This is a genomic window from Streptomyces sulphureus DSM 40104, assembly GCF_000381025.1.
Lineage (GTDB): Bacteria > Actinomycetota > Actinomycetes > Streptomycetales > Streptomycetaceae > Streptomyces > Streptomyces sulphureus.
Genome location: NZ_KB905816.1, coordinates 286,618 through 342,461, shown reverse-complemented (window position 1 = coordinate 342,461; position 55,844 = coordinate 286,618). Strand labels below are relative to the sequence as shown.

The 55,844-nt window shown below is 72.5% G+C and carries 55 protein-coding genes and 1 riboswitch (2 of these 56 only partly in view); of the genes, 37 read left to right on the top strand and 18 right to left on the bottom strand.

What is annotated here, in order from left to right; genetic code table 11:
- The 3 genes from F603_RS0113415 to F603_RS0113405 all read left to right on the top strand — a co-directional run.
- On the top strand, window positions 1-1,162 hold the 3' portion of the coding sequence (locus F603_RS0113415; protein WP_019546519.1) for an MmgE/PrpD family protein. 359 nt of this gene lie to the left of the window's left edge; the window shows 1,162 of its 1,521 coding nt (coding positions 360-1,521); its start codon lies beyond the left edge, outside the window; the stop codon is at window positions 1,160-1,162.
- Window positions 1,162-2,067 (top strand): methylisocitrate lyase, encoded by a 906-nt coding sequence (prpB, locus tag F603_RS0113410; RefSeq protein ID WP_019546518.1) that lies wholly within the window; start codon window positions 1,162-1,164, stop codon window positions 2,065-2,067. The genes F603_RS0113415 and prpB overlap by 1 nt, the downstream gene beginning before the upstream one ends.
- 269 nt (window positions 2,068-2,336) lie before the next feature.
- Window positions 2,337-2,573 (top strand): hypothetical protein, encoded by a 237-nt coding sequence (locus F603_RS0113405; RefSeq protein WP_019546517.1) that lies wholly within the window; start codon window positions 2,337-2,339, stop codon window positions 2,571-2,573.
- A gap of 19 nt (window positions 2,574-2,592) precedes the next feature.
- Here F603_RS0113405 and F603_RS0113400 read toward each other — a convergent pair whose 3' ends face one another.
- Both F603_RS0113400 and F603_RS0113395 read right to left on the bottom strand, forming a co-directional pair.
- The gene (locus F603_RS0113400; protein ID WP_019546516.1) at window positions 2,593-3,129 is read right to left on the bottom strand and encodes a DUF488 domain-containing protein; all 537 of its coding nucleotides are present in this window, start codon (window positions 3,127-3,129) and stop codon (window positions 2,593-2,595) included.
- Window positions 3,126-3,347 (bottom strand): hypervirulence associated TUDOR domain-containing protein, encoded by a 222-nt coding sequence (locus F603_RS0113395; RefSeq protein WP_019546515.1) that lies wholly within the window; start codon window positions 3,345-3,347, stop codon window positions 3,126-3,128. Before F603_RS0113395 ends, F603_RS0113400 begins: the two co-directional genes overlap by 4 nt.
- Window positions 3,348-3,556: 209 nt before the next feature.
- On the opposite strand from F603_RS0113395, the gene F603_RS0113390 reads away from it, so the two are divergent.
- The 6 genes from F603_RS0113390 (at window position 3,557) to F603_RS0113365 (ending at window position 11,754) form a co-directional block, all read left to right on the top strand.
- A complete protein-coding gene (locus F603_RS0113390; protein ID WP_019546514.1) occupies window positions 3,557-4,213 on the top strand; it encodes an ATP-dependent endonuclease in 657 nt (218 codons plus the stop codon).
- Between the two features lie 180 nt (window positions 4,214-4,393).
- A complete protein-coding gene (locus F603_RS0113385; protein ID WP_019546513.1) occupies window positions 4,394-6,508 on the top strand; it encodes a SpoIIE family protein phosphatase in 2,115 nt (704 codons plus the stop codon).
- A 202-nt stretch (window positions 6,509-6,710) separates the two neighbouring features.
- Window positions 6,711-6,837: riboswitch (cobalamin riboswitch) on the top strand.
- 52 nt (window positions 6,838-6,889) lie between these two features.
- Window positions 6,890-8,452, top strand: a complete 1,563-nt coding sequence (locus F603_RS0113380; RefSeq protein WP_281168888.1) for an ABC transporter substrate-binding protein — start codon at window positions 6,890-6,892, stop codon at window positions 8,450-8,452.
- Window position 8,453: 1 nt separating this feature from the next.
- Window positions 8,454-9,401, top strand: a complete 948-nt coding sequence (locus F603_RS0113375; RefSeq protein ID WP_019546511.1) for an ABC transporter permease — start codon at window positions 8,454-8,456, stop codon at window positions 9,399-9,401.
- Window positions 9,398-10,207 (top strand): ABC transporter permease, encoded by an 810-nt coding sequence (locus tag F603_RS0113370; protein ID WP_019546510.1) that lies wholly within the window; start codon window positions 9,398-9,400, stop codon window positions 10,205-10,207. Before F603_RS0113375 ends, F603_RS0113370 begins: the two co-directional genes overlap by 4 nt.
- On the top strand, window positions 10,204-11,754 hold the full coding sequence (locus tag F603_RS0113365; RefSeq protein ID WP_019546509.1) for an ABC transporter ATP-binding protein: 1,551 nt from the start codon (window positions 10,204-10,206) through the stop codon (window positions 11,752-11,754). Before F603_RS0113370 ends, F603_RS0113365 begins: the two co-directional genes overlap by 4 nt.
- 278 nt (window positions 11,755-12,032) lie before the next feature.
- Here F603_RS0113365 and F603_RS35835 read toward each other — a convergent pair whose 3' ends face one another.
- The 3 genes from F603_RS35835 to F603_RS35560 form a co-directional block, all read right to left on the bottom strand.
- Window positions 12,033-12,389, bottom strand: coding sequence for a DMT family transporter (locus tag F603_RS35835; protein ID WP_245600782.1), 357 nt, complete (start codon window positions 12,387-12,389; stop codon window positions 12,033-12,035).
- Entirely contained in the window at window positions 12,389-12,964 is a 576-nt protein-coding gene (locus F603_RS35830; protein WP_245600765.1) for a DMT family transporter, read from the bottom strand. Before F603_RS35830 ends, F603_RS35835 begins: the two co-directional genes overlap by 1 nt.
- Window positions 12,965-13,602: 638 nt before the next feature.
- On the bottom strand, window positions 13,603-14,355 hold the full coding sequence (locus tag F603_RS35560; RefSeq protein ID WP_019546508.1) for an FAD-dependent monooxygenase: 753 nt from the start codon (window positions 14,353-14,355) through the stop codon (window positions 13,603-13,605).
- A gap of 137 nt (window positions 14,356-14,492) precedes the next feature.
- Between F603_RS35560 and F603_RS0113350 the strand changes: the two genes are divergently transcribed.
- Complete coding sequence (locus F603_RS0113350; protein WP_026328388.1) at window positions 14,493-14,843, top strand: ArsR/SmtB family transcription factor; 351 nt, start codon at window positions 14,493-14,495, stop codon at window positions 14,841-14,843.
- Window positions 14,844-15,225: 382 nt separating this feature from the next.
- Here the strand turns inward: F603_RS0113350 and F603_RS0113345 are convergent, their stop codons facing one another.
- Window positions 15,226-15,723 (bottom strand): Asp23/Gls24 family envelope stress response protein, encoded by a 498-nt coding sequence (locus tag F603_RS0113345; RefSeq protein ID WP_019546506.1) that lies wholly within the window; start codon window positions 15,721-15,723, stop codon window positions 15,226-15,228.
- A 320-nt stretch (window positions 15,724-16,043) separates the two neighbouring features.
- Between F603_RS0113345 and F603_RS0113340 the strand changes: the two genes are divergently transcribed.
- Entirely contained in the window at window positions 16,044-16,460 is a 417-nt protein-coding gene (locus F603_RS0113340) for an ATP-binding protein (protein ID WP_019546505.1), read from the top strand.
- Window positions 16,461-16,857: 397 nt separating this feature from the next.
- Window positions 16,858-17,733: an aminoglycoside phosphotransferase family protein gene (locus tag F603_RS0113335; RefSeq protein ID WP_026328386.1), complete on the top strand. Its 876-nt coding sequence runs from the start codon at window positions 16,858-16,860 to the stop codon at window positions 17,731-17,733.
- Between the two features lie 636 nt (window positions 17,734-18,369).
- Here F603_RS0113335 and F603_RS0113330 read toward each other — a convergent pair.
- A complete protein-coding gene (locus tag F603_RS0113330) occupies window positions 18,370-18,777 on the bottom strand; it encodes a hypothetical protein (protein ID WP_019546503.1) in 408 nt (135 codons plus the stop codon).
- Between the two features lie 1,746 nt (window positions 18,778-20,523).
- Here F603_RS0113330 and F603_RS0113325 point away from each other — a divergent pair.
- Window positions 20,524-21,042 (top strand): lytic polysaccharide monooxygenase auxiliary activity family 9 protein, encoded by a 519-nt coding sequence (locus tag F603_RS0113325; protein ID WP_019546502.1) that lies wholly within the window; start codon window positions 20,524-20,526, stop codon window positions 21,040-21,042.
- 257 nt (window positions 21,043-21,299) lie between these two features.
- A complete protein-coding gene (locus tag F603_RS0113320; protein ID WP_019546501.1) occupies window positions 21,300-22,232 on the top strand; it encodes a helix-turn-helix domain-containing protein in 933 nt (310 codons plus the stop codon).
- Here F603_RS0113320 and F603_RS0113315 read toward each other — a convergent pair.
- From F603_RS0113315 to F603_RS0113300, 4 genes are all read right to left on the bottom strand, one after another.
- Window positions 22,162-23,331 carry an MBL fold metallo-hydrolase gene (locus F603_RS0113315; RefSeq protein ID WP_245600781.1) on the bottom strand — a complete coding sequence of 390 codons (1,170 nt, stop codon included), beginning with the start codon at window positions 23,329-23,331 and terminating at the stop codon, window positions 22,162-22,164. The two genes, F603_RS0113320 and F603_RS0113315, sit on opposite strands and share 71 nt — an antisense overlap.
- 219 nt (window positions 23,332-23,550) lie before the next feature.
- Entirely contained in the window at window positions 23,551-23,733 is a 183-nt protein-coding gene (locus F603_RS0113310; RefSeq protein WP_019546499.1) for a hypothetical protein, read from the bottom strand.
- A gap of 912 nt (window positions 23,734-24,645) precedes the next feature.
- Entirely contained in the window at window positions 24,646-25,020 is a 375-nt protein-coding gene (locus F603_RS0113305; RefSeq protein WP_019546498.1) for a hypothetical protein, read from the bottom strand.
- 89 nt (window positions 25,021-25,109) lie between these two features.
- Window positions 25,110-25,616 (bottom strand): MarR family winged helix-turn-helix transcriptional regulator, encoded by a 507-nt coding sequence (locus F603_RS0113300; protein WP_019546497.1) that lies wholly within the window; start codon window positions 25,614-25,616, stop codon window positions 25,110-25,112.
- 121 nt (window positions 25,617-25,737) lie between these two features.
- Between F603_RS0113300 and F603_RS0113295 the strand changes: the two genes are divergently transcribed.
- Window positions 25,738-26,196: a PaaI family thioesterase gene (locus F603_RS0113295; protein WP_026328384.1), complete on the top strand. Its 459-nt coding sequence runs from the start codon at window positions 25,738-25,740 to the stop codon at window positions 26,194-26,196.
- Window positions 26,197-26,233: 37 nt separating this feature from the next.
- On the opposite strand, the gene F603_RS0113290 is transcribed toward F603_RS0113295, so the two are convergent.
- Entirely contained in the window at window positions 26,234-27,430 is a 1,197-nt protein-coding gene (locus tag F603_RS0113290; protein WP_019546495.1) for a PucR family transcriptional regulator, read from the bottom strand.
- A gap of 711 nt (window positions 27,431-28,141) precedes the next feature.
- On the opposite strand from F603_RS0113290, the gene F603_RS0113285 reads away from it, so the two are divergent.
- Window positions 28,142-28,777, top strand: a complete 636-nt coding sequence (locus F603_RS0113285; RefSeq protein ID WP_019546494.1) for a hypothetical protein — start codon at window positions 28,142-28,144, stop codon at window positions 28,775-28,777.
- A gap of 64 nt (window positions 28,778-28,841) precedes the next feature.
- Here F603_RS0113285 and F603_RS0113280 read toward each other — a convergent pair whose 3' ends face one another.
- Window positions 28,842-30,161, bottom strand: a complete 1,320-nt coding sequence (locus tag F603_RS0113280; RefSeq protein WP_019546493.1) for a PucR-like N-terminal domain-containing protein — start codon at window positions 30,159-30,161, stop codon at window positions 28,842-28,844.
- A gap of 721 nt (window positions 30,162-30,882) precedes the next feature.
- Between F603_RS0113280 and F603_RS0113270 the strand changes: the two genes are divergently transcribed.
- From F603_RS0113270 to F603_RS0113195, 16 genes are all read left to right on the top strand, one after another.
- The gene (locus tag F603_RS0113270; RefSeq protein ID WP_019546491.1) at window positions 30,883-31,506 is read left to right on the top strand and encodes a hypothetical protein; all 624 of its coding nucleotides are present in this window, start codon (window positions 30,883-30,885) and stop codon (window positions 31,504-31,506) included.
- A gap of 259 nt (window positions 31,507-31,765) precedes the next feature.
- Window positions 31,766-33,256 (top strand): DUF6801 domain-containing protein, encoded by a 1,491-nt coding sequence (locus F603_RS0113265; RefSeq protein WP_019546490.1) that lies wholly within the window; start codon window positions 31,766-31,768, stop codon window positions 33,254-33,256.
- Between the two features lie 225 nt (window positions 33,257-33,481).
- Window positions 33,482-34,549 carry an ABC transporter ATP-binding protein gene (locus F603_RS0113260; protein ID WP_019546489.1) on the top strand — a complete coding sequence of 356 codons (1,068 nt, stop codon included), beginning with the start codon at window positions 33,482-33,484 and terminating at the stop codon, window positions 34,547-34,549.
- Window positions 34,546-35,448 carry an MlaE family ABC transporter permease gene (locus tag F603_RS0113255; protein WP_019546488.1) on the top strand — a complete coding sequence of 301 codons (903 nt, stop codon included), beginning with the start codon at window positions 34,546-34,548 and terminating at the stop codon, window positions 35,446-35,448. Before F603_RS0113260 ends, F603_RS0113255 begins: the two co-directional genes overlap by 4 nt.
- 1 nt (window position 35,449) lies before the next feature.
- Complete coding sequence (locus F603_RS0113250) at window positions 35,450-36,337, top strand: MlaE family ABC transporter permease (protein WP_019546487.1); 888 nt, start codon at window positions 35,450-35,452, stop codon at window positions 36,335-36,337.
- On the top strand, window positions 36,334-37,689 hold the full coding sequence (locus F603_RS0113245; RefSeq protein WP_245600764.1) for an MCE family protein: 1,356 nt from the start codon (window positions 36,334-36,336) through the stop codon (window positions 37,687-37,689). Before F603_RS0113250 ends, F603_RS0113245 begins: the two co-directional genes overlap by 4 nt.
- Complete coding sequence (locus F603_RS0113240; RefSeq protein ID WP_019546485.1) at window positions 37,686-38,717, top strand: MCE family protein; 1,032 nt, start codon at window positions 37,686-37,688, stop codon at window positions 38,715-38,717. Before F603_RS0113245 ends, F603_RS0113240 begins: the two co-directional genes overlap by 4 nt.
- The gene (locus F603_RS0113235) at window positions 38,705-39,760 is read left to right on the top strand and encodes an MCE family protein (RefSeq protein WP_019546484.1); all 1,056 of its coding nucleotides are present in this window, start codon (window positions 38,705-38,707) and stop codon (window positions 39,758-39,760) included. The genes F603_RS0113240 and F603_RS0113235 overlap by 13 nt, the downstream gene beginning before the upstream one ends.
- Window positions 39,760-41,073, top strand: coding sequence for an MCE family protein (locus F603_RS0113230; RefSeq protein WP_019546483.1), 1,314 nt, complete (start codon window positions 39,760-39,762; stop codon window positions 41,071-41,073). Before F603_RS0113235 ends, F603_RS0113230 begins: the two co-directional genes overlap by 1 nt.
- Window positions 41,070-42,320, top strand: coding sequence for an MCE family protein (locus F603_RS0113225; protein WP_026328382.1), 1,251 nt, complete (start codon window positions 41,070-41,072; stop codon window positions 42,318-42,320). Before F603_RS0113230 ends, F603_RS0113225 begins: the two co-directional genes overlap by 4 nt.
- Entirely contained in the window at window positions 42,320-43,579 is a 1,260-nt protein-coding gene (locus F603_RS0113220) for an MCE family protein (protein WP_019546481.1), read from the top strand. Before F603_RS0113225 ends, F603_RS0113220 begins: the two co-directional genes overlap by 1 nt.
- A 17-nt stretch (window positions 43,580-43,596) precedes the next feature.
- On the top strand, window positions 43,597-44,130 hold the full coding sequence (locus F603_RS0113215) for a hypothetical protein (RefSeq protein WP_019546480.1): 534 nt from the start codon (window positions 43,597-43,599) through the stop codon (window positions 44,128-44,130).
- Window positions 44,127-44,735, top strand: coding sequence for a nuclear transport factor 2 family protein (locus tag F603_RS0113210; RefSeq protein ID WP_019546479.1), 609 nt, complete (start codon window positions 44,127-44,129; stop codon window positions 44,733-44,735). Before F603_RS0113215 ends, F603_RS0113210 begins: the two co-directional genes overlap by 4 nt.
- A gap of 46 nt (window positions 44,736-44,781) precedes the next feature.
- The gene (locus F603_RS0113205; RefSeq protein WP_051096205.1) at window positions 44,782-45,369 is read left to right on the top strand and encodes a hypothetical protein; all 588 of its coding nucleotides are present in this window, start codon (window positions 44,782-44,784) and stop codon (window positions 45,367-45,369) included.
- A gap of 9 nt (window positions 45,370-45,378) precedes the next feature.
- Window positions 45,379-46,128 carry a hypothetical protein gene (locus F603_RS0113200; protein WP_019546477.1) on the top strand — a complete coding sequence of 250 codons (750 nt, stop codon included), beginning with the start codon at window positions 45,379-45,381 and terminating at the stop codon, window positions 46,126-46,128.
- Between the two features lie 91 nt (window positions 46,129-46,219).
- Window positions 46,220-47,386 carry a lytic transglycosylase domain-containing protein gene (locus tag F603_RS0113195; protein ID WP_019546476.1) on the top strand — a complete coding sequence of 389 codons (1,167 nt, stop codon included), beginning with the start codon at window positions 46,220-46,222 and terminating at the stop codon, window positions 47,384-47,386.
- Window positions 47,387-47,443: 57 nt separating this feature from the next.
- Here F603_RS0113195 and F603_RS0113190 read toward each other — a convergent pair whose 3' ends face one another.
- Entirely contained in the window at window positions 47,444-48,583 is a 1,140-nt protein-coding gene (locus F603_RS0113190) for a cation diffusion facilitator family transporter (RefSeq protein WP_019546475.1), read from the bottom strand.
- 243 nt (window positions 48,584-48,826) lie between these two features.
- Here F603_RS0113190 and F603_RS0113185 point away from each other — a divergent pair, with 243 nt between their 5' ends.
- Window positions 48,827-49,477, top strand: coding sequence for an NAD(P)-dependent oxidoreductase (locus F603_RS0113185; protein ID WP_019546474.1), 651 nt, complete (start codon window positions 48,827-48,829; stop codon window positions 49,475-49,477).
- A gap of 6 nt (window positions 49,478-49,483) precedes the next feature.
- On the opposite strand, the gene F603_RS0113180 is transcribed toward F603_RS0113185, so the two are convergent.
- Window positions 49,484-50,659 carry an MFS transporter gene (locus F603_RS0113180; RefSeq protein WP_019546473.1) on the bottom strand — a complete coding sequence of 392 codons (1,176 nt, stop codon included), beginning with the start codon at window positions 50,657-50,659 and terminating at the stop codon, window positions 49,484-49,486.
- A gap of 67 nt (window positions 50,660-50,726) precedes the next feature.
- Here F603_RS0113180 and F603_RS0113175 point away from each other — a divergent pair, with 67 nt between their 5' ends.
- Window positions 50,727-51,689, top strand: coding sequence for an ArsR/SmtB family transcription factor (locus tag F603_RS0113175; protein ID WP_019546472.1), 963 nt, complete (start codon window positions 50,727-50,729; stop codon window positions 51,687-51,689).
- A 77-nt stretch (window positions 51,690-51,766) separates the two neighbouring features.
- Here the strand turns inward: F603_RS0113175 and F603_RS0113170 are convergent, their stop codons facing one another.
- Both F603_RS0113170 and F603_RS0113165 read right to left on the bottom strand, forming a co-directional pair.
- Window positions 51,767-51,958: a hypothetical protein gene (locus F603_RS0113170; protein ID WP_016909441.1), complete on the bottom strand. Its 192-nt coding sequence runs from the start codon at window positions 51,956-51,958 to the stop codon at window positions 51,767-51,769.
- Window positions 51,955-52,224 (bottom strand): type B 50S ribosomal protein L31, encoded by a 270-nt coding sequence (locus F603_RS0113165; protein WP_019546471.1) that lies wholly within the window; start codon window positions 52,222-52,224, stop codon window positions 51,955-51,957. Before F603_RS0113165 ends, F603_RS0113170 begins: the two co-directional genes overlap by 4 nt.
- A gap of 241 nt (window positions 52,225-52,465) precedes the next feature.
- On the opposite strand from F603_RS0113165, the gene F603_RS0113160 reads away from it, so the two are divergent.
- Window positions 52,466-53,602 (top strand): baeRF3 domain-containing protein, encoded by a 1,137-nt coding sequence (locus F603_RS0113160; protein WP_026328380.1) that lies wholly within the window; start codon window positions 52,466-52,468, stop codon window positions 53,600-53,602.
- A 52-nt stretch (window positions 53,603-53,654) separates the two neighbouring features.
- Complete coding sequence (locus F603_RS0113155) at window positions 53,655-54,188, top strand: DUF5709 domain-containing protein (protein WP_019546469.1); 534 nt, start codon at window positions 53,655-53,657, stop codon at window positions 54,186-54,188.
- Window positions 54,189-54,259: 71 nt separating this feature from the next.
- On the opposite strand, the gene F603_RS0113150 is transcribed toward F603_RS0113155, so the two are convergent.
- The gene (locus F603_RS0113150; protein WP_019546468.1) at window positions 54,260-55,027 is read right to left on the bottom strand and encodes an SDR family NAD(P)-dependent oxidoreductase; all 768 of its coding nucleotides are present in this window, start codon (window positions 55,025-55,027) and stop codon (window positions 54,260-54,262) included.
- A 269-nt stretch (window positions 55,028-55,296) separates the two neighbouring features.
- On the opposite strand from F603_RS0113150, the gene F603_RS0113145 reads away from it, so the two are divergent.
- Window positions 55,297-55,844 carry the 5' portion of a DoxX family protein gene (locus tag F603_RS0113145; RefSeq protein ID WP_019546467.1) on the top strand. 91 nt of this gene lie beyond the right edge of the window, so only the first 548 of its 639 coding nucleotides appear in the window; its start codon is at window positions 55,297-55,299; the stop codon falls past the right edge of the window.

Sequence of the window (55,844 nt, the reverse complement as noted above, 5' to 3'; positions counted from 1 at the left end):
CTCCCACCCGGGCGACAACATCCCCCCGCTGCTCGCCGTCGCCCAGCATGCGGGCCGCGGCGGTGCCGAGCTGCTGCGCGGCATCGTCGCGGCGTACGAGATCCACGTGGCGCTGGTGAAGGGGATCTGCCTGCACGCGCACCGCATCGACCACGTCGCGCACCTCAGCGCGGCCACGGCCTGCGGGCTGGGCGTGCTGCTCGCGCTCGACCCGGCGACGGTCCACCAGGCTGTGCAGCAGGCGGTGCACACCACCACCGCGACCCGTCAGTCGCGCAAGGGCGAGATCTCGTCGTGGAAGGCGTTCGCGCCGGCCTTCGCGGGCAAGGCGGCGATCGAGGCGGTGGACCGCGCGATGCGCGGCGAGTCTTCGCCCTCGCCCGTCTACGAGGGCGAAGACGGCTTCGTGGCCTGGATGTTGGACGGCCCGGACGCGGCGTACACGGTGACACTGCCCGAGCCGGGGGAGGCCCGCCGCGGCATCCTCGACACGTACACCAAGGAGCACGCCGCCGAGTACCAGGCGCAGGCCGTCATCGACCTGGCCCGACGGCTGCGCGAGCGCCTCGCCTCTCCCGCGGACGTCCGGGAGATCGTCCTGCACACCAGCCACCACACCCACCATGTGATCGGCACGGGCGCGGGGGACCCGCAGAAGTACGACCCCGAGGCGAGCCGCGAGACCCTCGACCACTCGGTGCCGTACATCTTCGCCGTCGCGCTCGAGGACGGGACCTGGCACCACGAGCGCTCGTACGCGCCCGAGCGCGCCAGGCGCCCGGAGACGGTCGAGTTGTGGCGGAAGGTCTCCACCGTCGAGGACCCGGAGTGGACCCGCCGGTACCACGACCCCGACCCGGCCAGGCGGGCGTTCGGCGGGCGGGCCGTCGTCACGCTGCGGGACGGCACGGTGCTGGAGGACGAACTCGCCGTCGCCGACGCCCATCCGGCCGGGGCCCGTCCCTTCGACCGGGACGCCTACACGCACAAGTTCCGCACCCTCACCGAGGGCACCGTGCCCCCGGGCGCGCAGGATGCCTTCCTGCACTCCGCCGAGCGCCTCGGCGAGCTGGACGCGGCCGGCCTCGCGGAGCTGTTCCCAGCCGTGGACACGGATGCTCTCGACGCGTACGACGCCACCCTCCCGAAAGGACTCTTCTGATGCTGCACACCCGCACCACCCCCGCCGAGCGCCGTCGCAGGTTGCGTGAGCTCCTCGCCTCCGGCCGACTCGTGCAGATGCCCGGGGCGCTCAACCCGTACTCGGCGCGGCTCGTCGAAGAGCACGGCTTCGAGGCGGTCTACCTGTCGGGCGCCGTGCTCTCGGCCGAACTCTGCCTGCCCGACATCGGGTTGACGACGTCGACGGAGATCGCCGCCCGCGCCCAGCAGGTGACGCGGGTGACCGATCTGCCCGTGCTGATCGACGCGGACACCGGCTTCGGCGCGCCCGTCAACGCGGCGCGCACCGTCCAGCTCTTCGAGGACGCCGGCCTGGCGGGGATGCACCTGGAGGACCAGACGGCCGTCAAGCGCTGCGGCCACCTCGACGGCAAGACGCTCGTCACGCGCCGGGAGATGGCGCAACGGGTGCGCGCGGCCGCCGACGCCCGACGCGACGGCGACTTCCTCCTCATGGCCCGCACCGACGCCCGGGCGGTCGAGGGCCTCGACGCGGCGATCGACCGCGCGAAGGCGTACGTCGACGCCGGCGCCGACGCGATCTTTCCCGAAGCCCTCGCCGACGAGGACGAGTTCGCGGCGTTCCGCAGGGCGCTCGACGTGCCGCTGCTGGCGAATCTGACCGAGTTCGGCAAGACCCCGCTCCTCGGCGCCCGCACCCTGGAGAACCTCGGCTACAACCTCGCGCTCTACCCCGTCACCCTCTTCCGCCTCGCCAACGGCGCCGTCGAGGACGGCCTGCGCACCCTCGCCGCCGAGGGAACCCAGGAATCGCTGCTGCCACGGATGCAGACCCGCTCCCGCCTCTACGAGGTACTCGGCTACGCCGACTACACCGCGTTCGACTCCGCCGTGCACGACTCCACCGCGCCGCCCGACGCCTGAGCGCCGGGCAGCCGTCCCTCCGCACGGCTGCGGAAGCCGACGCCTCCGCGGGCGCCGAGCATCCGGTGGCCCCGCAGCGAGCCCCGGCACCCGTCTTCGGCAACTGCTCCCGCACCGCGGAGCGTTGCACGGCAAGGGGCCGCCCCGAACGCGGAAGAGGGGGCATACCGGCCGGTGGTCGGGCTGCGCCATACGGCCGAGAGGGTGCGTCGCCCCGTAGCGCGCCGGGTACGGACGGGCTCCGATCCACTCGCGCACGAGGAGGCGACATGTCCGCATGCGAGGTTTGCGGCAACGAGTATCCGCACGCCATCGAGGTCCGCGCAGCAGGCCGGGTGCACGTCTTCGACAGCCTGGAGTGCGCCGCGCACAAGTTGGCGCCCGTCTGCGAGAACTGCGGCTGCCGCGTCCTCGGCCACGGGATGGAGGCCGACGGGCACTACTACTGCTGCGCGCACTGCGCCCGTACGCAAGGACGCACCCAGCTCGCGGACAGTACCGCGTAGGCGCAGCCGAGGGGCGCCGCTACCGGGCAGCCGGGTAGGTGACGGCGCGGTCGCCGCCGACGACGGCGCCGGCGCTCAGCCGTGCGGTCTCCAGCCGGTTCCGGCCGAGGATGTGGAAGACCGCTTCCTCGTGGGCGAGCAGGTGGTCGGCGATGATCCGCCGGTGGCATCGCCACCACACCGCCTCCGAGCACATCACGGCGGTCCGGTGCGCGGTGCCCGCGTCGCGCAGGCCGTCCAGCGCGTGCCGGAACTCCGCGGAGAGCGCGTGGTCCGCGTAGTTGTGGAAGCTGCGGTTCTCCCACCAGGCGTTGACCTCCCACGGGACCTCCGAGCTGACCGGGCGGCGCCCCGTCAACCCCGCCATGCGCCGGAGCCGGACCCCGTCCTCGGCGAGGGAGGCGGAGAGGGCGTCCTCGTCGAACTGCGGGTGCCTCGCGGAGCCCGGATGCCTGCGGACGTCGACGACGAGTTCGATGCCGCTCGCCCGCAGCAGCTCGGTGAACTCGGCGAGCGTGCGGTTCGAGTGCCCGAGCGTCCAGAACGGGTTGCTCACCGATCGTCGTCGACGAGCCGGAGCGCGCTCCCCTTGTGGGCCGCGACGTGGCCCGTCGCGTCGCTCTCGATCTCGTACTGCGGATCGTCGGGCGAGGCCCGGTGGGTGTGCCCCTTGTAGTCGAAGTCCTCGGTGTGCACCTCGGTGATCCGTCCCGAGACGTGGCCGGCTTCCGAGTTCCACGTCACGTGGTCACCGACAGAGAAACGATGGGACATCCGCACTCCTTTCCTCCCGCGCCATGGGAACACCGGGCGCCGCCCGAACCCGTGAGGCCGACCCGGAAACCCCGCCCGGCTCACCGGTGTTGCGCAGGAAGACCTCCGGAGCGGCCTCCTGCCACGCCCGGATAACCACTTGCCCGCCGGGCCGCCGCTCAGAATCATGCATGAGCGCGGTCCGGAGCGACGTCGGGAGGCGAGGTCTCGTGGACGAGCCGAGCCGGTTCCGCCTGGCGCTGAGCGCGTGGGCGGCCGGCGGGACGCGGGCGGACGAGGGCGCCGCGGTGGCGCGGGAGCTGGCCGGCGGGGCGCTGCGTACGGTCGTACTCGTCGAGGGGGAGAGCGACCGGGCCGCGATCGAGGCGCTGGCCGCCCGGTACGGCCGCGACTTCCGCGCGGAGGGCGTCGCGGTGGTACCGCTCGGAGGCGCGACGAGCATCGGGCGGTTCCTGGACGTCTGCGGCCCTCCCGGGCTCGGCCTTCCGCTCGCCGGCCTCTGCGACATCGGCGAGGAGCGGCACTTCCGACGCCACCTCGAACGGGTGGGGCTCGGCTCGGGTCTCGCACAAGCCGGGTTGGAGAGCGTCGGGTTCCAGGCGTGCGTCGCCGACTTGGAGGACGAGCTCATCCGCGCCGTCGGCGCCGACGGCGTGCAGGAGGTGATCGCAGCTCAGGGCGAGACCCGCCCCTTCCGCATCTTCCAGGGGCAGCCGGCCCAGCGGGAGCGGCCCGTGGAGCACCAGCTCCGGCGCTTCATGGGGACGCACAGCGGCCGCAAGGCGCTCTACGCGCAGGCGCTGGTCGCGCACCTGGACCTCGCGCACGTACCCCGGCCGCTGGACCGCCTCCTCACGCACCTCTGACACGGCCGTCGCCGACGTGCGCCCGTCTCCGCGGCCGCATGCCGTGCCTCCCAACTCGCTTTATGGTGAGGCGCATGTGGCATTTCCGTGGCACAGCGGTGGCGGCGCCGCGCCTCCCGGCCCGGCCGACGGACGGCCCGCCGCAGGGCGCCGCCGTCTCCGCACGGGGACGGTGAAGGGGTGGGCGCCGCCGACTCCCTCCGGGAGCTCCTCGGCTCCGCTGCGGACCGCTCGGTCGGGGAGGCCGGCGCCTCGGTGTGCGCCGTCTACCTGCTCTCGCCGCACCGGGAGACGCTGCGACTGACGGCGCTGAGCGGCCTCCCCGCACAGGTCGCCACGCATCTGGCCCGGCTGCCCCTCGCGGACCCGATCCCTCCGACCGAGGCCGCGCGGGAGCGGCGGCTGGTCTGGGTGCACAGCCAGACCGAGCTGGCCCGCCGCTACCCGAGGGCAGCCCTCGTGATGCCGTACGACTTCGCGCTCGCGGCGGCACCGGTCACCAGCGGCCCCCTCGTGCGGGGGGTGCTGGTGCTGCTCTGGCCGGGAGCGCACCCCTACCGGCTGAGCGCACAGGCACGCGACGTCGTCGACTCGGCCTGCCGCCGTGTGGCCGCCCTCCTCGACGCCGACGAGGAAAGCAGCCGGGAGCTCAGCGAAGCCGAGGAGCCCGTGCCGGGCCCGCCGCGCGCCGGCACCGTGCGGCCAGGTGGAGCCTCCGCCGCCGAGGAGTGCCTCGACCGCCTGCCGGAGAGCTACTGCTCGCTCGACACGGGCGGGCGAGTCACGTTCGTCAGCGACAGCGCGGCCGACCTGGTCGGCCGCGCCGCCGGGGAGCTGTGCGGGGCGCCGCTGTGGGAGGCGCTGCCGTGGCTGGAGGACCCCACCTTCGTCGACCGCTACCGTGCGGCGGCGATCAGCCGGCGGCCCACCTCCGCCACCGTCGAGCGCCCTGGGCACCAGCAACTGGACATCGACTTCCACCCGGACCCGACGGGCGTCAGCCTCCGCCTCACCCTCGCCGACGGCACCGTGTCCGCGGACCGGCCGCCGCACGAGCACCTGGCGGGGGCCGACAGGCCGACCAGGGCGGGCTCCCTCTACGACGTGATGCACCTCGCCGCGTCCCTCACCGAGGCGGTCGGCGTGCAGGACGTCGTCGAGCTGGCCTCCGACCGGATCATGCCCGCCTTCGACGCGCAGGGGTTCGTCCTCTCCGTGGTCGAGGCGGGCAAGCTCCACATCGTCGGTCACCGTGGCTACCGGGACGAGGTCGTCAGCCGTCTCGACCATCCGCCGTTCCGCGACGAAAAGGCCCCGACGGTGCGTGCGCTCACCACCGCGTCGCCGCTCTTCTTCGTCTCGCCCGAGGAGATGGCGCGGTTCAACCCGGACATCCCGAGGCTCACCGGGCGGGCCGCCTGGGCGTTCCTGCCGCTCATCGTCTCCGGCCACCCGGTCGGCTGCTGCGTGCTCTCCTTCGACCGGCCGCGACCTTTCGACCGCGACAAGCGCGCCGTCCTTGCCTCGCTCGCGGCCCTGCTGGCGCAGGCGTTGGACCGCGCCCGCCTCTACGACACCGAGCACCAGCTCGCGCAGGAACTCCAGACCGCCCTGCTCCCCACGTCCCTCCCGCGGGTGCCCGGCCTGGAGGTGGCCGCCCGGTACCTGCCCACCTCGCGGGGGATGGACGTCGGCGGGGACTTCTACGACCTCATCCGCTGCGATGAAACCACGGTCGCCGCGACCATCGGCGACGTGCAGGGCCACAGCGTCACCGCCGCCGCGCTCATGGGCCAGCTCCGCACCGGCGTCCACGCCAGCGCCGGGGCCCCGTGCGGAGAGGTCCTCGCCCGGACCAACCGCCTCCTCACCGACCTCGACACGGGGCTCTTCACAAGCTGCCTCTACCTCTCCATCGACCTCGCCCGCCGCCGCGTCCACCTGGCGAGCGCCGGTCATCCGCCCCCGCTCCTGCGCCACCCCGACGGGCGCACCGAGGTGCTGGAGCCGCCGTCCGGCCTGCTGCTCGGTATCGACCCGGCGGCCGAGTACCAGACCACCGAGGTATCCCTGCCGCCGGGTGCGGTGCTCGCCCTCTACACCGACGGGCTGGTCGAGACCCCGGGCGCGCACCTCGACGACGGGATCGCCGACCTCGCCTGCCGGCTCTCGCGCGCACCGCACCGCTCCATGGACGACCTCGCCGACGCCCTCGTCCGCCCGCACGAGCGGACCGACCAACGCCAGGACGACATCGCCCTGCTCGTCATCGGGACGCCACCGGAAGACGGATGACGGGCTCGCGGGACCGCCCCCGCGCCGCGGCCCACCTGTCCACCGCGCCCGAACCCACGCCGCAGCCGGGGAAGTCGGTGCTGCCGCCGCGCAGCGCGACACCAACTCCCTCCGGTGAGACGGTAGTTCGACGTCGGTTGCAGCCCGGTAGAAGACCCCGCAGGCCCCGTGCGCCACAATGTGCGCACGAGGCGACGGGGACCAGGAAGCCGGTGCGAGTCCGGCACGGTCCCGCCACTGTGACCGGGGAGCGGCCCTCCTGCACGTCACTGTCCGCTGTTGCGGACGGGAAGGCGGAGGCGAGCAACGATCCGGGAGTCAGGAGACTGACCCGTCGCCGGTCCGACGGCAGGGGCGAGGACACCCCGGAGAGGATCGACCGTGACGACGCATGCCCGCGCGCAGAGGGCGCACCGGCCGGAGCCCGGCCGCCGAGGGGTGCTGGCAGCCGGGGGCGCGCTGGCGCTCGGCGCGACAGGACTGCTCACCGGCTGCGGCGGCGACACCAAGGACGGGGGAAGCGGCGACCGCTTCCGCGCCGCGTTCACGGCCGGCGGTTCGCAGGAGACGCTCGATCCGCACGTGGCACCGAACTTCGTCGACCAGGCCCGCGCGAAGGCGCTCTACGACACGCTCGGCACGTACGCCGACGACATGTCCGTCCGGAAGCGGCTCGCGGAGTCCTGGGAGAGCAACGCGGCGGGGATGCGGTGGCGGGTACGACTGCGCAAGGCCGAGTTCCACGACGGGAAGCCGGTCACGGCTCGGGACGTGCTCTACAGCTACCGCCGTGCCGCCGACCCCGAACTCGGCTCCCCCTCGCAGGAGTTGCTCTCCGCGATCGACTTCGACGCCAGCAGCGCCGACGGTGCGCGCTCCGTCGTCTTCGTACTCAAGGCGCCGAACTTCGAGTTCCCCACCGTCTTCGCGGGCCCTGGCACCGAGATCGTCCCCGAGGGGGCCGAGGACTTCCGCGACCCGGTCGGCTCCGGGCCCTTCACTTACGTCTCGTTCACCCCCGGCGGTACGGCGCGCTACCGGAGGTGGGCCGACCACTGGGACGGCCCGCCGCACATAGCGGAGTTGGAGATCGTCCCCGCCAACGAGGAGTCGGCGCGGCTCAACTCCCTGCTCTCCGGGCAGGTGCACTACGCGGCCGACATGGCGGGCTCCTCCGTCGACCGCCTGCGGAAGGACGACTCGACGCGGCTCCTGACGGCCGAGCGGGCCACCGCACAGCAACTGCTGCTGCGCACCGGCCGCAAGCCCTTCGACGACCCGCGACTGGTGCGGGCCGTGCAACTCGGCATCGACCGCAGGGCGTTGGTCCGCGTGGCCCTCGCCGGCCACGGTGACGTTGGCAACGACCTGTTCGGCCGGGGCCTTCGCGGATACCCCGACGACCTCGACCCGCGCGAGCGGAACGTCGAGGAGGCGCGGAAGCTCGTGAAGGAGGCGGACGCGGAGGGGCTGCACCTCACCGTGGAGACCAGCTCCGTCGACGCCGCCTGGGAACCCGCCGTCGAACTGATGGGCCGCCAGCTCAAGGACGTCGGGCTGCGGCTCACCGGCCGCACCCGGGCCGCCAGCACCTACTTCAGCGAGATCGAGACCCAGGGCGTCGCGGCCTTCAACACCACCTCCACGCTGCCCGTCTCCGACTTCCTCCAGCAGCGCGTCCGCGGCGGCGCGGCCCGCAACCAGACGCAGTACGCCTCGAAGAAGTTCGACGCGCTGCTCGACCGCGCCCGCACCACCCGTGACGAGAAGGACCGGCTCGCCCTGCTCGCCCGTGCGCAACGGCTCGCGAGGGACGAGTCGGGCCTGCTGGTGTGGGCGTTCTCCGACGCCAACGACGCCGTCCGCTCCTCGGTGCGCGGCCTGCGCGCCGCTCCGCCGAACTCGCACGACTGGGCCAGGTTCGACCGGGCCCGCGTCGCCTGAGGTGCGCCGTTACGTCCTGCGGCGCTCGCTCCTCGCGGTGTGCCAGTGCCTCGTGGTGCTGGTCGCGGTCTTCGCCGTCGGCTCGCTGCTGCCGGGCGACACGGCGGACGTGCTCCGCGGAGAGCTCGGCACACCCGAGCAAGTGGCCACGCTGCGCGCCCAGTTGGGCCTCGACGAACCGGCCTTGACGCGCTTCGTGCACTGGCTCGGCGACCTGTTCACCGGCGACCTCGGGAACTCCCTGACGACCGGCCTCCCGGTCGGCGAGGACCTCGGCCGCCGCATCGGCGTCACGCTGCTCCTCGGCGCCCCCGCGCTGCTGCTCGTCACGGTGCTGGCGCCGCTCGTGGGCACGGTGTCGGGGCTGAGGGAGGGCAGCCGCGCCGACCGGGCGCTGAACACGGCGGCGGTTCTGCTCCACGCCGTCCCGGAGTTCGTCCTCGGGCTGCTGCTCGTCGCGTCGGTGTCCCTCGCCGCCGGCCTGCTGCCGGCCACCGCCGTCGGCATGGACGCCACGGCGCTGCTGGCGCAGCCGGCCGTACTGGTGCTGCCCGTCGCCGTGCTGGCGGCACGACACCTGTGCGACCTGGCGCGGCAGATCCGGGCCGGTGTGGCGGCCGAGCGGCACGGCGCCGTCGCCGCGCACCTTCGGCTGCTGGGGATGAGGGAGCGGACGGTGGTGCTGCGCCACGTGCTGCCCGGCGCCCTCGGCCCCGCGGCGCAGCAGTACGCGCGTTGCGTGGAGGGGCTGTTGGGCGGTGCCGTGCTCGTGGAGGCGGTGTTCAGCCTGCGCGGGCTGGGCACCGGCTTCGTCGAGGCGGTGCAGAACCGGGACATGCCCCAAGTGCAGGCGTATGCACTGGTGTTCGCGGGGACGGTCGTCGCGGTCAACCTCGTCGGCGACCTCGTCGCGCACCGGCTGGCACCGCGTCGGGAGGTGACGGCGTGAGCGCCGCACGCGGACGCCGCCCGTGGATCGCCCTGGCGCTTCTCGGGGCGCCGGTGCTCGTCGCGGTCCTCGGACCGTGGGCCGCCGCGGGATCGCCCTCGGCGCAGGGCGCGTTGCCGTCCCGGCCGCCCGGCGACGGGCATCCGCTCGGCACGGACGTCCTCGGGCGTGACGTGCTGTGGCTCGTGCTGCACGGGGGCGCCTCGGTGCTGGGCAGCGCCCTCGGCGCGCTGCTCGTCGGCGCGGTGGTCGGGGTGCCGCTGGGGCTGCTCGCAGCGGGGGAGCGGCGGGCCCTCGACGAGTCGGTGATGCGCGGGCTGGACCTGCTGCTCGCCTTCCCCGGGTTGCTGGTGCTGATGACCCTGGCGGCCACGGGGCACCGGGAGTGGTACTGGCTCGTCGCGGTCGCAGGTGTGCTCCAGGTGCCGGCCGTCGCACGCCTCGTGCGCGGCGCGGCGCTGGCGCCGAGCGCGCAGACGGTCGTCGAGGCGCTGCGGATGCAGGGGCGCGGGTGGGCGTACGTCCATCTGCGGCACCTGGCACGGCAGTTGGCGGCTCCGCTCGCCACCGACGCGGCCGGTCGGTTCTCCGTGGTGCTGTACCTGCTGGCGTCGGCGAACTTCCTCGGCCTCGGGCTGCCCCCTTCCTCGCCGGACTGGGCGGTCCTCGTCGAGCGCAACAGCGACGCGCTGTTCACCCAGCCCGCCGCCGTGTTGATCCCCGCCGGTCTGCTGACGTGCCTGTGCGTCGGCGGCAACCTGCTCGTCGACCGTGCCCTGGCGGGCAGGAGAGAGGTGCGACCGTGACCGGCCGCACGCCCGTACCGCTGCTCGACGTTCCCGGCGTCTCCGCACACGCGGACGGGGCCGCACGCCCGCTGCTCGACCGCGTCGGGCTCACCGTCGAGTCCGGCTCCGTCACCGCGGTCGTCGGCCCGTCGGGCAGCGGCAAGACGACGCTCGGCCTCGCGGTGCTGGGGAGTTCGCCTCGCGGAGTGCGGCTCGACGGGCGCGTCCTGCTGGCGGGCGAGGACCTGCTCCTCCTGCCGCCCGAGCGGCGCCCGGCGGCCAGGGCGGGCCGCGCCGCGCACCTTCCGCAGCACCCGGACACCGTGCTCGACCCGGTCCGCCGCGTCGGCGGCGCCTTGACGGAGCTTGCCGTGCTCGGGCACGAGGGCAGGGCCGCGCGGAAGGCGGCGGCGCGACGCGCTTTGGCCTCCGTCGACCTTGCGTGGGACGCCGTCCGCCGCCGCTTCCCCCACCAGCTCTCCGGTGGCCAGCAGCAGCGACTGGCGCTCGCCTCCGCCCTCGTGACGGGGGCGCGGCTGCTGGTGCTCGACGAGCCGACCAGCGGCCTCGACCCGGCCCTTGCACACGCACTGGGCCGCACGATCCGGACGCTCGCGCGAAACGGAACCGGCGTGCTGCTGCTCAGCCACGACCTGCCGCTCGTGCGCGGGACGGCCGACCGGACCGTCGTGCTGGAGCGCGGCCGGGCGGTCGACGAAGGGCCGACCGCGCAGCTCCTCGGCCCGGGCCCCGCCGCCCGCCACCGGGCGACCCGCGAGCTGCTCGCCGCAGAGGACCCCCCGCGCGCGGGGGGAGGCGCAGGAAGCGCCCGGCCCGCGGAGTGTGGCGACGGCGTCACCGCCGCGGGCGTCGCGGTGCGCCGCCGGTCCGGCGATCCGCTCGCCGGACCGGTGACGATGGCGTTCCCGCCCGGCAGCAGGACCGCGCTGCTCGGCCCCTCGGGGTCGGGGAAGACGACGTTCGCCCGAGTCCTCGCGGGGCTGACCGCACCGTCCGCGGGCGAGGTGCGGTACGAAGGCCGGCCGCTTCCCCACCGCGTGGGCCGGCGCACGGCGGAGCAGCGCCGCGCCGTCCAATACGTGCACCAGAGCAGCGCCGGCTCTTTCGAGGCGCACCGTCCGATGCTTCCCCAACTGGCCGACACTGCAAGGCTGTTGCGCGGACGTCCCCACCAGGAGGCGACCGCGGAGGCGAGGACGGCAGCACGCGCCCTGGGCCTCGAAGACGCGCTGCTGCACCGCTTCCCGCACCAGCTCTCCGGCGGCCAGCTCCAACGCTGCGCGCTCGTACGCGCGTTGACGGCACGCCCGGCACTGCTCGTCTGCGACGAGGTGACCTCGGCCCTTGACACCGTCTCGCGGCAGCAGCTTCTCGACGCGCTTCCCGACCTGCTCGCCCCGGCCGGGACCGCGCTGCTCCTCATCAGCCACGACCTGCCCGCCGTACGGGCGTTGAGCGGCGAGGCCGCACTCTTCGACGAGGGCCGCTGCGTGCGGCGCGGCGCGGTGGATGCGGTGTTGCCCGCTGGGTGGGCGGGCACGTGAGCGCGGCGCCGGCCGAAGCACGGGCGGTCAGGCGGCGGGTCTCCCGCTGCTCGCGGAGAGCGGATCGGCTCGTGCACGTGCGGGGGCGCCGACGAGTGCGCAGGGCCGGTGTGTCCGTGAAGTGCTGTGGTCCGGGGCCCGGCGTCGCACGACGGCTGCGGCTTGAGCTGGGCCGACGTCCCGCTCAACTTCGGTTTGCGCACCGGCACTTCACCAACCCTTCTGTGCGCACGTCGACTTGATCCCCGAAGTACTCCGCATCCGGCAGCAGCAGTCGCTCAACTTCCCGTTCCCCGCCGCTCCTTGCCGGACGGGTTGCTCCGCACGGGTGCGGAGCGCAGCCCGGGAAGGCGGCGACGAGTGAGGACGATGCCGAGCATGACGAGTACGGCCCCGGCGACCTGATTCCAGGAGACCGGCTCCCCCAGGAGAACAACCCCCAGCGCGACGCCGACGACCGGAGCGAGGTAGGTGACGGCGGCAGCGTTCGCCGCGCCCCAGGCCGCCACGACGTTGGCGTTCCAGACGTAGGCGAGCCCCGTGCCGAAGGCGCCGAGGGCGGCGGTGGCGAGCAGCACCCGCCAGGTCAGATCGCCCGGCGCCGGCGAGGCGAGGAAGGGCGTCGCCGCCAGCATCACCACGGCCCCCGCGGTGACCTGACGACGGCGACGGGAAGACCGGGCAGCCGACGCGGCGAGACGAAGCGCCGGAGGCAAACGAAGGCGATCCCGTAGCAGGCCGTCGCGGCGAGACAGGCGAGTTGGGCCGCGAGGTCGCCTCCGGGGGCGACGGGGAGCGGGTCGAGAATCACCAGTACGCCGGCGAAGCCGAGCAGCAGGCCGGCGGCGGTATGGCGGGTGAGGCGTTCGGCCGGCAGCAGAACGGCGGACCACGCCAGCGCCATCAGCGGCGTCGTGACGTTGTATGTGCTGGCGAGCCCCGAGGTGATCCGCTGCTCGGCCCAGGCGAAGAGCGTGAAGGGCACGAGGCACAACAGCACGGCCACGACGGTCAGATGCCACCACAGCGCCTTGTCGCGAGGCACCCGCCGGCGCGCGACGAGAGCGGCCGGCCAGAGGACCGCGGCGCCCACGACCATGCGCGCCCACACCACCTGGAGCGGTGCCAACGACTCCAGGCCGACCTTGATGAACAGAAAGCTGGAGCCCCACGCCATGGCGAGCAGTACGAACTGGCCGACTACCGGCACGTCTCTCTCCTTCGAGGCGGTACGCGATTCCCAAGAGAGAAGCGCGAATCGACTCGAAAGACCGGCGGTATTCCGACGCCGCGTTCCGCCGCTCGGCTGCCGGCCGTCGCGCGTCGGCAGCCCTGGCCCGCCCCACCGCGCGTCGGCGGTGGCGCACCGCGCGGCGAGGCGCACGGCGCCGGCGCGGACCTCGACCTACGCGCCCTCCGCACGCGCGGCCTCGCCGGAGCGGCCGTCACTGCGCCCGGTGGCGAAGCCGACCGGGAGCGCCCGGGGGCCGCCGCAGCACGGCGCGTCCTCCTCGGTGGCTTCCCCGGCGCAGGCGCCGGCGTCCTCTGCGGGGATCGGTTCGCCGGAGCAGACACCGGTTTCGGGCAGGTCGAGCCGTACGTCGTCCGCGGCCTCGCGGTCTCCGGCGAGGGCGGCGGCGATGGAACGGACCTGTTCGTAGCCGGTGGCCTGAGGAACGTCGGCGCGCGGCCGTAGCTCTTCATGCCGACGAGGTAGAAGTCCCGTTCCGAGTGGGCGAGTTGGCGCTCCCCGTGCGGGGGCACCGTTCCGCAGCCATGGAAGTCGGGGTCGATCAGAGACGCGAGCTGGGACGGTGCTTAGGTCGCCGTGTCCAGATCGATGCGGACCTAGCGGAGCATGTCGAGGTCGGGACGGAGGCCGGTGGCGGCCACCACCGTGTCGGCGTCGAGCGTCCGTGTTCCGGCCCGGAGACGGATGCAGGTGGCGGTGACGCCGGTGATCGCGAACTCGTGTACCGGCGTGACGGAGCCGGACTCGACGGCCTCCTTGAGCCGGGTGCCCAGCGCGCCGCGTGCGGGCAGCCCGTAGGCCTCGCCTCCTCCGTAGACGCGGTGCACGGACGTGCCCCGCACCGCCCAGGTGATGCGGGTATCGCCGCCCCCGGCGGCCAACTGCACAAGGGAGAGCAGGGTGTTGACGACGGAATGACCCGCACCGACGACGACGGTGTGCCGTCCGGCGAACCGAGAGTGCTCACTGCCCAGCACGTCGGGCAGCGGTCCGGTGACGCGGTCGGTGGCCTCCGTCTCACCCGACGCCGAGAGCCCCGAGCGGCCGAGCGGATTGGCGCACCCCCAGGTGCCGGAGGCGTCGATGGCAGGGCGGGCCTCGACGTCGTGCACCTCGCCGCCACCGGTCACCGTCCGGACGAGGGGCGGATGTGCCCCGCGTCCCAGGGCGCGCATGACGTCGACGCCCTTGCGCGACACCGCAGTTGCGCGGACGCCGGTGCGGATGCGGAGAGCGATCTCCTCCAACACGAGGCGTTCCAGGCCTCGTTCGAGGAGGCGCGCCGCGGCCGCAGGGCCGACGGGACCTGATCCGACGACCACGACGGGTGACTGCGCGGTGATGCCCATGAAGACCTCTCCGTCTCGACGCCCTTCCACGTCCATGCGCAAGCAGGCCGGCACGCGACAAAGCGGCCTCTGTAGAAAAGGCGGCTCGGCCGACCGCGCCACTGGCCGACTGTTTCGATGCGTGTCAAACTCCGCGCATGGCCAACGTGAAGCCCCCGCCCGCCGCCGCCCCGGTGCCGTGCTGTCCGCCGTTGGACGAGAGGCCGTTGGGGGCGGAAGAGGCCGAACGCGTCGCGAGGATGTTCAAGGCGCTCGCCGACCCCGTGCGGCTGCGCCTCTTCTCGCTCGTCGCCTCGCACCCGGGCGGTGAGGCGTGCGTCTGCGACATCGCGGACGTCGGCGTCTCCCAACCGACCGTCTCCCACCACCTGAAGAAGCTGAAGGAGGCCGGTCTGCTCGTCTCGGAGCGCCGGGCCACCTGGGTCTTCTACCGCGTCGAACCCGGCGTCGTGGCGGCCATGGGGCAGCTCCTCACGCGCGGCGGGTGAGCCGCCTCGACCGAACTTCCGCCGTCACGCGAGCGATACGTGCGCCAGGGCGACGCGCACCGGCATTTACCCGAAAGCCTTACGACGCCGGAGCGCTTGCCCGGAAGCGATGTGGAAGGGATCTCGGAGAGAACCGGTCAGCAGACCCAAGTCCAGTGTTGACGGCGAGGATGCGCCTTGCGGGACCGACGCAGTGCCGCAAGGAAAAGCCCGGGGACGGTGCGTCCCTCCGCCACGGGATCGGCCCCGGGCCGATACCCTGCTCGCGGAGAGCGCACCCGCGCGAGTACCCGTTGTCCGTGGGCAACACGACGGAGCCGCCGGGGAGTTGGCTGTGCGTCGACGTGCGTGGCGACACCTCGTGGGGCCGAGCCCCGCGCCCTCACTCGACCCGGCCGCCTTCGGACGCGGCTTCGTCCTCGTCCGGCAGGTGTACGTCGTTGACGGCGACGTTCACCTCGACGACCTCAAGGCCCGTGAACCGCTCGACCGCGTCGACGACGTTCTCCCGGACCTCCCGCGCGACCTCCATGATCGCCACTCCGTACTCCAGGACGAGGTCGAGGTCGATCGCCGTCTGCCGCTCGCCGACCTCGACCTTCACGCCCCGGCCGACGTTGGACCGCCCGCCCGGCACCCGATCCCGCACGGCGCCGATGGTGCGCGAGATGTTGCCGCCCATGTCGTGGACACCGGGGATCTCGCGTGCTGCCATGCCGGCGATCTTCACGACCACCAGGTCGGCGATGGACGTCCGGCCGCGGGTGGGCGCCGGCTCGTCGGCGCCGTGCCCGCCGCCGCTCACCGTCGTACTGCGCTGTCCCGTCCTCTCCGCCGATCCGGTCTGCTCCTGCTCGGTAGCGGTCTGCTTGGTGGCCACCGGTACCTCCTCCGCGTCGTGGACGTGGTGCCCTGGCCGGTGTCGCACGCCGGAGTGCGGCGCGGACCGGCGAAGGGCCCTCTTGAGAGCCCTGCCCGGAACGGCGCGCGGAAACCTGACGCCCCGACCGGAATCTCAGGCGGACCGAATCGGCCGTGCTGCAGGCCGACTTGGCGCCGAGGCATCGGGTCGGGTGCTCGCGGGACGAGCCGCGCGCACGCTCCGTGCACCCCGGGGACGTTATACACCGCCGGGATCGGGCAGGCTATCGCCTTCCGGACGGAACGGGACACCCTGACGAACGACGGAGGTGGTGACCGATGGACACCCACGAGGAGGTGGCCGTAGCCGAACCTGTGTGCGCTCGACTGCTGTGCCGGCCGCAGACGAGCGCGCAGGCGCGCCGCGCCGCGAAGGAGTTCCTCGCCGGGCTCGATCCGCAGCCGGGGCAGGAGACGGCGGAGGCGCTCCTGCTCGTCGTCTCCGAGCTCGTCGCCAATGCGGTACGGCACGCGGGCGGCCTGGATCGCCTGATCTTCCGCTGCGGCGAGGACGGCGGGATCGACGTCGTCGTCGCGGACGGATGCCCGCACCCGCCGCGCCGCCGCCGGACGAGCATGCAGACGGGGGACGAGACGGGCGGGTTCGGCTGGCCTCTGGTGCTGGAGCTTTCCGACGAGGTCTCGGTTCGCCCCACGGACGCCGGCGGAAAAGTCGTCCGCGCCACGCTCCGATGATCGGCGCCGCGACTTCCCAGCCGCGACCGCCGGTGCCGTTGTGACGGCTGGCGCCGTGTCCCACGCGGGTCATGTCGCTTTGCGCGTGGGTCGAGAGTCCCGTCGTGTCGCCTTACAGCGAGGCATGTTGCCCCTTTTTCCTGCACGACTGCGTGACCGAGGTCAGGTCTGCGTGGGGGTGCTGCGTCAGATGGAACGGTAAGTGAAGGTTCAGGCACAAAGGCCTTCCGTGCAGATGGCGTTGGGGAGATCGGCGGTGCCGTCGGCCTGTGGTTTCCCGGCCCGCTGAAGGCCATCTCCCAGGCGGCTGGTGATCGTTCGCACGACCCCGCCTCCGCGACGGCGTCAATATGCGTGTGCATGGCGGCAGTTCGGGAGGCAGGCTACCGGGATGAACATGGAAGAGACCCGCGCGGTGTTGGTACGTCGATACGGCCCTGAAGCCGAGGGTTGGCTCGCCGAGGTTCCCAACCTCGCTGCACGGCTGGCCGCGCGGTGGGGGTTCGTGCTGGGTGAGCTCTTCGAGAGCGGAGCCTCCTCTGTCGTTTTCCGCTGTCAATGGCCTGACGGGAGGCCAGCGGTCCTCAAACTCAGCCCGGACCGGGCACTGTTGACCAAACAGGTGGAGATGCTGCGCGTGTTCGCGCCGTCGGGTCGGGTGCCGGTCGTCTTGTCTGCCGACGCGGAGGCCGGGGCGATGATGTTGGAGGACATTCTGCCCGGCACTGTGGCCGAGGACATGCCGCAGACGTCTTTGCCGCAGCAGTGGGGAGAGTTGCTTGCCGCACTGCACGCCGTGGCCCCACCCGCGCACTGGCCACTGGATCTGCGCGGTCGGTTTGACGAATCCTTCGCCCGGATCGGCCAGCGGCTGTCCGAACCGGCCATCGGCGCACGGATCGACCAGGCCGCGTGGCAGCGGGCGATACGGCGCTGCGAGGAGTTGCTGGACAGTCAGGCCGGGCTCGTGTTGCTGCACGGCGATCTGCACCTCGGCAACGTCCTGGACGGCGGCCCGTCGCGCGGTCTGGTCGCTATCGACCCCAAGGCATGCGTAGGCGACCCGTGCTTCGACGCCGTCGACTACGTGGTGGCCGGCGCCGGACAAGAGGGTGTCGAGGCCCGCTGCCAGCGGGTGGCGACCGCGTGCAGGCTCGACGGGGACCGGCTGTATGCCTGGAGTCGAGTGGTCGCCCCAATGGCAGCCATCGCACACCTCACCCATGACGGCCCGGAGCCCGTGATCGACGAACTACTCGCTCTGTCTCGCTGATCCCACGCATCAGTTCGGCCCGGCGAGGGAGCGCCTCCCGAGCGCCGAGCCGCTCGCGGCGACCTCGCCGGCCGTCATCACGGCGAGGGCCTCGCGGAGGTAGCTATGTCGGAAGCCACCGGCCTCGGCGGGGCGCCCCTCGCCATGCGGGCGAGAGGCAGTTCTGCAATCCGCCTGCGCGCTGACGTTGTTCGGCTGCGTACCGCCTTGCGGACCGTGACACCGACACGGTCTCCGACGAGCCGCAGGGGAGCCAACTGCCCTTCGGTCGGCCGGGGATGGGCGAGAAGCGTGCTCCGGTCGACGGCCCCCACAGCACAGGCAGGAGCGCCCTGATCCGCTGGGCTGCTCGATGCGGCTCTGCCGACGGGGGGAAGACACGCGCTGTACAACACTGGGGAGACTTACCTCTGTCGACCCAGGAATCCGCTCGCGTGCGGCGTCCCCCGCCTGTCGACTGGGGAGCATGCCGACGGCGTGGCACGGGAAAGCCCCGGGAGGTCGCCCTCCCGGGGCCGATGTGGCTCGGGTTCCCGCTTCGCTGCCGTCGCCCGCCGGGTGTGGTGCGGCCGGCGCAACTGGACGCGGTCCCTGAGGCCGCGCACCGGCGTCGGTGCCGACCCGGTGACCCGTGGGTCAGGCGTGGGAGCCGGTCACGTGGCTCGCGGCACCGTGGGCGCCGGCGGCCTGTTGGGCCTTGATGAAGAACGCCTTGCCGTGGCGGTCGAAGCCGGAGGCGACGAGCTCGGAAGCGGCACCGTGCGGGCCGGCGACTGCGGCGTTGTGGAAGTAGCCCGGGCCGCTGTGGCCGCGACCGTCGTGGTGGCGGCCGTCGTGGTGACGGTCGCCGTGGTGGCGGTCGCCGCCCCGGTCCCACCCACCAGCGGTGGAGGCCTTGCCGGCCGAGAAGGCGCCCTTGGCACCGGCGGCCTGGACGCCCTCGCCGAAGGACGGGCCCTGGTCGGCCACGGCGACGCCGGAGAAGCCGAGCATCACCGGTGCGACGAGGGCGCCCGTGGCGAGGATCTTGTTGAACGTGCGCATAGAGAAGGCTCTTTCTCTTCGGCGAGCTGCTGGGATACCCCGGGGCGGCAGTGCACGGATACACCAGTACCGGGGGGCAGGGGGATCGCTCGCTGGGTTCCCCGCGCCACGAGTAGATTCCTCCTCTCCGCAGCAAAGATCGGTATCAACCCGCCGATACAACACATCAAGTGGATTCGGTGCAAAGAGGCTCAAGTTTTCCGGACGGCGGCCGAGTGGGCTGCGTGGACGACGTGACCCACGGCTGTTCCGGACGACGGCACCTCGCCCGTCCGGCGGAGCCGCGCCGAGGAGCGGCCCAACGTGCCCAGGAGGGGCGGACGTTGCGCCGTCGGTCCGCCGCGGCTCGCGGACGAGGGCGGCCGCTCGCGGGAGGGGGCGCTCACCGCAAAGGCGGCCGGTCGTTGCGCTCGACGGCGTAACGGTCTGCGCCGCCCGGTCGACCGACGCCGCGTCAGGCGGCGGGGCCGGTCCTTCGGTGCCCCTCAAGTGCCCTGCGGGCTGGTCGCGTTCAGCGCGAGCGAGGACGGCCGCCGGCGTGCCCGAGGGGCCGGAGGGCGCATCGGCGGCGGCTTTCGGCGTGGGCCAGGTAGGCGAGAGGTGAACGGTGGCCGCATAGCACGCGGGCATGCTGCGAGGGCCGGGAGGCCGAGCGCCCGCGTGCGCCCGCGCGCGGGGCTCTACGGCGCACGGGCACAGTGTCCCCGCCGGCGCCTGGTAGTCGGCTGGGGCGTGCGGCCCCGTGCTCGATGCCCTGGTGCGTGTCCGTGGTGTACGCGCCGACGAGGGCTTCGGCTGCTCGGGGTGCCGGCCGGCCACTCGCACGGGCTGCGCCTCGATCGCTGCGGCGTCCGCGTCGAGCACGAGCCCGAGTCGGACGGGGGTCGAGTTCCGCACCGCGCACAACCCGGCGACTCCGACGCTGCCCACCGAGCCGATGCTTCACGAGGGTGTGCCGCCGGGCCCCGGGTCGGCAGGCGCCCCTCGGCAGCCGGTTCCCGGCCGCCCGGGATTCCGGTCGGCTGCGCAACAAGACGCCCCTTCTCCGCGGCGAAAGTGCGCGAGCTGGGACGCGCTCTTCGTCGTCTGCGTCAACGGCCACGCGTACCGCCGCCTCACTCGTGCGACCGTACGCGCGAGGCCACCTCGACCCGCGCCGTCGCGCCCCGGGCGTGGTCACCGCTCCACCCCCGATCGCGACGCACGACCTCCGGCGGCGGGCCCTGGCGGAAACGGTGAGATCGGCGGAAGCAGTCGGCGTCCGTCCCCTCGATGCTCGCGCGGGAGTGCGACGAGCGGTGCGTCCAACACTCCGGCGTATACCGGGCGTTGCCTGCCGGATTCCCCAAGGGTCCGCGTTCACCGAAGCCAAGGTCACGCAGACGTCGGGGGCCGGCGGAACTCGTCGTGGGCGAACGGCCGTTGGTGCCCGGAAGCACGCTGCCGGTCCGGTAAATCGCCAACCCCAGGTGCGAGGCGCCCGGGCACCCGGTCCCCCAACTTCCGTTGCACATAGTGCACTTGAGAAACCACAGGCGGTCGCAACCCTTGACCGCGGACGGCCGGGCAGTAAAGTCTAGACCAATCGGTGGGCACGGGAACCGGTTCCATCGCTGCTCCTGCCGGCATACCCGGGCCGGCTCGGTGCTTCGGTGTCCGGTGAGCTTCCCCGCGTCGACCGAACCCCCACTCCGCGAGGTCGGCGAGGAACGGGCGAGCGTCGGCCTCCTCCGTGAAGGAGTTGACATGGACAAGAAAAAGAAGCTGGCTGCCGCCATCGGTGCCGGACTTGCCCCGGTCATCGCGCTGACGCTGCCGGCTGGTTCGGCGAGCGCGCACGGCTACGTCGACTCGCCGCCGAGCCGGCAGTCGCAGTGCGCAGCGGGCACCGTCGAGTGCGGCGACATCAAGTACGAGCCCCAGAGCGTCGAGGGCCCGAAGGGCCTCACTAGCTGCAGCGGCGGCAACTCGCGTTTCTCCGAGCTGGACGACGACTCCCACGGCTGGGCGGTCACCGATGTCGGCAGCTCCACGACCTTCAACTGGACCCTGACGGTGACCCACGCCACGTCGACGTGGGAGTACTACGCGGACGGGCAGAAGATCGCCGAGTTCGACGACGGCGGTCAGACCCCGGGCGCGCAGGTTTCGCACGACGTCGACTTCGGCGGCCTCAGCGGACAGCACAAGATCCTGGCCGTCTGGAACATCGCCGACACGTCCAACGCCTTCTACGCCTGCGTGGACGTCAACATCGGCGGCTGACCCGCACCGCAGAACACCCCGCCGCGCGGGGACCGGGCCACGTACCCGGCACCCGCGCGGCACACCGCGGCCCGCGTCCTCGACGCGGGCCGCGGCCGCGTTCTCGGGCAGACCCGGACAGGATCGTTTCTTCCGACCTCAACCGCGGTAAGAAGCAGGAGAGTTGCGGAACGGTGCGCGCCGCTTACCGGAACGCGGTGCAAGCCAGGGGGAATCTGCGAAGGTGGGTGCCTGAGCAAACGTACGGGAGCAGCACGATGCACTTCTCTGAACCACGCGGCGCGGCGCACACCGGAGGAGCGGCGGAGCCTGCGCCGACGTCTCCGGCTGTCCCGCGGCTGATCCTGGGGCGGCGGCTCCAGGCGCTGCGCCGGGCGCAGTACCTCTCCCGCGCCGAGGCCGCAGAGGCGCTCCGGGTCGACGCCGCGGTGGTCGCACGGCTGGAGCGCGGACGCACCGGGGTCCCGGTGCGCGACGTCGCCGACCTCCTCACGATCTACGGCGTCGTCGAGGAGGCCGAGCGGGACGTGCTGCTCGCGCTCGCCGAACGCGCCGACACCCCGGGTTGGTGGCACGAGTTCGACGACGTCGTACCCGCCTGGCTCCACCCGTACCTCGGACTGGAGCAGGCTGCGAGCGTGATCCGCTGCTTCGAGCCGCAGTACGTCCCCGGGTTGCTCCAGACGGAGGAGTACGCGCGCCACGTCGTCTCGCATCCCCGACTCCGCGTCGAGCAAGCGCAGTTGGATCGACGGGTCGAGCTCCGCATGCGGCGGGGGCGGGTCCTGGACAGGCGGGGCGGGCCGCACCTGTGGGCGGTGCTCGACGAGGCGGTGCTGCGCCGCCCGGTCGGCGGACCGGCCGTGATGGCGGCGCAGCTCAGACACCTCGTCGAGATGGGCGACCTGCCCCATGTCACCGTGCAGGTACTGCCGTTCAGCACGGGGCAGGCCGCGACGGACGGCCCGTGCACGCTTCTGCGGCTGCCCGCCGGCGAGTTGCCCGACACCGTCTACCTCGAGCAGCTCCGCTCCGCGCGGTACGTCGAGACACCGGACGAGGTGGAGTACTACCGCCACCTCATCGATTGCCTCGTGACGGATTCGGAGCCCCCGTCGGTCAGTCGTGCACTGCTACTGGAGGCCGCTGCCGAGTACGCGGCGCGCCGGTCGCCCCTGCGTACCGTGTGAGGCCCCGCCACCACGGGTCGACAGGAAGCGGCCTCTCGCCGTCCGGCTCGAACTCCCCGCCGGGGCAAGGGATCGCCGTGCGTACGCCGGCCGGCTCGGCGGCGGCGAGCATGCGCTCGGGCGGCTCGGCCCACGGGTGCGGGGCGAGGTTGAAGGTGCCCCAGTGGATCGGAAGCAGCACGCTGCCCTGGGCGCCGTGGCCGTTGCGTTCCCCTGTCCCGTTGAGGTCGAGGTGGGCCCTGAGTCCTTCCTCCGGTGTCATGTGGATGTCCGGCCAGAGCTCGGAGTAGGCGCCCACCTGGATCATTGTGACGTCGAACGGGCCGTGTACGGCGCCGACTTCGGCGAAGCCGGGGAAGTAGCCGGTGTCCCCGCTGTGGAAGACGCGGTGCTCGGGGCCCTCGACGACCCAGGAAGCCCACAGCGTCCGCTGCCTGTTGCGGAGCCCGCGCCCGCAGAAGTGCCGGGCCGGGGTGGCCGTGAGCGTCAGGCCGGAGACTTCCGTCGACTCGTGCCAGTCCAACTCCCGGCAGAGCGACTGCGGTACGCCCCAGCGTTCCAGATGTGCGCCGACTCCGAGGGGGACGACGAAGAGGGTGCCCAGGGCGGCGAGGCGGCGGACCGTCGGCAGGTCGAGGTGGTCGTAGTGGTCGTGCGAGATGACCACCGCGTCGATCGGCTCCAGCGCGGTGAGCCGCACCGGGGGGCGGTGAAGGCGGCGCGGTCCCGCGAAGCCGAAGGGCGAGCAGCGTTCGCCCCACACGGGGTCGAAGAGGACACGTCGGCCGTCGATCTCGGCGAGGACCGTGGAGTGGCCGAGCCAGCTTATCCGCAGGCCGGTCAGCGGGGGCGTCCCGCGCAGGGCCGCGCTCGGCCGGGCGAGGGGGAGCGGCCCGGTGGGTCTGCGGTCGCGGCCGGTGAGCATGGCGCGCGCCAACTCGGCGCGTGAATGGGCTGGTTGGGCTGCGCGGGCCGGGCCTGCCGGGTTGCGGAACTCGCCGGTGTCGGGGGAGTAGTGCGGTGACGCCTCGATGCGGCGCAGCCGCGCGCCCTTCGGCTCTGCGCCGAAGGAGAGCGGGCGCAGCCTCGCGGCGGTCAGGCGTGGCGGCCGCGCCCTCCCCGTCGAGCCCGGAGCCTGTCGGACCGGGCTCGCCGGGCTGCCTGCCCCCTCTGAACCGAGTTGTTGTGCCAACCGCCGTTCGGGCACGGTCCCCTCCTAGGCCACTGCTGCGGGTAGCCCCCGTCTCCGGGTGGCAGGACGCGACCCCTGCCTCTCCGGTTGCGTCCCGGAGGGAACCGTACTCCTCGACGGCGGGGGTCAACCGGCGTACAGCGACTCCGGCTCTTCGGTGTACGCGTCGGCCATGGCCTCGTGTCCACTCTTCAGTGACGGGGTCGGCACCAGGTGCATCTCGGTGTACTCACCTGGCATGATGCGGAACATGCTGATCGACTCGGCCGTCTGCACGGCCCCGGCCGCGTGGTCGACGGGGTGCTGCACCGCTGTGTGCGGGCGGGCACCTCTGTCAACTGCACGCTGGCGGCGCTGAGTTGGTCGAGCGCCGTCGTCGGTTCGCCAGACCTGTGGTTCTCCGGGGAGGTCCGCGCGCGCTGCGCGATGGCGGATTGGCCCCCCCACGTTGCGGAGTATCCAGAGAGTCTGCGCGCCGAAAGGCCGCGTAGACGGGGACGGTCTGCCCGTCCGCGGCCCCGAAGCCGTGGATGCACCGCTCGTAACGGATGCGGGCCATCAGCGCGACGTGTCCGCCCTGCGCGAGCCCGTCCGCGGCAAGCCCGTGCACCGCCTCGGAGACTTCGCGCACGAAGGCGTGCGCCGACACAGGTCGCCAACTCCCTTGCACACTGCGGCGGACGACGATGGTGCCGCGTCTCCTGCGCGTTGACGAACGGGTACGTCCGCGAGGCTGCCAGGGGCGGGCGTACGAGCGAGACCCGCGCGGACGGCGTCCTTCTTCCTGATCAACTCGGGGGGCCGGAACCGGGAGCGCTGCGGAGCCTCGCGTTCCCTTACGACCATCAGCTCCTGTACGAGGGGTGCGCCTTCCGCGCCCGTGCGCGCGGGGGCGGCGGCGTGGCTTCGTGGCGAGCGGGGCCGGTGCACAGGGTGACGACCCGGCACGCGGGCGTGCGCGGTTTTGGGCCGAGCGCGCACCGGGGCAACGCGCCTACCAGGAAGTCAACTTGCTTACGTAGAGGGGACCGAGAAGGGGCGTACGACCCCGCACAGAAGTGTGCGCGCCGGTCCGCGCCGGGGCGGCGGCGTGCAGCCCGGTCATGCCGGCACGAGACCGCCGGCGTGCGAGCGGCGCCCTCGTCGCGCCGGCGTGCCGGTCTCGGGCGTACGCCGGCGGGCGCGGGTGTCGGGGCGGCGGGAGTCTGCGGCGGCTCAGGGTCAGCGGGCTTCGAGCCGTACGCGGGTCTGCTCCTCCTGGTCGCCGGCGACGTCCGTCTCCGTGCGGACGGTGAACAGTTCCGTGAGGGCGCTCTCCAAGAGCTGCACCGCGTGCGGCGAGCCCTGGAGCTCCGCGTCGACGGGACCGCGCAGCTCCGGGGGGCGGGGCAGGGGCCAGTCCTCGGCCACGGTGTACTCGGCGGACCACACACGGTGCTGACGGTCGTCGAGACCGGAGACCTCGTGAGGCGCGGACTCCACGTCCGGACGGAAGAGGCGCCCCAGCTCGGCGAAGACGGCCCGCGCGTCCTCCGGGCGGCAGGCAGTGAGCTGCACCGAGACCTGCGGCTGCGTGCTGTCTGTACGGGTGGCCATCCAGACTCCTCTCCGGCGAGGCGCCGCACTCTACGACGGTTGCTCCCCGCGGTGCGGCCGAGCCGCCCGCCGAGCGGGGCCCAGGCTCCTCACGCGGAGCCCTTCCCACCCGTGTGCTCCGATTCGCCCGCTCCATGCACCGCCCGCCGTCCCGGCCCGCCGGACGCTCGCCCCGGACCCTCCGCCAGCAGGCGCAGCGCCTCCGACGTACGGTCGAACCCGTCCTCGCCGAGCATCCGCCGCAGCTCGGCGTTGAAGCGGTCCACCTCGGGCTGCACGCGGTGCATCGCCTCCGCTCCGTCTCGCGTGAGCTCCAGTTGGACGGCCCGGTGCTGGTCGGGGTGGGACCGCCGCACCACAAGACCGGCGCCGACGAGCCTCCCGACGAGCGCTGTGACGGCCGACTCGCGCTGCCCGAGCGTGCGCGCCAACTCCTGCTGTGTGCTTCCGGGAGCAGCGCGTATCGCATAGAGGGCGCCCAGTTGGGCCGTCGTGATGTCGGCGGCGGCCAGGCAGCGCCGGTCGGCGTCGACGCGGAGCCGGTGCGCGGCCCGTTGGAGGAGGAAGTACAGGCGGCGGTCCGGAGTGTCAGGCATGCACGTGATCCTGGCACCCGCCGCGCGCCGGTGGACAGGCGCCGGCAGCCTCCTCCTTGACGGCGGGCGCCATCTGCCGCAGGCTCACTTCACCAGTGAACTGAGGGGCAGGGAGGCCGCGATGACCGACGAGGAACAGCAACTCGCCTTCGCGCAAGGGGTACTTGCGCAGCAGCCGTTCAGCGTCCTGATGGGGGCGCGCCTCACCGCCTTCGGCGGCGGCGAAGCCGTGCTCGCGCTCGACGTCAGGGACGAGCTCCGTCAGCAGAACGGCTACCTGCACGGCGGCGTCCTCAGCTATGCCGCCGACAACGCGCTCACCTTCGCAGCGGGCAGCGTCCTCGGCCCCGACCTCCTCACGGTCGGTTTCACCATCGACTACCTGCGCCCGGGGGAGGGCCGTCTCCTCCGGGCCCACGCCTCCGTCGTCGACTCCTCGCGCTCCCGCGCCACCTGCCGGTGCGAGCTGTACACGGTGGACGCGGACGGCGGCGAGCACTGTTGCGCGCTCGCGCAGGGAGCCGTCGTCGTTCCCGGGGCGGCGCGTACGGAACCGCAACGGGCAGGGCACACGGGCTAGTCGGAGCCGCACGGGACGTCCGCCTCCAAACTTGCTGTCATGCCGAGGAGTTGAGTCCCAAGGAGGCGTGCAGTCGCAGGCCGCGCAGGGCTGCCTCCAGGGCGAAACGCTGGTCGGGGTCGGCGAGTCGGCTGCCGAAGGAGTGTTCCATGGCGCGCATCCGGTAGCGGACAGTCTGCGGGTGGAGCCGCAACAGGTCGGCCGTGCGGGCGGCGTTGCCGCGGGTGGTGAGCCAGGCGTCGAGCGTCTCGGTGCTCCTGCGGCGTTGGAGAGGAGTGAGGCGGTCGAGCGGGGCGAGGAACCGTGCCGCCACACGCGCGAGGAGCTCCGGGTCGGACGTCAGCCAGAGCGGGACGAGTTGCTCCTCGCAGCGGATGAGCGGCTGATCGGGCACGGCGCCCGTCCGCGCCAACTCCAGCGCCCTGCGCGCCCATCGCAGCGAGTCGCGCACCTCGCCCACGGGCACCCGCAGGCCGACCGCCGCACGCACCTGCCCGGGAAGTCGGGGCATCTCGTGGACGGTGTCACCGGGCAGCAGGAGGATCGGGCGGGGCCCCGTCAGGTCGGCGAGGACCTCGGCGCCGAGCAGCCGCGCGTCGATCCCGGCTGCGTTGTTCAGCGCGACCGGCACCACCTCGCTCCCGAGCGGCCAGCCGGTACGTGCGGCGAGCTCGGCGACCGCCTCCGGCACGGGCGCCTCCGAGAGGAGCAGCGCAAGCAGCCGATGCCGCAACCCGTCGCGGCCGCCGGCGAGTTCGGCGGTCGCTTCGGAGTGGCCCTCGGCCGCCATGCCGGCGAGGGCCTCCACGTGGCCGAGGAGCGCCTCCGCCAGGCCGAGAACCGCGTCGGGCGCGAGGGCGTGCCGCTCGGCGAGGGCGCGCGTCCGTCGCAGGGCGAGTCTCGTGCCGAGGCGGAGCGCCGACTGGAGCAGGTCGAGGCTCCTCCCCTCGTAGGCTTCGTTGCGGCCGAGGCGACGGAGCACGCGGTCCCTTCGGTGGCGGGCCCGACTGTCGGGGGCCGCGGCGGAGCCGTCGAGGCAGTGCTCGACGAGGAGTTCTGCGCGGCGGCGGTGCGGGCCTTCGAGCGCCGCGCGGTACGGCGCGTACGTCGCGGCGAGCGCGGGCACCAACTCCGCTGCCAGTTCGGGGAGTTCGGCGCGCAGCAGTTCGGCGGCCCGTTGCAGGCCCGTGCCGCGCGTGCCGGTATCGATCTCGCCAGAGCCAGGATCAGCCACTCCATGTGCCCTTCTGCGGTCGGTTCGAGAGCGGTGCGGCGCCGTCGGCTCGGACGGCTCCGGCGCGCACGCGTGGTGGTGGGCGGCTTCTCGGAGGCCCGGCAGGACTTCCTCGCCGAGCGCCTTCCGGTGCCGAGCAATTCGCGTTCGCCGGATCACGTCAAGCCGCGTGGAGTTCCGTACTCACCCGGCTATGAAAACGCATCGCGTGCTGACTGCACGAGAGACAAGAAATCGCCCGCCGCGTATTGCGCCGGGGAAATTCCCCGCGGCGCTATTGCGGTCGGGGTTACCCGTCCGTAACGTTCCCGGCGTGCTGCTCGCCAGTGCACGCGGCGTGAACCCACGGTCGAAACGCCGAAGGGGCGCGGGCGAGCCGAGGAGCGCGGCGCGTATTCCGGTCCCCGAATCGGCAACGGCTCCGCGCGGGACGCCCGGCGGTCAGCTCCCTTTCGCCGTCGCATCCCGGGGTCCCGTGTCCGCGCCCCCGGCCACGGGACCGCCTGCGCAGCGACCACCACCGGCACGAGTACACCCCAGATACCGCGCACGCTTCCGCGGGCGGGCACACCGCACGTGGCAGGAGCGCCCGTCGCACGAGAGCCATCCGACGGCGAACGCGTCCGTCCCCGCCCGCGATCGGCCGGCGGGAGGCGGCGAGCCGTCCCGCACAGGTCCCTCCACCCCCGACTCTCCCCACATGGAGCCCAGATGACCCGTTCCCTCCCCGCCGCACGCCGCCGCAGAGTCGCTGTACACGGGGCGGCCGCCGCCGCGGCCGCCTTCGGCCTCGCGCTCGCCACATCCGGTACGGCGCAAGCGGCAGACGTACGCCTCGACTACCCGATCACGGGCACGACCCATCTCTCCGGCACGGACTCCGACCTCGCCCTGGGGCCCGGCACGCTGAAGGTCACCGCCGACATGGCGGCGGGCACCCTGTCGGCCGACACGGAACTCCCCCCGGCCGACGGGGAGTTCAAGCTGCTCGGCATCCCCGTCTCGGTGACCACGGAGCTGGTGGAGACCGAGCCGACCACGGGGACGATCGCGCAGGACGGCGCCGTCTCCACCACCTCGAAGATGACGATCAAGCTGAAGAACCTCAAGGTCGGCGGAATCCCGATGCCGGTGGGAAGCAGGTGCCAGACGAAGGAACCGGCGACGATCCCCCTCGACTCGCAGGAGGGCTTCAACGTCCTCACCGGAGGCACGCTCTCCGGCGAGTACACCATTCCCCGGTTCGAGCACTGCCTCCTCGCCACGCCGGTGATCAACGGCATGATCCCGGGTGACGGCAACACGATCTCGCTCGACCTCGCCCAGGCCCAACAGCCGGAGGAATGACGCGCGTTGTGCGGTGGCGGGCCGTCGGGCAGGCGGGCCGCCACCGTCCTGGCAAGCGGCCGGGTCAGCCGTCGCGGTGGCCGGAGTCAGCCGTCGCCGCCCTGCCGTGCTGCGGCTCCTCGGCGCCGTGCCGCGAGTGCGGTCCTGCCGTGCCTCGCACGTGGAGTGCGCGGAGGGCGACCTCGGTGGCGAAACGCTGGTCGGCGTCGGCCAGTTGGGCGCGGAAGATGCGGTTGAGGGTGCGCAGCCGGTAGCGGATCGTCTGCGGGTGCAGGTGGAGGAGCTCCGCCATCCTCGTCGCGGTCGCGCGCGTCGTCAGCCAGATGCGCAGAGTGTCGACGAGTCTGTCGCCCTGTGCGGGCGTCAACTGTGCCAGGGGTGCCAACTGGCGGCGTGCCAACTGCTCCACGAGCGGCGGGTCGGCCAACAGCCACAGAGTCAGGAGGTGTTCCTCGCACTGCACGGGCATCTCGCCGCGGAGCAGGCCCGATTCCGCGAGCGAGAGTGCCTGCCGAGCCCAGCGCAGCGAGTCCGACGCGTCACCGAGCTGCACGGTGAGGCCCACCGCGCTGCGGCATCCGTCGAGAGCGCGGGCGAGCGCTGCGTACCTGGGGGCGTCGAGCGGTCCGGGCAGCAGCAGGTGCGGGCGCGGATCGTCCGGTTCGACGAGCACGTCCTCCTCCAACGCTCCGGTCGGCAGACGGCTGCCGCTGCCGAGGGCGACGAGTGTGACCTCGTCCGGCAGGGGCCAGGAGACGCGCTTCGCCAACTCGGCGACTGTGAAGTGCGGTACGGCGTCGCCCGCCAGCAACAGCCGCAGCAGCCGGCGGCGTTCGGCTGCGCGCTCCTCGTCCGTCCCGTCCTTCGCCGCGAGGTATCCCTCGCGGCACAGGGCCTCGATCTCGTCGACGTACGAGAAGACGGCGTCGGCGAAGCTGACGACGAGCGAGGGCGGCATGCCGTGCCGGGGTGCGAGCGTCTTCGCGCGGCGCAGGCCCACCCGGGCGCCGATGCGCAGCGCCGTCTGTAAGCACTGGAGGCTTCGGCCCTGGTGTGCCTCGTCGCGCCCGAGTCTTCGGCACAACTCGTCGCGCTCCGCGGTCGACGCCGCGGGGTCGGCGACCTTGGTGACGAAGGTGGCGAGGTTGCGCTGTACGCCCAGGCGCAGTGTGCGTCCGTACGGGCTGTTGAGCAGTCTGCCGTACTCGGGGACCGCTGAGGCGATCTCCGACGCCATCTCCTCGAGCAGCGTGGGGAGTTCGGGCCACATCACCGTCGCCAGCTCGCGGGGGAGCGGGTCGAGCGCTTCCGTCCCCGCGGCCGTGCGCAGGGCGCGGTGCGCCGGTTCTGCGGACCGACCTGTGGACGTCGTCGTCCGTGCCATGGGGGTACCCCTTCCGTCAGTCTCGGCGGGAAACCAACCGGCCAGGGTGGGGGTGCGAGTCCGGCGGCGTGCGGCCTACGCGGCCGAAGGCGCTGGTCACCGTGGTGGGGCACGAGCGTTCCCCGGTCGTCCACCGGGTGGCGCCGGCCCGCGTACACGGTGCGCAACTCCTCGTGCACGCAAGACGATAGAACAGGTCTGTACCGTTCGACACCATCGGAACCGACAAAGTTGTCGGGTTCATGGCCAACCCCTCAGCTTCCGTGCTGCCGCTGTCCGCCGCAGCGGTGTGCACCGACTCTGCGCAACAACCGCCAAGAACCCGCGGAAAGTTGTGCAGGGGTGAGCGGGCGCCGACGCCGTCCGGACCTGCCCGTGCGTGAAAGGTGCACGGCCGCCGCGGTGTTTCCCGCGCACCTCGTGATGAATTCCGCGCCCCGGACACTGCGCGTGTGACAAAGAATTACGGCGCTTCGGGAAAGGCGCAGATTTCCACGGGCGGGGTGTTGCGGCGTCGCGTTACTGCTGCGTAACGTCCGTCCTCGAACGCGACCCTCGGGCAAGGAAGATTGTCTGCCCCCACGGGTTCCCGGCCGCCGAGAATTCGGTGATCCCGCTGTGCGTCTCCCAGGTGTCCTCGGACGCCCGGAGCGCAGAACCGAGCCGCGCCGCCGGGAATTCGAGTACCGCAGTCCACATCGATCTCCGAAGGGAATTCCCCGTGCGCAGAACAACGAGAAGTGCCCTCGTCGCAGCGACCGCGCTCACCGCGGCCCTCGGCTTCACCGCCGCCTCCGCCTCGGCGACGACACAGGCCGCCACCTGGACCGTCGCCCCCGGCGGGGACATCGTCGGCACCGCGGACACGCCGACGATGGAAGTCCCTGCCATGACGCTGAGTTGTGAGTCCTCGGAAGCGACCGGCACGGTGCAGAGCGGCTCCGGACTCGAAGGCGCCGGTATCGCGGACATCACCGGGCTCACCTTCGCCGACTGCACGCTGCCGGGACTGAGCTTCGACGTCACGATGAGCGGCTTCCCGTTCAAGCTCAACGTGGAGTCCGTGGACCCGGACAACCCGGACCGCGCCGTCGGCAACCTCTCCGGCATCGAGGCCCACATCGAGGACTCCACAGGACTGTGCACCGCCGACTTCGCGGCCCCCGACGGCAGTCCGGCCACCGTCGAGGGCTACTACGACAACAGCACGGGCGAACTCGTCATCAACGCCGGCAACTTGACCGCCGCCAACGCCGACTGCATCGGCCTCCTGGACGACGGCGACGCCGCGGACTTCCAGGCGACGTACGCGGTCGACCCGGCGCAGACCATCACGCTGGACTGAGCAACACGGCTGCCCGCACGCACAGTTGCGGCCTTCGGGCACCCTGCACCGCGCGTCCGGCGACCGGCGGCGCCGTCGCCGGACGCGCAGTCGTAGCCACTCCGGCGCCGGCGTCTTGTAAGCCGGTGACAGAGATTGCCCCGGTGACTGCACGGCACGCCAGGGCGGTGATGGACTCCGCCGACCGCCTCACGGGAACGGACGCGCGACGTCGCCGCCCCGCGCCACCGGCCGCGTCGGCCGAGAAGGAGACGTACCGATGACCCGTGCCTGGACCCGTCGTCTCGCAGCGCTCGGTGCCGCCGCCGTGCTCGCCGGCATGTTGCAGGGAAGCGGAGCCGTGGCGCGGGACGACACGACGGTGGAGGCGCAGTACGAGTGCCAACTCCCGTCGGACGTACGAGAGGTACCGGTCACTTTTGATCCGCGGCTGCCGGAGCGGGGCGCGCCGGGCGAGCCGATCCGTCCCGACAGGTTCGGGGTCCGCGCACGGTTCGCCGCGCCCGACATCGCGGCACTGCTCCCCGAGGGCACCCGGAGCGTGACGAGTACGGCGGAGCTGCGCGTCACCGTTGAGCAGGGCGAGGAGACCGCCGAAGCCGACTGGAACGGGCTGAAGGCCGCGGACGCAGCGCTCGAAGACGACGACGGCCTGGTGCTGGACCACGCGGGTCGGGTCCCTTCGGTCACCGTGGGCGGCGCAGGCCCTGTGACGTTCTCGGCAGGCACGCTCACTCTCGAACTGCTCCCGGACGGCGCGGAGTCGGAGAGCGTCCGGCTGGTGTGCTCGCCGCGGAAGGGCGACGGGCGCCCCGAGTTGGGCTCGGTGGACGTACCGGAGGAGCAGCCCGAGACGTCGCCGGAGCCGTCAGGCGGACCCACGTCGCAGAGCCCCCAGGACGAACGCGCCGAGGGAGGAGGCTCCCGCGGCGGGATAGCGGTCGCGCCGGGAGACGAGGAAGGGCAGACCGGGGACTGCGAGAGCGATCCGCTCCAACTCGGCGCAGACGACCTGGACCTGAGCGGTCTCCCCGAGCCACCGCCCGATGCGGCGATCACGACGAAGGCGGGGACGCTGGGCTGCGCCTTCGCGGTCGGCTTCAACAACGTGGCGAAGCTGGGCGGCGCCCTCATCATCAACGATCCGCGGCGCGACCCGATACCGGTCTACGTCATGATGGGCGTGCGGCAGGCCCGTTACTCGGGGGGCGACTACCCCTACTGGGACGAGCTCGACCACGTCGGCGAGCTCGAACTGCCCGACGCCTACTCCACGTTCCTCACCTTCGACTTCGTCCCGGTCTCCGCACGCGTCGAGTTCGAGACGATGACGCCGATGACCCTCGCCGCAGTGGTCCGTGGCAAGCGCGCCAACCCGATGCTCAACACGATCAGGTTCGGCCTCCGCATCCGGCTCCACGACGTGGAGGTCAACGGAACCCGGCTCGACGTCGGCGACAAGTGCCAGACGGGCCGGTTCGAGACGCGGCTGGAGGGCGTGCAGCCCGAGTACAGCCTCCTGACGGGCGGGCCGCTGCGCGGAAAGATCGACCTCCCGAAGTTCACCGGATGCGGCACCGCCGGAGGCGAGGATCTCAACCGCCTCTTCACTGCGTCTCTTTCCGGACCCGACAACTACCTCGAACTCGTCCAGGGGCAGATCTGCGCCGCCTCCGTACCCGGCAGGTGCGGCGCGCAGGTTCCCCCACTCCCGGACCTGCACGGCGCGTCGGGGGAGGCAGCCGAGTGAGCGCGACGATCCGGCTGACGCACGCGCTGCGGGACAACCGCGTCGCCGAGAGGTTGTCACCCGTTGACAGTGATCCCGCACGCGACGGGGCCGGAGCGATCTCGCGTGCCGGGCTGTGCATGCGGGCCGCCTGCCGACCGAACCGGACACGCACGCACGGGAGTTGCGGTCTTCGGCACGACCGGGCGGTCCCGCCCCGGCGACCGGCCCTGGAGGTGTGAGCGGATGGGGATCGAGGTTTCCGTCGAGGGGCTGACGAAGTCCTTCGGCAGCAAGAACATCTGGCAGGACGTCTCGCTCACCCTGCCCACCGGCGAGGTGAGCGTCATGCTCGGTCCTTCCGGGACCGGCAAGACCGTCTTCCTCAAGTCGATGATCGGGCTCATCAAGCCGGAGTCCGGGCGCGTCCTGGTCGACGGTGTCGACATGGTGAACAGTTCCGAGCGCGACGTCTACGAGGCGCGGAAGCTCTTCGGGCTCATGTTCCAGGACGGCGCGCTCTTCGGCTCCATGAACCTCTTCGACAACATCGCCTTCCCGCTGCGGGAGCACACGAAGAAGAAGGAGTCGGAGATCCGCCGCATCGTGATGGAGCGGCTGGAGATGGTCGGACTCGTCGGCGACGAGGGCAAGTTGCCCGGCGAGATCTCCGGCGGGATGCGCAAGCGGGCAGGGCTCGCCCGCGCGCTCGTCCTCGACCCGCAGATCATTCTCTGCGACGAGCCGGACTCCGGCCTCGACCCCGTCCGCACCTCCTTCCTCTCGCAGCTCCTCATCGACCTCAACGCGCAGATCGACGCGACGATGCTGATCGTCACCCACAACCTCGACATCGCCGCCACGGTCCCCGACAACATGGGGATGCTCTTCCGGCGCAACCTCGTCACCTTCGGCCCGCGCGAGGTGCTGCTCACCAGCGAGGAGCCGGTCGTCGCGCAGTTCCTCAGCGGCAGCAAGCAGGGGCCGATAGGGATGTCGGAGGAGAAGGACGCGGCCGCCCTCGCCGCGGAGCGCGGTCGCGCCGAGGACCCGGGGATCGAACGCAACCTGCTCGTACCGCAGTTGGAGCCTTCTCCCGGCCTGCCGGAGCGCAGCGCGGTACGACGCAGGCAGCACAGGGTCGAGGGGATGCTCGACTCGCTCACGCCCGCAGCACGCTCCGCGATCCGCAGCTCCCTGGCCGCACGGTCCGAGACCGCGACCGTCGCAACGCAGGCGGCCCCGTACCGGCCCGCGAGCTCCGGACGAGCCGACGACACCGGCCCCACGGGACAGGCCGGGAGCGACGCATGACGGGGCCCACGGAGGACAAGCCGGACGGCGGACCCTCGCCGGAGAACGGGCCCACGAGCGGCCGACCCGAGCCCGGACCGGCGGCGAAGGGCGATGCGGAGGGGAGCCGACCACCCGCCCTCAAGCAGCCGCTGCCGGGCCTGGGTTGGCTTCGCCAGACGGGCGCGCTCTTCGCGCTCGCCGTCGCGGTGCTCCGCGCCGTCTTCAAACGGCCCTTCCAGTTCCGGGAGTTCGTCGAACAGTTCTGGTTCATCGCCAGCGTGACGATCCTGCCTGCGGCGCTCGTCTCCATTCCGTTCGGCGCGGTGATCGCGCTCCAGGTCGGCTCATTGGCGAGCCAGATCAGCGCGCAGTCCTTCACCGGTGGCGCGAGCGTCCTCGTCAACATCCAGCAGGCGAGCCCGCTCATCGTCGCGCTGCTCATCGCCGGCGCCGCGGGCTCCGCCATCTGCGCCGACCTCGGCTCGCGGACGATCCGCGAGGAGCTGGACGCGATGGAGGTGATGGGCGTCTCGCCGATCCAACGCCTCGTCGTGCCGAGGGTGTTGGCGACCATCTGCGTGGCGGTCCTGCTCAACGGCATGGTCTCGGTGGTGGGCACGCTCGGCGGCTACTTCTTCAACGTGGTGATGCAGGACGGCACTCCCGGCGCCTACATCGCAAGCTTCTCCGCACTCGCCCAGCTCCCCGACCTCTACATCAGCGAGATCAAGGCGGCGCTCTTCGGGTTCATCGCCGGCGTCGTGGCGGCCTACCGCGGGCTCAACCCGCGGGGCGGACCGAAGGGCGTGGGCGACGCGGTCAACCAGTCCGTGGTCATCACCTTCCTGCTGCTCTTCCTCGTCAACCTGGTGCTCACCGGCATCTACCTCCAGCTCGTCCCGCCGAAGGGAGCGTGAGATGGCGCTCCTCGACCACGAGAACTCCGCCCCCGAGCCCGGGCGTGAGAACACCCCTGCCACCGCGGAGGAGAGTCGCACCAGCCGCCGCCTCTTCGGCTGGCTCGACGCTCCTGGCGACCAACTGCTCTTCTGGCTCAGCGCGTTGCGCTGGGTGCCGCGCACCGTCCGCAGGTACCTCAAGGAGGTGCAGCGGCTGCTCGCCGAAGTCGCGTTCGGAAGCGGCGGGTTGGGCGTCATCGGGGGGACGGTCGGCGTGATGGTCGCGATGACGCTCTTCACGGGGGCCGTTGTCGGCCTCCAGGGGTACGCGGCGCTCAACCAGATCGGTACCGAGGCGTTCACCGGGTTCATCTCCGCGTACTTCAACACCCGCGAAATCGCCCCGCTCGTCGCCGGGTTGGCGCTCTCCGCGACGCTCGGCGCCGGCTTCACGGCGCAGCTCGGCGCGATGCGCATCAACGAGGAGATCGACGCGCTGGAGTCGATGGGCATCCGCTCGATGCCGTACCTGGTGACGACGCGGATCATCGCAGGGGTCGTCGGCATCATCCCGCTCTACGGCATCGGCCTCCTCAGCAGCTACGTCTCCTCGCGGTTCATCACGGTCTTCTACAACGACCAGTCGGCGGGGACCTACGACCACTACTTCGGCCTCTTCCTCGCCCCTGAGGACGTGCTCCTCTCCTTCCTCAAGGTCTTCCTCTTCAGCGTGATGGTGATCGTCACTCACTGCTACTACGGCTTCCGCGCCTCCGGCGGTCCCGCAGGCGTGGGCGTGGCCGTCGGCCGCTCGGTGCGCAACGCAATCGTGCTGATCAGCGTCACGGACTTCTTCCTCAGCCTCGCCATCTGGGGCGCGACGACGACGGTGAAGGTGGCCGGATGACGACGCAAGCCATGCCCCCGGCCCCGCCGAGCCCCCCGAAGCGCCCGGCTGCCCCCGCGCGCCCGCGCACGCCGGAGCGCCTGCGAACAGTGCGGCGGCGGCTCGCCGGCGTCGTCTTCCTCGTCGTGCCCGCGCTGCTGATCTGGCTCGCCGTCGCCGTCTACGACAAGCAGTTCAGCGACGACGAGGAGGTCACCGTCCGCACCGGCAGCGTCGGGAACGAGATGCACGAAAGGGCCGAGGTGAAGGTGCGCGGCGTCGTCGTCGGCGAGGTGCGCGAGGTGGCGGTGGCCGGCGACGGCGGCGGCGCCGAGCTGCACCTGCGCATCGAGAAGGACCGGTTGGCGCACATCCCGTCGGATGTGACGGCGCAGATGCTCCCCACCACCGTCTTCGGCCAGCGATACGTGGCGCTCGTACCGCCCGCCGAGCCGTCGGCGCAGCCCTTGCGGCCCGGTGCCACGATCCCCCAGGACCGCAGCCGCAACGCCATCGAGCTCGAGCAGGTCCTCGACAACCTCCTCCCCACGCTCACGGCGGTGCAGCCGGCGGATCTCTCGGCCACCCTCTCCGCCGTCTCGGGTGCGCTGGAGGGCCGCGGCGAGAAGCTGGGGGAGACCCTCGTCACCCTGGACGGGTACCTCGCCAAGCTCAACCCCCAACTCCCCGCGCTCAACCGGAACATCAAGGAGCTGGTGAAGGTCAGCCACCTCTACAGCGAGGCGGCCCCCGACATCCTCCGAGCGCTCGAGGACTTCGCGACGACGAGCGGCACCCTCGCCGACAAGGAGCGCGACCTCTCCGGCCTCTACGGCACGACCACGCGCTCGGCACGCGAAACCACCTCCTTTCTCCGCGCGAACCAGGACAACCTCATCCGCCTCACCGCCGCGTCCAAGCCGACGCTGCGGACGCTCGCCGAGTACGCGCCGTCCTTCCCCTGCACGTTGCAGACCCTGGCGCGCTTCGTGCCGGCGATGGACAAGGCGCTCGGCAAGGGCACCGACCAACCGGGACTGCACGTGCACGTCACGACCACACCCTCGCGCGGCAAGTACCGCCCCGGCCACGACGCGCCGGCCTACGGCACGGGCGGCGGCCCCCGCTGCTATTCCGTGCCCTACCTCGGCAAGGGCACGATCCCGCGAGCCGCGCACTCCTCCGGCGCCGGCCCCGGCGCGACGATCGCCGACGGCGAAGGCGGCCTCGGCACACCCAACTCCGAGCAGGAGAACCGGCTCGTCAACGAGCTCCTCGCACCTGAACTCAAAGAAGAACCGCGGGGGTTGCCCGACTGGTCGAGCGTGCTCACCGGTCCCGCGCTGCGCGGCACGGAGGTGACGCTGAAGTGAACCGCGCCAGCCTCGCCGGGCCGCTGCTGAAGTCGCTCGTCTTCGTCCTGGTCACCGCGCTCGCCACGGCGGCCCTCGCGTTCAGCATCACCAACGGCGGTGTCGGCGAGAGCGACACCTACCGGGCCCGCTTCGCCGACACGACGGGGCTCGTCGAGGGCGACAGCGTGCGCATCGCCGGCGTGAAGGTCGGACAGGTCGAGTCGATCAGAGTGGCCCAACGACGGGTGGCGGAAGTGGAGTTCAGCGTCGAGCGGGGACGCCGACTGCCGTCCTCGGCCGGAGCCTCGATCAAGTACCTGAACATGGTGGGGCAGCGGTACGTCGCGCTGGAGCGCGGTACGGGCGCCGTCGGCGCCTCACTCCCGCGTGGCGCGACGATCCCGCTGGAGCGCACCACGCCCGCGCTCGACCTCACCCAACTCTTCAACGGCTTCAAACCGCTCTTCGAGGGGCTGTCGCCGAAGGACACCAACCAACTCGCCGGTGAGATCGTCCAGGTGCTCCAGGGCGAGGGTGCGACGGTCAGTAGCCTCGTCTCCCGCGTCGGGTCGCTCACCACCACGCTCGCTGAGAAGGACGAGGTGATCGGCAGCCTCATCGGGAACCTCAACCGCGTACTGAAGACGGTCAACAAGCGGGAGCAGGGCTTCAACCGACTCGTCGGCAGCCTGGAAGAGCTGGTCGCCGGCTTCTCCCAGGACCGCAAGCCGCTGGGACGGGCGGTGAGCGCGATGTCCGGCCTCACGACGACCACCGCGGACCTGCTACAGGACGGAAGAGCGCCCTTGAAGCGCAGCATCGACCAACTCGGACGCGCGGCCGACCAGTTGGACGACGGAGCGCCGCAGATCGAGCAGTTCCTCCGGCGGACCCCCGAGAAGATGACCGCGCTCACGCGCGTCTCGTCCTACGGCTCCTGGTTCAACACGTACCTGTGCGAGGCCCGCATACACGGCGTCTCCACCTACGACGGCAGCCGACCGCCGACCGGTATCGAGATCTCGGAGCCGAGGTGCCGGTCGTGACCCGCCGACTGCGCCTCAAGCGCCCCCACTTGACGCCGATCCGCGAGCGCAACCCTCTCGGCGTCGGCCTCGTCGGCCTGCTGCTCCTCGCCCTCGTCGCAGCCGTCGCCTACCGGGCCGAGGACCTCCCCGGCATCGGCGGCGGCACGACGTACCACGCCGACTTCTCCGAGGCCGCGGGGCTGCGCGACGGGAACGAGGTCCGCGTGGCCGGTGTGAAGGTCGGGAAGGTGACGGGCGTCGCGCTCGCCGGCGGCAAGGTGCGGGTCGACTTCCGGGTGAAGGACGTCTGGATCGGTGACGCCAGCACGGCAGCGATCAGTATCAAGACGCTCCTGGGAGAGAAGTACCTGGCCGTCGATCCGCTCGGCGACGGCGCCCAGGAGCCGGGCGCACCGATCCCGGCCTCGCGGACCACCTCGCCCTACGACGTCACCGAAGCGTTCACCGGGCTCGGCGAGACCCTCGGGGAGATCGACACGGACAAGCTGGCGGAGAGCTTCAAAGCCGTCTCCGACAGCTTCCGGGACACACCCGGCGACGTGCGTACCGCCGCGACCGGACTCTCCGCGCTCTCCAGGTCGATCTCCAAACGCGACGCAGAACTGGGCGAACTCCTGCGCGGAAGCAAGAAGTTGACGAAGACGTTGAAGGGGCAGCGCAAGCAGTTCGAGAGCCTGCTGAAAGACGGCAACCTGCTCCTCGCCGAGGTACGTGCACGGCGCAACGCCATCCACGCCCTCTTCACCGGCACCCGCGACCTCGGTACCGAGCTGCGTGGCCTCGTCCGCGACAACGAGCGGCAGCTCTCGCCGACGCTCCGCTCCCTGGACCGCGTCACGACGGTACTGCTGAAGAACCGCAAACACCTCGACCGCACCCTCGCCGTCGTCGGCCCCTACTACCGGCTGGTCGGGAACACGCTCGGCAACGGCCGCTGGTTCGACAGCTATCTGTGCGGCGTGGTGCCGAAGAAGTACCTACCGCCGAACACCCCGCCGAGCCGCGGCTGCATGCCGCCGAAACCGGGAGGCGCAAGCTGATGGCCACGCACAACCCCCCTGCGGACGGCCGCGATTCCGCACGAACCGGGGGATGGGTCCGCGCCGGCGCGCGTCGCACGGTGGGGGCGCTCCGCTTCCGGCTGCGCCGTGCCTCGCACAGCACCGTGCGCCGCGCCCCCAGGCCACGCGCGCCGTCCGGCGCCGCCACCCCGCGCCCGCCGGGTCGCTGGCGCCGGCGCCTTCCGGCGATCGGCGTCGCCGTGGTCGTCGTCGCCGCCGGTACGACCGCGGGTGTGCGTCTCGCCTCAAGCGGCGAGGGGATGCGCGTCTCCGCCTGGTTCGACCGGGCTGTCGGCGTCTACGAGGGGTCGGACCTGCGCATACTCGGCGTCGACGCCGGACGGGTCGAGTCAGTCGAACCCCGGGGGAGACGGGTCCAAGTCACCCTGCGGCTCGACACGGGTATCGACCTGCCCGCCGACGCACGCGCCGTCGTCATCGCCCCGAGCCTCGTCTCCGACCGCTACGTCCAGCTCACCCCCGCCTACGAGGGCGGCCCCAAGCTCCGCCCAGGCGCCCAGCTCCCTGCATCGGCCAACGCCACCCCGGTCGAAGTCGACGAGCTCTACGCGTCCGTCACCGAACTCGGCGACGCTTTGGGCCCCGAGGGCGCCAACGAGAACGGCGCTCTCTCCGACCTCCTCGACGTCGGCGCGCGCAACCTCGACGGCAACGGCGAGGCGATCGGCGCATCCGTCGAGCAGTTCGGCAAGGCCGCGAAAACCCTCAGGGGAAGCAGCGACGACTTCTTCGAAACGGTCGACCACCTCGGCTCCTTCACCGCGATGCTCAAAAAGAACGACACACGCGTACGCCGCGCCGAGCGCCAACTCGCGGACGTCAGCACCTTCCTCGCCGACGACAAGGAGAACCTCGGGCAGGCGCTGGAGCGGCTCTCGACGGCGCTCGGCGAGGTCAAGACGTTCATCCGCAACAACCGTGGCGAGCTCAAGAAGAACGTCGACAAGCTCGCAACGCTCACCCGGACACTCGTCGACCAACGCGCCTCCCTCGCCGAGGCGCTCGACACCGCGCCCAACGCGGCGTCCAACCTCGTCCGGGCGTACAACCCGAACACCCGCACCATCGACAACAGGGCCAATCTCAACGAGCTGAGCACGGGCGGGAGTTCGCCCGCCCCCTCCGGCTCCCGGGAGGCAGCGGCCGGGACGGCGGGGCTGGAACCCGTCACCTCCGAGCGGCGCAGCGCGCTGCCGGCCCTGCCCCTCCCCGAGGTCGGCGAGGTCTACGGCACAGGGCCGGGCGAGCAGGGCAAGGGGGCCGGCCGATGAGACGCACCCGTGCACGCGGAGCCGCGGGCGCCGCGGTGGTGCTGGCGGTCGCGGCAGGGTTCGCGTTCGTCGCCGTCGGGGTCGACATGCCGCGGATATCCGGGATCGAGGAGCTTCCGCTGCCGGGCGGTGCCGACCTCGGCGGCCAACCGGTCGAGATCACAGCCGAGTTCCGCGACGTGCTCAGCCTGGTGCCGCAGTCCGCGGTGAAGTTCAACGACGTCTCCGTGGGACGGGTCGCCAAAGTCCGGCTGGCGGAGGACGGTTGGACGGCCCGTGTCACCATGCGCGTCAACGGGGAGGTGCGACTGCCGGAGGCCCCGTACGCGCGGATCGAGCAGTCCTCACTCCTCGGCGAGAAGTACGTGCAGCTCGTCGCACCGCCGAAGCGGCGGCCCGAGCGGACCCCGGCCGCCTTCGCCGAGGGAGCCCAAGAGCCCGGCGGCGGCGTCGACATCCCGCTGAGTCGCACCAACCGCAACCCGGAGGTCGAGGAGGTACTCGGCGCGCTTTCGATGCTCCTCAACGGCGGCGGCGTCAGCCAGCTCAAGACGATCACCAAGGAGTTGAACAAGGCGCTCTCCGGCAACGAGCAGGAAGCCCGCTCGATGCTCCGCCGCGTCGAGAAGCTGGTGAAGAATCTCGACGGCCACCGCAAGGACATCACCGACGCGCTCGACGGCGTCAACCGCCTCTCCTCGACGCTGTCTTCGCGCCGCAAGCAGATCGGCACGACGCTCACGGGGCTCAGTCCCGGCATCGAGGTCCTCTCCAAGCAGCGCGGGCAGCTCATGCGGATGCTCGGCTCCCTCGACGACCTCTCGGACGTCGCGGTGGAGACCGTCGAGAAGACCAAGGACGACTTGGTCGCGGACCTGCGCGCGCTCGCCCCCGCGCTCCGCGACCTCGCCGACGCCGGCCGCGACCTGCCCGACTCCCTCCAGGTGCTCTTCACCTACCCCTTCACGGACGAGGTCCTGCGCGGCGTCAAGGGCGACTACCTCAACGTCTACCTCGACATGACCGCGGTCCCCGGCACCCAGATCGTGCCCCCGGTCGAGGAGACGCCGGTACCGCCCGTCCTCACCGACCCCGCTGCGGCCGCCTCCGGTGCCCTGCCACCCGTCGCGCTTCCGCCCGTCGCGGACGCAGGCGCGCGGAAGCCCGCCAACTCCGCTGTAGAGAGCGGGAGTTCACGGCAACCCGATGACCACACGTCCCAGCGGCGCCAGAAGGGGGAGGGCTGATGGTCACCAAGGCCACGCTCGTCAAGAACCTCGTCTTCGTCCTCCTCGCCGTCGTGGTCCTCGCCTTCATCGGCGTGCGCTACGCCGACGTCGGCCACCTCGTCGGCTTTCGGGACAGCTACACCGTGCGCGTTCAACTCGCCCGCACCGGCGGCCTCTTCGAGCACGCCAACGTCACCTACCGCGGTGTCTCCGTCGGGCGCGTGGGCGCCGTCGACCTGACGGCGCACGGCGTCGAGGCGGCGTTGGAGATCGAGGAGTCGGCACCGCGGATACCCTCCGACCTCAAGGCGCAGGTCGCAGGGCTCTCCGCCGTCGGCGAGCAGTACATCGACCTCCAACCCAGGAAAGCCGGCGGTCCCTACCTCGGGCAGGGCGCCGTGATCGAGCGCGCCGACACCGGCGTCCCCGCCCCTCCGACGAAGGTGCTCACCAGTCTCGATCGCCTCACCTCCTCGGTGCCGCTGGAGTCGCTCCGCACCGTCGTCGACGAGTTGGGCACGCTCTTCCACAACCGCGGCGACGACCTCGACGTCCTCCTCGACTCGGGGGCCGAGTTCATCGACGCGGCGGACGCCAACTTCCCCGCGACGCAACGCCTGTTGGTCGACGGCCAGACGGTGCTGCGCACCCAGAACGAGGAGGGCGAGGCACTACGGGCGTTCGCGCGCGGCGCCGAGGAGCTGGCCGGGCGGATGAAGAGCTCCGACACGGACCTCAGGCGTCTCATCGCCGAGACACCTGGCGCCGCCACCCAGCTCAGCGGCCTGCTGGAGGACGTCGACCCGAGCCTCGGCGTCCTGCTCGCCAACCTCACGACCACGTCGGAGCTCGCGGTCACACGGCAGCACGGCATCGAGGAGCTGCTGGTGCGGCTGCCGCAGGCGGCGGCCGTCGGCTCCACCGCGATCACGGGCAGAGGGGCCGAGTTCGGCATGGCGGTCACCTTCTTCGATCCGCTGCCGTGCACCGACGGCTACGGCGGTACCCGCTACCGCAACGGTCTCGACACCTCGTCGGGGCCGACCAACACGGAGGCACGGTGCGCCTCTTCGCCGAGCACGGGCAAGAACGTCCGCGGCTCCGCCAACGTCCCCACCGGCGGGCCGCTCCCCAGCCCGGCGAAACCCGGCTCGCTCCGCCTCGGCAAGGACGCGGGAGGCAAGGGTGCGCTGCCGGGCGCCCTCGGACTCCCCGGCACGGAAAGCCCCCAACCGCACGGCATGCGGGACCTGTTGGACATCGGAGGCGGGCGGTGAGCGGAGAGGAGCACGCGGTGGTGGACGTACCCGAGCACGTGCTCGGCAGGTGGGCGAGCTGGGGCGCGGCGGCTGCCGCTGCGCTCTTCCTCGCCTTCTCCGGGTGGCAGTTGTGGCAGGCCGAGACCGACGAGGACCTCGCGTACGCGGCGGCGCGTGACACCGTCCTCGACAGCGGCAAGCGGCACCTGGAGACGCTCAACTCGGTGCGCAGCGGCCGGATCGAGGACGGCCTGGCGCGCTGGCGTGCCGCGTCGACGGGCCCGCTCCGCGACGAACTGCGGCGCACCGGAAGGAGCGACGCCGCCACGCTCGCCAAGGCGGGCACGACGGCCCGGGCGAAGGTCACGGACGCCGCCGTCGTCCGACTCGACACCCGCGCCGGCACCGCCGAGCTCATCGCCACGGTGCACATCCGCGTCAGCGAGCGCGGCGGCGCCCCGACCACCGACCGCAAGCGCCTCACCGCGGGACTGGAGCGCACGGACGACGGATGGAAGCTGCGCGCGGTCGGCGCCGTGCCGGCCGAGGGCGGGAAGGACGACTCGTGACCACCTCGACCCGGGACGCGGACACCCCTGCCGCACACACGGCGAAGACCGAAGCGAACCCGGCCGCGGACGCCGGCCGCAACCAATGCCTCCAACTACGGGGCCGGTTGGCGGCAAGTCGGGTAGTGCTCGCGGCGGCGCTCGCGGTCGCCGTCCTGGCCGGCGGCCTCATGCTCTTCGGCGCGTACCGCCTCACCTCGGACGAGTCCGCGCAGAACCACGCCCTCACCGACCGGGAGGCCACCGAGGAGGTCTCGGGCGAGGTGGGCGACGCTCTCGCCAAGGTCTTCTCGTACACCCCCGACGGCGTCCGCGCCACGGAACTCGACGCCAGACGCCTGCTGCGCGGCGAGGCGGCGACGCAGTACCGGCGCCTCTACGGGCAACTGCGGAAACGCGTCACCGAGCAGAAGCTGACGCTGACGACGCGAGTGGTGCACACCGGCGTCGTCAGCCTCGACGACCACCGCGCACGGCTGCTCGTCTTCCTCGACCAGACGAGCACCCGCGACGGGGACCAACCCTCCACCGCCGCGGCCCAGTTGGCTGTGACGGCCGAGCGGCGGGGCGGTGAGTGGCGGATCGTGCGCCTCGCGGCGAGATGAGCACGCGGAGCGCCCCAGGGGCGAACGGCAGAGGAGGAGCGGATCGATGAGAGAAAGGGTGCGCGCGCTGGTGCGCCCGTCGAAGGACCCGGTGCTCGCCGCCGCGGTGGCGCTGCTGGTGGCGGCGCTCTGCTTCGCCGCGTGGGGCGGCTGGAGCTGGCACGCAGCGGCCGACGACGGAGCACGCGCGTACGGCGAGAGCCGCGACCGTGCCCTGTCGGCCGCCGAGCAAGGGGTGCAGAACCTCAACACCCTCGACCACCGCAACGTCGCACACGGGTTGTCCACCTGGCAGCAGTCGACGACCGGGGAGCTGCGCAAACAACTGGCGGACGGGCGGGGTGAGTTCGAGAGACAGGTGAAGGCGGCGAAGACCGTCACCAGTGCCGAGGTCCTCTCCGCGGCCCTCTACGAACTCGACGAGCGTGCGGGCCGAGCCGGGGCTGTCGTCGCCGTGCGCACCACTGTCAACGCGCCGAAGCAGAAGCCGACCACCAAGGACACCCGGATGCGGTGCGAGCTGAGCCGCACCTCGGGCGGCTGGAAGCTCAGCGCCCTCGCGCAGGTCCCCGTGGGCGACTCGGCAGGCGAAAGCGGGCCCGGCGCTTCCCGTCAGGACCAGGGCGAGGACTGAGGAGACCCGATGTCGACCACACGCCACCTCCTCAACCGGCAGCGCCGCCTCGCCGCCCGCACGGCGGAACCGGACACCGCCGAGAACCCGCCCGAGGAGAGCCCGCCGGGACCCCGCCCCTCCGCCCGCCGAACTCCCCACGCACCGAAGCAGGTTGACCGCGAGGACGCCGAACAGCGCGCGCAGCCGGACCCCGCACGCGCCCGACGGCACCGCAACCGGGTACTCGCCGCGCTGGTGCTCCTCACCGTCCTCCTCGGCGCGTTCGCCGGCTGGGCCGGCGCACGCGCGGGCGAGCTGCGCGGCACCGAGGCGGTCCGCAACAGCGCGCTCACCGACACCGCCCGCACCAGCGAGGTGAAGGGCAAGGTGACGGAGGCCGTCAACGCCCTCTTCTCGTACGACCACACGGCACCGCAGAAGAACCGCGACGCGGCCGGCCACCTGCTGACGGGCCCCGCCGTGGCCCAGCACGCACGGCTCCTCGACGGGCTCAGGAAGCAGGGCGAGAAGCAGAAACTCGTCCTCACCACGACCGTCACCGACGCGGCCGTCGAGCGGATCAGCTCGGCGGACGGCAGGGACCGCGCCCGCGTCCTCGTCTTCGCCGACCAGCGCAGCACCCGCACAGGTGCAGCGGGCAAGGCCAACTCGACGGCTGCGGAAGACGGTTCGGCGTACGCGGGCGCCATGCTCGCGGTCGAAGCCATCCGTACCGGCGCGTCCTGGCGGATCAACCGCATCGACACCTTCGACTAGCGCGCAAGTCGGCCAAAGCCGCGGGAGCACCGCCGACGACACCCCGAGGGCGGAGCGCGCTCCGCCGGACGACGAACCAGGAGGCAACGCAATGAGTCTGCTCGGCCGGCGCCGCTACGGCGCACGCATCCGCCGGGGCACGGCGGGCACCGCGCTCGCGGTCGTCGCGGTCGCCGCTCTCACCGCGTCGCAGGCGCCGGGCTCCGCCTCCACGGGCCAGGGCACACCCCGCGACGAGGGACCGGACGAGTCCTGGACGATCCCGGACAACGCTCCGTCCGACGACGTCTACCACACCGAACTCCCGCCGCTCCGCTCCCCGTTGTCGCCTGGACCGCCGAGCCGCGGCGCCGTCGAACGCGTCAGGGAGCAGTCCGGCATCCCGGCGACCGTGCTCGCGGCGTACCGCAAGGCGGAGCGCTCCGTCGGGCGCACAGCGCCGCGGTGCCGGCTGCCGTGGGAACTCCTCGCCGCCATCGGCCGGGTGGAGTCGGGGCAGGCGCGCGGCGGCGACGTCACCGCCGAAGGCACCACTCGCAGACCGATCCTCGGTCCCGTCCTCGACGGCGACGGCTTCGCGCGGATAACGGACACCGACAGCGGCCGCTACGACGGCGACCGCACCTTCGACCGCGCCGTCGGGCCGATGCAGTTCATACCGTCCACATGGGCGGCATGGGGAGCCGACGGCAACGGCGACGGGCGCAAGGACCCGCACAACATCTTCGACGCCGCTCTCGCCGCCGGCCACTACCTGTGCGCGGGGGAGCGCGACCTCGCCGTCAAGGCCGACCTCGAGCGGGCGGTCCTCAGCTACAACCACTCGCGCGACTACCTGCGCACCGTGCTCTCCTGGTTCGAGTTCTACCGCGGCGGTGCGCATGCCGTGCCCGACGGCAAGGGAGCGCTGCCCAGCACGTCGGGCGCGGGCGGCAAGGAACCCCGGTCCGCGCACGAGGAGAGGAAGGACGCCCGCAAGGGCGGCAAGGACGAGGGCGGCGGCATCGAGATCGGCCCGAGGCCGGGCGGCGGTTCCACGCCTGGGGGCTCCGAGCCCTCGCCTGGCCCCTCGCCCTCGAAGCCGGACCCGTCCGAGCCGGGCGAGCCGTCGCCGACCGAGCCCCCGGAGTGCGAGACGGAGTCGCCCTCCCCGAGCGAACCGCCGCCCTCGGACGGGCCATCGACGCTCCCTGCCGGAACCGACGAGCCGTGCGAGAGCGGCGAGCCGTCTCCGCCGGAGGAGACGCCGGAGCCCTGACGCGTACCGTCGCAGCACCCGACTGCGCGGTATCCACGGGGGATTCGCCGAGGCGGATCAGTGCGGGTGGGGCCCCGCCCGGTGCACGGGCCCGTGCGGCTCCGGGCAGTGGAGGCCGAGGGCGTCGGCCGCCGTCGCGGGTCCTGCGGGTACGGCGGTGCGCTCGACGCAGCCGCCGGGCCGCATCGAGCGCGCCGCCGTGCTGCCGTGCGCCGGCGCGTGGTCGACCTGGAGCGTGGTGTGCGTGAGCGCGTACTCCTCGGCGAGGAGCCGGTCGAGGTGGCGCCTGACCCGATGGCAGTCGCCCCGCGGCTCGACGAGCACGTGCGCGGAGAGCGCGGGTTGCCCCGAGGTGATCGTCCAGACGTGCAGGTCGTGCACCTCGGTGACGCCGGGCGTGGAGGCGAGCCGGTCGCCGATCGCGTCCGGGTCGAGCCCCTTCGGCGCCGCTTCGAGGAAGATGCGGGCGGAGTCGCGGAGCAGCCCGTAGCCGGCCTTGACCATGAGTCCGACGACGACGAGCGTGGCGATGGCGTCGGCCCTGACGAAGCCGGTGGTGAGGATGACAAGCCCGGCGACCGCGGTGCCGACGAAGGCGTACAGGTCGTTGAGGATGTGCTGGTAGGCGCCCTCGACGTTGAGCGAGGCGCGGTTGGCCCTGGCGAGGCACCAGGTCGCGGCGAGGTTGACGACGACGCCCGCGAGCGCCGTCACCAGCACCAACCAGCCGGTCACCTCGGGCGGTTGGAAGAGCCTGCGCACCGCTTCGTAGCCGAGCCACACCGCAGCGAGGAGCAGCGTGAGCCCGTTGGCCTGCGCAGAGAGGATCTCGGCCCGCTTCAGCCCGTACGTGTAGCCGCCCCGGGCCGGCCGCGCGGCGAGGCGCATCGCCACGAGTGCCAGGACGATCGAGAAGGCGTCGGTGAGCATGTGCGCGGCGTCCGAGAGGAGCGCCAGCGAGCCGGCGGTGAAGGCGATCACCGATTCGACGCAGATGAAGCCGCAGATGAGGACGAGCGCGGCGGTGAGCCATCCGGCATCGGCCGAGGGGGAGAGGGCGTGTGAGTGGCCCGCGTGCGCCGAGTCCGACGAGTGCTCTGCCGAGGGTCCGGCGTGCGCCCGCGCGTCCCGGTGCGCTCCGTCGCCGACCGGTCGGCCGGTGCCGGTGCCGTGCTCCTCGTCGTCTCCTGCGTGCACTGCGTCCCTCCGTCCGCTGTCGCACACCCGCGGTGCGCGTCGTCTGCCAGCAGGCTGCCCTCAAAGGCAGTGAAGCGCACTCGGTCCACGCGGTGCAAAGGTTGCATCGGTGACGGTTGTCAACACCGATACGGCGCTGCCACGTCGGGGTGCCGTCGGCGAACGGCTCTGCGAGCCTGAGGGCGCAGGCGGCCACGTGCCGCGGCGGACAGCAGAGGCCGAGTCAGGGAGCAGGGATCAGCCATGGGGAAGCTCGCCGTTTTCGGCGCCAACGGGACCATCGGCAGCAGGGTCGTCCGGGAGGCGCTCGACCGCGGCCATCGGGTGACCGCCGTCGTGCGGGACCCCTCGCGGTTCCACGAGGCGCATCGGCGGCTGACCGTCGTCACGGGGGACGTGCTCTCCGAGGAGTCGGTGGTGCGCGCCGCAGAGGGCGAGGACGCCGTGGTGAGCGCGGTCGGTGGCGGGGACGGGCCGGGCCACCGCGCGTTGATCAGGCCGTCCGTCGTCTCGCTCGTCGAAGGGTTGCGCAGGCTCGGGACGCGTGCGCCGAGGCTGATCGTGGTCGGCGGCGCCGGCTCGCTGCGCACCCCGGACGGGACGCGCGTGTGGGACGCGCCGGGACTCCCCGACGCCGTCCGGCAGATCATGCACGCGCACGGGGACGCGCTGGAGTACCTCCGCACCGTCGACGACGTCCGCTGGACGAACTTCAGCCCCGCGGCGGAGATCGCACCGGGCGACCGCACCGGCCGCTACCGCACCGGCCTCGACGACCTGGTCAGCGACACGGGCGGCACCAGCCGGATCTCCGCCGAGGACTACGCCGTCGCCCTCGTCGACGAGTTCGAGGAGCCGCGCCACCCTCAGGAGCGCTTCACGGCCGCGTACTGAGGGGCATCACGCCGGCGGCTGCGGCACGGCGCGACGCAGCCCGGGCGCCAGGAGCAGCGTCGTCCCGGCCGAGACACCGGCGAGGACCGCCATGGCGGCAGCCGGCGACGTCCCCTCCGCGAGGAGACCGGCGAGCGCGGCGAAGACCCCCTGCGCCGTGAGCATCCCCGAGGAGTGCAGCCCCAGCGCATGCCCGCTCAACTCCCGCGGCGCCAGCCCCACCAGGCGCTCCTGGAGCAGCAGCCCCGCACCGTACCCCGCGGTCGCGACCAGGACGGCGGCAGCCGCCCAGACGAGCGGCGGACGCGCGGCGAACACCAGGTAGGGCAGGGCAAGCAGGAGGCACAGCGGTACGACGAGTCGCTGCTTGCAGCGCGTCGGCACCAACCGCGCCACCGCGAGGTCGCCGCAGAGCATCCCCAACGCCCCGCAGGCGAAGAGGAATCCGGCGTAGCGAGGCGCATACGGCACGTAGAGGGACTCGCAGCCGACAACGAGGCCGGGTGGCACCCAGAGGGCCAGGTAGACGTGCCGGCGCGAACTCGCGGACCACAGCAGCCGGTTGGCGCGCCAGATCGCGAGGGGTGAGGGCCGCCCGGTGGCGCGGGCGATCCTCCGTGCCAGTCCCAGGCGAGCGGTGACCGCGGAGAGTGCGTACAGGCCGGCTCCGGTGAGCAGTACGCCCTGCGGAGAGAGCACCGCCAGCAGTACGCCGCCCGCGGCGAATCCGCAGATCTGCGTCGCCCCGTCGCTCAGCGCGAGGAGCGAGCGGCCGAGAAGGTAACTGCCCTGCGGCAGCAGTTCGTTGAGGAGCCCGTAGCGGACGCCTCCGCCGAGGGAACCGCATGCGCCGAGGACGGCGAGCAGCCCGAAGGAGCCCCACAGAGGCAGACCGGGCATCGCCTGCGAGGCCGTTCCCACGGCGAAGACGAGGGCCAGCCCGCACAGCGCGGCGCGCGGTGGCAGCCGGTCCGCCGCCGACAGCAGCGTGGCCGCGCCGAAAAGTTGGGCGAGCGAGGGCCCGAACATCGCCAGCGCCGAGAGCATCGGCGATCCGGTGGTGGCGAAGACGCGCGTACCGAGCGCCAACCCGCTCACCACGAGTGCCGTGTTCTGGGCGAGGGTCGCCGCGAAAAGCGGCGTGAACTCCGGTGTGCGCAGGAGCTGTCGGTAGGTGTCCATGCCGAGCAGCCTCCGCGGACGGAGCCGTGCCGCCGTATTCTTTCGCGGGCACGCGAAAGGGGGCACGATGGGTTGGTGGCAGCTCGGTGCCGACACCCTGGCAGGTGGACGCTTCGTCCTCTCGCCGCTCGCCGAGGCAACGGCGAGCCTCAAACTGCTCCACAACGGCACCGGGTCCCACCGCGGCGAACGGGAGTGGCTCGCCGCCCATCTCCCGGCATACCGACGCAAGTTGACAGCCGACCCGACGAGCGCGGCCCTGGTGCGCACCGGCTTCGCGCCCCGCTGGAACGCGGAGTTCCTCACCCCGGTGCCCGCGCCTGGGGCCTCCTTCGCCCAAGAGGTGGCCGCCGTTGCGGACACCCCGCCCGACGAGGCACGCCGCGACCTCGCCCACGCACTGGGCCGGCCCCTCCCGACACACCTGCACCGTGACGATCTCCCGGTGCGCGCCGCCGAGTTGCTCACCTGGGTCTGGCGCACCGCCGTCCTGCCGTACTGGCCACGCAGACGCCGCGTGCTCGAGGCCGACGTCCTTTCACGCACCGAACGTCTCTCGCAGGGTGGTTGGGCCGCGGCCCTCGACGACCTCAAGCCCGGTATGCGTTGGCTGGGCGGAGGCCGGCTCCACATCAACACGCGCCCGTATCCGCCCCGCCAACTCGACGCGGTGGGGCTGGCGTTCGTACCCGTCACCGTGGCGACCGGCTGGTTCTGCTGGCGCGACAGCAGTTACGCGGTCGTCTACCCCTGCGCCGGAGCCCTCGCGGACGACGATGCGCCCGGACCGCCGGACGCCCTGGGGCGTCTGCTCGGCCGGGGGCGCGCCGTCGTGCTCGACCTGCTCGCCACCCCCAAGTCCACGACCCGCCTCGTCGCACTCACCGGCCACGGACTCGGCTCCGTCGGACGACACCTGCGCGTCCTCCTCGACGCCGGTCTCGTCTCCCGGGCGCGTGCGGGCCGCTCGGTGCTGTACGTGCGCACGGAGGCCGGGGAGGCCCTGGTGTCGGCTTCGTCCGGGACGTGAGGCAGGGGGTGCGTCCTGCATCTCGCCCGATGCCGGGGCCGGGTCCTCAACTGGTCCCGTCTGCTGTTCGGTTCGCCCTACGGAAGCTCCTTGTCGAGCGCTGCCCGCCCCTCTTCGGCGAGCCGCTTGCGTGCCCACTCCAGGTTCTCGGGCGTCATGTCGCGCCCAGAGGCGAGGACGACGTCCTCGGGGGTCGGGTCGCTGCTGGGGGCCGCGTGGAGGACCTCGTCCGAGCTCGGGAGCTCGGGCTCCCCTTCGGTGTCGCTCATGAGTTCTCCTGACCCTCCTGTGCGGAACTGCCGTACCTGCGCTGGAACTTGGCGACCTGCCCCTGGGTGTCGACCACCCTCGCCCTGCCGGTGTAGAAGGGGTGGCTCTCCGAGGAGATCTCCACGTCGACGACAGGGTAGGTGCCGCCGTCGTCCCACTCGATGGTCTGGTCGCTGGTGGCCGTCGACCGGGTCAGGAAGGCGTAGCCCGCCGCCTGGTCGCGGAAGACCACGGGGTGGTAGTCGGGATGGCTGTCTGGCTTCACGACTCGCTCCCTGTCCGCCGCAGGCGCTCGGCGCTGCCCTCGTGTGAGGCCGCCCGCGGCTCTCGGCAGCAATTCCGCCCGGCGCACGCATCGGCGTACGCGCCGGGCGACTTCAGGCTACGTCGGCGCCCGCGCCCCGGCATCCGCGGACGCCCGCGCCCGCGCCCACTCCGACGTGCGCACGCCCCGGAGCGGCGTGATCCTGAGAGGGCGGCCCGTCCCCTTCGAGAACGAGGCATGGATGCGTACCACCGACCTCTCCGACGCCGTGCTCGCCGCGCTCCGGGAGCCCCGCCCCTACCCGGCGGTCACCCTCGTGGTGCCGACGCACCGCACCCGGCCCGACAACCAGCAGGACCCGGTGCGCGTGCGGAACCTCGTCGCGGGCGTCGCCAAGCGGCTCCACGACGACGCGCACGTCGCCGAGGACGTCCGCGCGGACGTCATGGCCCAACTCGAACTGGCCGAGGAGGAGGTCGACCACGTCCACGCGCTCGACACCCTCGTGCTCTTCGCCGCGCAGGGCGAGCACCAGGTCTGGTACCTGCCGCGGTCGGCGGGCGAGCGCGTCGTCGTCGGGGAGACCTTCCTCACCCGCAACCTCGTCGCGGCCACCGTCCAGGCGAGCCGCTACTGGGTCTTGTGCTTCGACGAGCGTCGCGCCCACCTCTGGAGCGGCAGCGACTTGCAGGTCACCGAGGTGCGGCGGGACGGCTTCCCGGTCGAGGCGCCGATCGAGGAGGGCGTCGAGCTGACGGCGCGCGAGACCGTGGCGCCCTCCGGCTACCGGCAGGAGGCGGTCCTCCAGTACCTCCGCGCCGTCGACGCAGCGCTCGGTCGGTTGCTGGAGGCAGAGCCGCGGCGGCTCTGCCTCGTGGCGTTGCGCCAGGGCCTCAGCGCGCTGGAGGACGTCGGCGCGCACCACGCCCGTTCCGCCGACGCCGTCCTCGCGAAGGGCGGGCTCGCGGACGCGCCCGGCCATGTCCTCGCCGCTGCGCTGGAGCCGGCGCTCGCCGAACTCGACGAGCGCCGCACGGCGTACGCCCTGGAGCGGCTCGGCAGCGCACGCGGCAACCGCACCTTCGCCGCGGGCCTCGACGAGGTCTGGACGAGCGCCCACGAGGCGCGGTTGAGCCTCCTCGTCGTCGAGGAGAGCTACCGCGAGACCGTCCGCATCGAGGAGGGCCACCTCCGGCCGGTCTCCGACGAGGAGGCCCGCGCCGCCGGCCTGGAAGAGGGCCTCGTCGACGACATCGTCGACGAGACGGTGGAGACGGCGCTCTCCACCGACGCCGAAGTCTTCTTCGTACCCGAGGGCACCCTCGCCGAGCACGGGCGCATCGCAGGCGTCGTCCGGTACTCCTGGACAGCGGCCTGACCAGCGCGGCACCGTGGGGCGCGCGACCCCCCGTACCGAAAGGGGCAGCGAGATGACCGACCCGAACGAGGAAGCACAGCCGGAGTTCGCCGTCGATGCGGACCTGGAGAAGTCGGAGGCCCTCGACTCGGACGAGTTCGACGCCGACGAACTGGAGCCGGACCCGCTCGACGCGGGCATCCTGCCGTCGGACCGCTGGTCGAGAGGCGAGCGCTACGGCAACACCGTCGAGGAGCAGCGCGAAGGCGAGACCCACGACGAGCTCCTCGCCGAGGAGCAGCCGGAGCCGGGCTCCGAGGCCGCACCGACGGGCGAGGTCGACGACCCCGAACCGGTCGACGACAGATGGGAAGGCGGTCCGGGACCGAGGTCCGGCCGCCTCCTCGCAGGCGACGAGGGAACGCACCCCGTCGACGACCCCGAGCAACTCGCCTGGGACGAGGGCGTCGACGCCGGTGCCGCCGGCGCGGAGGAGGCCGCCGTCCACGTCCTCAAGGACGAGGACGAGAAGCCGCCGCGGACCACCGACATCCGGGACTGGGAGGAAGCCGAGGGGCTCTCCGACGACGCCGACCTCGACCGTTGACCGCGCCCCGCCCGCGGCCGGCACCGTCCGACGCCCGCCGTCGGCCGCGGCTTCGGCGTGTCGCCCGCCCGTCACTGCGCCGAGTAGCCCCCGTCGACGAGGTGGAAGCTCCCCTCGACGAACGAGGCCCGATCGCTGAGGAGGAAGGCCGCGACCTCGGCCATCTCCTCGGGGGTGCCGAGACGGCCCTGCGGGTGCCGCGAGATCAGCTCCTCGCGCTCCGTGAGGTCGATGCGGCCGAGGAGCGGGGTGTCGACGAAGCCGGGTCCGAGAGCGTTGACGCGGACGCCCTGCGGCGCGTACTCGAGGGCCGCCGTCTTGGTGAGGCCGATCACGCCGTGGTTCGCCGCGACGCAGGCGGGGGAGCCGGCGAATCCGTTGACGCCGAGGACGGAGGACAGGTTGACGACGGCGCCGCCGCCTTCGTCGGCGAGGATCGGCAGTTCGAAGCGGAGCGAGTGGAAGACACCCGTGAGGTTCACGGCGATGACCTGGCTCCATGCGTCGGTGTCGTAGGCGCCCGTCGGCTGGGAGGGGCCGGCCACGCCCGCGTTGTTGACGGCCAGGTTGAGGCCGCCGAAGGCGTCGGCCGCGAACCTGACCGCCGCCGAGGTGGAGGCCGCGTCCGTCACGTCGACGAAGACGGAGGCGGCGCGCGTACCGGAGTTCTGGAGTTCGGCCGCGGCGTCGGCCGCGCCCTCCTCGTTGTAGTCGGCGAGGACGACCGCGGCGCCTCCCGCCGCGAGCCGGCGCGTGATCGCCAGTCCGATCCCCGAGGCGGCGCCGGTGATGAGGGCGGTCTTGCCGTCGAACTCCGTGCGGTAGTCGGTGATGCTCACGTGTCCCTCACGACCTTCCGGCAGCGCCTCTCGGAACGGGCCGCGGCGTGCGTGCGGCCCGCACTCACGCTCGCCGCGTGCGCGGGCGCGTGCACCAGCTCGGGCGCCGACCGGGTGAAGCAGCCCGGCCCCGCAGCCGTCGGGCGGGGAGCAAGGGGTAGGCACAGAGGGGTGCCCTGTTGCGGGCGCCGGCGCCTCCCCGTGCGCGGCGTCGCGCGCCCGTCCTGCGCCACCGGTCTCACGCGTCACCGAGCCAGACAGAGGTAGAGATGAGACTCCTCCAGATCGCCGCCCGCCCGATGCTCGGCTCGCTCTTCCTCAGCAGCGGGATCGACACCCTGCGGAACCCCGAACCGCGTGCCGACCTCGCCAAGGGGACGCTGGAGCAGCTCCGCGGGTATTTGCCGTTCCTCCCCGACGACGATGTCCTGCTGGTGCGGGCCAACGCAGCCGTGCAGCTCCTCGCGGGGGCCTCACTCTCGGTCGGCCGGCTGCCCCGCGTCTCTGCGCTGGTGCTCGCCGCCTCCCTCGTCCCGACGACCTACGCGGGCCACGCCTGGTGGCAGCACGACGAGGCCGAGGCGCGCAGCGGCCACCGAACCCAGTTCGGCAAGAACGCGGCCGTCCTCGGCGGCCTGCTCGCCGTCGCCGGCACACCGCGTCACACGCACCGCCACACCGCGCACGGCGGCGGCGCCGCGCACTGCCCCCGGCACCACGGCGCCGGCGGGCGGTCCCGGCCCACTGCGCATCCGTCGGGCGGAGGGCCCCGTGCCTCGCAGCGCGGCCCGGGTGAGTCCGGGTGGGCCAACGCGTC

Excerpts from the sequence above, each read along its gene's own strand:
- prpB (WP_019546518.1), top strand. The coding sequence starts at position 1,162 with ATGCTGCACACCCGCACCACCCCCGCCGAGCGCCGTCGCAGGTTGCGT.
- F603_RS0113405 (WP_019546517.1), top strand. The coding sequence starts at position 2,337 with ATGTCCGCATGCGAGGTTTGCGGCAACGAGTATCCGCACGCCATCGAG.
- F603_RS0113395 (WP_019546515.1), bottom strand. The coding sequence starts at position 3,347 with ATGTCCCATCGTTTCTCTGTCGGTGACCACGTGACGTGGAACTCGGAA.
- F603_RS35835 (WP_245600782.1), bottom strand. The coding sequence starts at position 12,389 with ATGCTGGCGGCGACGCCCTTCCTCGCCTCGCCGGCGCCGGGCGATCTG.
- F603_RS35560 (WP_019546508.1), bottom strand. The coding sequence starts at position 14,355 with ATGGGCATCACCGCGCAGTCACCCGTCGTGGTCGTCGGATCAGGTCCC.
- F603_RS0113350 (WP_026328388.1), top strand. The coding sequence starts at position 14,493 with ATGGCCAACGTGAAGCCCCCGCCCGCCGCCGCCCCGGTGCCGTGCTGT.
- F603_RS0113340 (WP_019546505.1), top strand. The coding sequence starts at position 16,044 with ATGGACACCCACGAGGAGGTGGCCGTAGCCGAACCTGTGTGCGCTCGA.
- F603_RS0113335 (WP_026328386.1), top strand. The coding sequence starts at position 16,858 with ATGGAAGAGACCCGCGCGGTGTTGGTACGTCGATACGGCCCTGAAGCC.
- F603_RS0113330 (WP_019546503.1), bottom strand. The coding sequence starts at position 18,777 with ATGCGCACGTTCAACAAGATCCTCGCCACGGGCGCCCTCGTCGCACCG.
- F603_RS0113325 (WP_019546502.1), top strand. The coding sequence starts at position 20,524 with ATGGACAAGAAAAAGAAGCTGGCTGCCGCCATCGGTGCCGGACTTGCC.
- F603_RS0113320 (WP_019546501.1), top strand. The coding sequence starts at position 21,300 with ATGCACTTCTCTGAACCACGCGGCGCGGCGCACACCGGAGGAGCGGCG.
- F603_RS0113305 (WP_019546498.1), bottom strand. The coding sequence starts at position 25,020 with ATGGCCACCCGTACAGACAGCACGCAGCCGCAGGTCTCGGTGCAGCTC.
- F603_RS0113300 (WP_019546497.1), bottom strand. The coding sequence starts at position 25,616 with ATGCCTGACACTCCGGACCGCCGCCTGTACTTCCTCCTCCAACGGGCC.
- F603_RS0113295 (WP_026328384.1), top strand. The coding sequence starts at position 25,738 with ATGACCGACGAGGAACAGCAACTCGCCTTCGCGCAAGGGGTACTTGCG.
- F603_RS0113285 (WP_019546494.1), top strand. The coding sequence starts at position 28,142 with ATGACCCGTTCCCTCCCCGCCGCACGCCGCCGCAGAGTCGCTGTACAC.
- F603_RS0113280 (WP_019546493.1), bottom strand. The coding sequence starts at position 30,161 with ATGGCACGGACGACGACGTCCACAGGTCGGTCCGCAGAACCGGCGCAC.
- F603_RS0113265 (WP_019546490.1), top strand. The coding sequence starts at position 31,766 with ATGACCCGTGCCTGGACCCGTCGTCTCGCAGCGCTCGGTGCCGCCGCC.
- F603_RS0113260 (WP_019546489.1), top strand. The coding sequence starts at position 33,482 with ATGGGGATCGAGGTTTCCGTCGAGGGGCTGACGAAGTCCTTCGGCAGC.
- F603_RS0113255 (WP_019546488.1), top strand. The coding sequence starts at position 34,546 with ATGACGGGGCCCACGGAGGACAAGCCGGACGGCGGACCCTCGCCGGAG.
- F603_RS0113250 (WP_019546487.1), top strand. The coding sequence starts at position 35,450 with ATGGCGCTCCTCGACCACGAGAACTCCGCCCCCGAGCCCGGGCGTGAG.
- F603_RS0113245 (WP_245600764.1), top strand. The coding sequence starts at position 36,334 with ATGACGACGCAAGCCATGCCCCCGGCCCCGCCGAGCCCCCCGAAGCGC.
- F603_RS0113230 (WP_019546483.1), top strand. The coding sequence starts at position 39,760 with ATGGCCACGCACAACCCCCCTGCGGACGGCCGCGATTCCGCACGAACC.
- F603_RS0113225 (WP_026328382.1), top strand. The coding sequence starts at position 41,070 with ATGAGACGCACCCGTGCACGCGGAGCCGCGGGCGCCGCGGTGGTGCTG.
- F603_RS0113220 (WP_019546481.1), top strand. The coding sequence starts at position 42,320 with ATGGTCACCAAGGCCACGCTCGTCAAGAACCTCGTCTTCGTCCTCCTC.
- F603_RS0113205 (WP_051096205.1), top strand. The coding sequence starts at position 44,782 with ATGAGAGAAAGGGTGCGCGCGCTGGTGCGCCCGTCGAAGGACCCGGTG.
- F603_RS0113200 (WP_019546477.1), top strand. The coding sequence starts at position 45,379 with ATGTCGACCACACGCCACCTCCTCAACCGGCAGCGCCGCCTCGCCGCC.
- F603_RS0113195 (WP_019546476.1), top strand. The coding sequence starts at position 46,220 with ATGAGTCTGCTCGGCCGGCGCCGCTACGGCGCACGCATCCGCCGGGGC.
- F603_RS0113185 (WP_019546474.1), top strand. The coding sequence starts at position 48,827 with ATGGGGAAGCTCGCCGTTTTCGGCGCCAACGGGACCATCGGCAGCAGG.
- F603_RS0113180 (WP_019546473.1), bottom strand. The coding sequence starts at position 50,659 with ATGGACACCTACCGACAGCTCCTGCGCACACCGGAGTTCACGCCGCTT.
- F603_RS0113175 (WP_019546472.1), top strand. The coding sequence starts at position 50,727 with ATGGGTTGGTGGCAGCTCGGTGCCGACACCCTGGCAGGTGGACGCTTC.
- F603_RS0113170 (WP_016909441.1), bottom strand. The coding sequence starts at position 51,958 with ATGAGCGACACCGAAGGGGAGCCCGAGCTCCCGAGCTCGGACGAGGTC.
- F603_RS0113160 (WP_026328380.1), top strand. The coding sequence starts at position 52,466 with ATGCGTACCACCGACCTCTCCGACGCCGTGCTCGCCGCGCTCCGGGAG.
- F603_RS0113155 (WP_019546469.1), top strand. The coding sequence starts at position 53,655 with ATGACCGACCCGAACGAGGAAGCACAGCCGGAGTTCGCCGTCGATGCG.